Origin of the sequence: uncultured Thalassospira sp., from assembly GCF_963976115.1 — a bacterium.
Lineage (GTDB): Bacteria > Pseudomonadota > Alphaproteobacteria > Rhodospirillales > Thalassospiraceae > Thalassospira.
Genome location: NZ_CAXBJJ010000003.1, coordinates 288,358 through 346,028, shown reverse-complemented (window position 1 = coordinate 346,028; position 57,671 = coordinate 288,358). Strand labels below are relative to the sequence as shown.

The following is a 57,671-nucleotide window of genomic DNA, read 5'->3' as shown; positions in this document are numbered from 1 at the left end:
CCGGTGATTGTAATTTCAACCATGCAGGTGGCGCGCGCCATCGGACTTGAAGCAACCCTGTCATTTCTCGGGCTGGGGGCCTCGGTCACCGAGCCGTCCTTGGGAATGCTGATTTCAAACGGCTATCAATACCTGCTTTCCGGCCTGTACTGGATCAGCTTTTTTCCCGGCATTGCCCTGTTGATTACGATTGTTGCCATCAACCTGGTTGGCGACCGGCTGCGTGACATTCTAAACCCGAGGAGCATGTGAGATGGCGAACCTTTTGACGGTTTCCAATCTTGTCACCGAATTTGGCGGCAGCAAGACCATGCCGGGTTTGCGGGCGGTAAATGATGTCTCCTTTACCCTTGAAAAGGGCCGGGTTTTAGGCCTTGTCGGCGAAAGTGGTTCAGGAAAATCGGTGACCGGGTTTTCGATCATGGGGCTGGTGGACCGACCTGGCAAGATTACCGGCGGTCAGATTATTTTTGATAACCGCAACCTGATCGGCCTTGACCAGGAAGAAATGCGCCACCTGCGCGGCAAACGCATCGCGATGGTGTTTCAGGACCCGATGATGACGCTAAACCCGGTTTTGCGTATTGGCACCCAAATTACCGAGGCCATACAGGCCCATGACCCGATGACAAAACCGGCCGCCCGCGCCCGCGCGCGCGATGCATTAGGGCTGGTTGGCATTCCCAGCCCGGAAGAGCGGCTTGATGCCTACCCGCATGAATTTTCCGGCGGAATGCGCCAGCGCGTTGCCATTGCCATCGCCATGTTGCATCGCCCCGACCTGATCATCGCCGATGAACCCACCACCGCGCTTGATGTCACCATCCAGTCGCAAATCATTGCCGAGTTTCAAAAGCTGGCCGAAATCAGCGGCACGGCGGTGATCTGGATTACCCATGACCTGGCGATTGTATCCCGTCTGGCCGATGATATTGCGGTAATGTATGCCGGACGGCTGGTGGAAACCGGCCCGGTCAAACAGGTATTGGGTACCCCGCGCCATCCCTATACACAGGGGCTTATCCAGTCCGTTCCCAGCCAGAACCAGCGTGGCCACCGCCTGCATCAAATTCCCGGCATGACACCCAGCTTAACGCGCCTGCCCACAGGATGCAGTTTTCGCACCCGGTGCAGCTTTGCCACCGCGCAGTGCCAAACCATACCGGAAAAAACAGATACCGGGACCCGAACCTATCGCTGTTTCCACCCTGTGGCCGAGGGGCTTTGACCATGACCGAAACTGTCACCAAAAGCCCGATTGTCGAGTTGAAAAACGTTTCACGCCGGTTCGGGATCACCCCGGACCTGATCGGCAAGGCTTTGATCCGCCTTGGCCTTAGCCCGACCCCACCTGTCGTTCATGCGATGGATGGTGTTGATTTAACCATTCATCGCGGCGAAGTCGTCGGGCTGGTCGGTGAAAGTGGCTGTGGCAAATCGACATTGGGCCGTATTGTTGCCGGGATCATCCCGCCATCTGACGGCGACGTTATTCGCCACGGGCGCGAAAACATGACCCGGCGCGAAAACAACAAAGCCGACCTTGCCATTCAAATGATTTTCCAAAATCCGATGGCGGCCCTTAACCCGCGCATGCGGATCGACGATATCGTCACCGAAGCGCCAAAAACGCACGGAATGCTGGAAGGGACGCGTGCCGAACATGCCGATAAATATTTGCGCATGGCTGGCTTTGACCCGGAAATGAAAACGCGGTTCCCGCACGAATTTTCCGGCGGGCAGCGCCAACGTGTCAACATCGCCCGCGCCCTTGCCGTGCGCCCGGATTTTCTGGTCTGCGATGAAAGTGTCGCCGCCCTTGACGTTTCCATTCAGGCGCAGGTGATTAACCTGTTTATGGATTTGCGCGAAAAACTGGGGCTAACATATTTGTTTGTCAGCCACGATCTGGGCGTGGTTGAACATATTTCAGACCGTGTTGTGATCATGTATTTGGGCCGCATTGTTGAAGAAGCCCCGACCGAAGAAATCTTCAGCCGCCCCAATCATCCCTATACGCAGGCGTTGCTGTCCGAAATTCCCCGCATCGAACTCACCAAACGCAAATTCAAAGTCATTGACGGCGAGTTGCCCAGCCCTATAGCACCACCACCGGGCTGTCATTTTCACCCGCGCTGCCCGTTTGCCATGGAAAAATGCCGCACCACCGTGCCCAAAAAACGCGAAATTGCGCCCGGCCATTTCTCAGCCTGTCACTTAAATGATGAAGGCACCCCGGCTACCGAACATACAGCGCACGCCAGGGCCTGAACACGTCACACCGCCCCCTTTGGTCAACCGGCCAAAGGGGGACGCAATATCACTCGCCGAACAGGCAAAGCCTGTACCGCGCTTGCATGACGCAAATTGCCCCTGCCATAGATAAAACCAGAAGATGCAAATCGTTTTGGCAATTGCCACAACGCGACCTGTCTTCGCATCTTCGCATTATTTTAAATACCAATCCCATGCCAATTTTCCTTGACGCGGTTCCCTGCTACCCGTATCGTACTTAATAACGACACAAATAACATAATAATGGAATACAGGGAATGGCAGATCTGGTTGTTAGCCTTTATGCACCCGTTCTTGATGCACTGGCACGCAAGGTTGCCACGACGGACATAACTATTCGTCCGGTGCTGGCACCTGAACAGCGCCTTGTCGTCGATTGGGTGCGCGATAATTTCAGCAATAACTGGGCCAGCGAGGCCCTTGTGGCGATCACCCGCCAGCCCGCTTCCTGCCTGATCGCAATCCGCGACGGCCAAATTATGGGTTTTGCCTGTTACGATGCCATTGCCCGCGGCTTTTTCGGCCCAACCGGTGTTGCTGTCGATGCCCGCGGGCAAGGCATTGGTGCGGCCTTGCTGCACAGCACCCTGCAAACCATGAAAAACATGGGTTATGCCTACGCGATAGTTGGCGATCCCGGCCCCACACAATTTTATATCGACACCGTCGGTGCGATTGAAATCCCGCTGCCCGGCAAAGGAATTTACGCCGACATGCTGCGCGCGCCTGCCCGTTAAAAACCATACGTGCCTTCTTCCCCGGGCCGGTTAGCGCCGGTTCGTTATGCAAATCCCCCGGCCCATCGGCCTTCTGTTTTCAGGGAATGATCCATGTCTTCGAACACACCGCTGGCCCTGTTTGTCGGCATCCCAAATGATACTTTATCGACCGACGAAATTTCTCTGTTTCGCGAAACCAATCCGCTGGGCCTGTTTGTTGGCCGCCGCAGCCTGAAAACTCCCGATCAGGTCAAAAAACTGACCGATCAGTTCCGCAACGCCGTTGGCCGCGACGATGCGCCGATTTTTACCGATCAGGAAGGCGGGCGGGTATCGCATCTTGATAGCGGATCGTGGCCGTTATTTCGGTCGTTTGGTGAATTTGGTGCACTGGCACGCCGCGATCTAGAGCTTGGCAAACGTGCGTTGCGCCTGTCATCGCAGGCTATGGGGGCGATGATGCACGAGTTGGGCCTTGATAGTGGCTGTTCGCCCGTCCTTGATCTGGTGTTTGGCGATACCAGCGACGTTATTGGTACCCGTGCCTTTGGGCAGGACCCGGCTTTGATCAGTGCGCTGGGCCGTGAAGTGGTCGATGGTTTACTTGAAGTTGGCAATATGCCGATCATGAAACATATTCCTGGCCATGGCCGTGCCACGGTAGACAGCCACAAGGAACGCCCGCGTGTAGATGCCGACAAACCCCTTTTACGCGCCACCGATTTCAAACCGTTTATCGATCTGATCGACACGCCGTGGGCGATGGTGTCGCATGTGGTGTATTCCGCCTATGACGACCAGAACCCGGCATCGGTTTCACCCGTTATTTGCAAAGACGTTATCCGCGACGAACTTGGCTATGACGGCGTTCTGATTTCAGATTGTGTCTATATGGAATCCCTGTCGGGCAGCTTGCCTGAACGGGTGCGGCAGACCCTGGAAGCAGGTTGTGACATTGCCCTGCACAGTCATGGCACCAATTCCGAAACACTGGCTGCCGCCAAAGCGGCCCGTCCGTTAAGCGATGAAACAATCCGTCGCATGGGCGCGGCCAAGGCCCGATTGGGCAATATGAACGTCAATATCAAGCAACTACATGCCGAAGTCGAAGAAATCTTTGGCGCATAACAAAACAATTTCAGTATCAGGGAAAGATCAATGATCACGCATAAACGCCTTTTGGCGGTCGCTGTTTTTGGCCTTGCCATTCTGCCACCGCTTGCCGCCAGTGCCGAAACGGTTCTGACCGCCAATGTCGAACCCGCCACCACCTGGGTTCGCAACTTTAACCCGTTCAACCAGACATCGGCCCGCCAAAGCACGTCGGATTTCATTTATGAGCCGCTGGTAATTTTTAACCGCTTTGACCATGACAAGGCCAATTATCGCCTCGCCAAAAGCTATAAAATCGCGGACGACCTGAAAAGCGTGGAATTTACCCTGCGGGATGGCCTGAAATGGTCGGACGGCAAGGCTTTGACCGCCAAAGACGTTGTTTTCACCTTTAACTATGTCCAAAAGAACCCGGCACTGGATTTTGTTTCGGTCTGGAATATCCTTGATAAAGTTGAAGCCGTCGACGAACACACCGTAAAATTCAGCCTGTCCAGCCCCAGTTCGCTGGCCGTAAACCGCCTGATCGAACTGCCAATTGTCCCCGAACATATCTGGGCCGACATTGCCGAACCGGTCACCTTTGCCAACGAAACCCCGGTTGGCAGCGGCCCGATGACCGAAATTCCCCGTTTTACCCCGCAAACATACGACCAGTGCCGCAACCCGTATTACTGGGATGCGGAAAACCTGAAGGTTGATTGTTTCCGCTTTCCGCAATTGGCCGATAACAACCAGATGCTCACGGCCACCGCCAGCGGCGAACTGGACTGGGGCACGTCATTCCTGCCCAATGTCGAGCAAACCTATGTTGCCAAGGACCCGGATCATTTCCATTACTGGTACACAGCGGGCAGCATGGTTGAGTTCATTTTCAATCAGGAAACCGCCAATACGGATAACAAAAAAGCCTTTCAGGATGTAAAATTCCGTCGGGCAATGAGCATGACGCTGGATCGCCAGGGCATGGTTAATGTGGCCGGTTATGGTTATCCGACGCTAAACCAGGACCCGACCACATTTGGCGAAGTTTATGCAAGCTGGACCGACCCGAAAGTTCTGGAAGAATTTGGTAAATACGCCAAATACAATGTCGATGCCGCCAAGGAACTTCTCGACGATGCCGGTTATGTTGATGTTGATGGCGACGGTTTTCGCGATAACCCCGATGGCACGCCAATCAAGTTTGACATTATCGTTCCCAATTCCTGGACCGACTGGATTGATACCGTGCGTATCGCGGTTGAAGGCATGCATGATGCGGGCATTAATGCCAATATTGGCACGCCGGAAGAAGCCGTTTGGGGACAGGACCTGATCACAGGTAAATTTGATGCCGCCATTAACAGCATCAGTGCCGCAGCGTTGCCGTACTATCCCTATCAGCGTGCATTTAATCGCGATGATGTTGGCAAAACCCGTTTCACCGCCCAGCGCTGGTTTAACGATGATTTGTCCAAACTGTTAAATGACTTCAGCCTGACCTCGGACATGGACAAACAAAAAGCCATTATGAACAAGGCCCAGCGTATTGTGGCGGAAAACCTGCCATTGCTGCCAGTTTATAATAATCCGACCTGGTATCAGTACAACACAACGCGCTTTACCGGCTGGTCGACCCAGGAAAACCCGTTCGTTAACCCGACCCTGTCGCGCCAGAACCATGCCCGTTTGTTGCATCTGCTTGCATTGCGTCCGGTTAAGTAAAACCGTTTCGCAATGATTGTCGCGGGCTGCCCCGCCTCTTCCGGGGCGCCCGCGATACCAACAGTTTCAGAGGTCCCAATGGTTTTTCTGCTTCGGCGATTATGTTTTTATCTGGCAGCCTTCATTGCGGCGGCGACCATCAATTTTTTCCTGCCCCGCCTTCTGCCGGGCGACCCGATCCAGATCATGTTTTCCAGTGCTGGAAGTACGCTTTCGCCAGAAAACCTAAAGGCTTTGAAACTGACTTTCGGGTTTGTTGATGCCCCGTTATGGCAACAATACCTGACCTATCTGGGCAGTATTTTTACCGGCGATCTTGGCATGTCGATCAAATATTTCCCGCTGTCAGTTACATCGGTGCTGGGCCGTGCCCTGGTCTGGACGGCGGGCCTGATGGGCACAGCCACCCTGATCAGCTTTACGCTGGGCACAACGCTGGGCATCATTGCCGCCTGGCGGCGCGGCAGCAAATTTGACGTGATATTTTCGGTATCCGCCATCGTTGCAACCTCGGTTCCCGCCATGGTCACATCACTGGTTGCGCTTTATTTTTTCGGTTTTACGCTGGGCTGGTTTCCCACCGGTTATGCCGCCAACCCGGCACTGGACCCGGCATTTTCATTTGAATATATCGGCAGTGTTATTTACCACGCCGTTTTGCCCATCATTACCCTGTCCCTTGTTCTGACAGGCGGCTTTGTTGTGACCATGCGCAACAACATGATCAACCTTTTGGGCGAAGATTACATCACCATGGGCCGGGCCAAGGGCCTGTCGGATCGCACTGTCATGTTCTGGTATGCCGCGCGCAATGCCCTGCTGCCAACGGTGTCGGGCCTGGCTATTGCCATTGGCACAATTCTGGGCGGGTCGCTTGTGACCGAGGTGGTGTTTAACTATCCCGGCCTGGGCAACACGCTGTATCACGCCATTCTGGCCCGTGATTACCCCGTTATTCAGGGGCAGTTGCTGATTATGACACTGGCAATGTTAACCGCCAATTTCATTGTCGATGTCAGTTACGTTCTGCTTGATCCCCGATTGCGGAGGGCCTGACCGATATGAAAAACGTTATTTTAGGGCTTCTGCGCAATAAAAAGGCCCTGACGGGTCTGCTGATTTTGGCCATCATCGTGGTAGCTGCCCTTGCCGCCCCCTTGTTAACCGGGTTTGACCCCGCACGCCGTGTTGGCCTGCCGCACCAGCCGCCCAGTGCCGACCATTGGCTGGGGACCACCCGCATCGGGCAGGATGTTTTTGCCCGCCTGATTTACGGCGCGCGCACATCGCTGGCGGTTGGTTTTGGGGCCGGTTTTATCATTACTGCCGTTGGCACCATCATGGGCATTGCCGCAGGCTATAAAGGCGGCAAAATTGACGAAGCCATCAGTTTTTTGACCAACATGGTCCTTGTTGTGCCCAACCTGCCACTTTTGCTGGTTCTGGCAGCGTTTATCGGGCAGGCAAGCCCGCTTGTGATTGCCATTATTTTAGGCGGCACCAGTTGGGCATGGGGCGCGCGTGTTACACGGGCCGAAACCCTGTCGATCAAACAAAAGGATTTCGTCAAAGCCGCCGAAATGCTGGGCGAACCGGGTTGGCGCATTATGGCCGCCGAAATTTTCCCCAATCTGGTTTCGATTGTTGGCATCAATTTCATCGGCAGCGTTGTTTTTGCCGTGATTACCGAAGCCACGCTGGAGTTTTTGGGACTGGGTGATCCGCAAACCGTATCGTGGGGGGTGATGCTTTATAGCGCGCAAAACGCATCGGCCCTTCAGGTTGGCGCATGGTGGGATATTTTAACCCCCTGCTTTGCCCTGGTCTTTTTGGGAACCGGCCTGTCATTGCTTAATTTCGCCATCGACGAGGTCGCCAATCCGCGCCTGCGGACCGGCAATTCTCTGGCGCGCTGGGTTGGCCGTACTCGCGCCGGGGAGGGTCGCCTGTGAACAATCCGTTATTATCCGTTCGCGATCTGTCAATTGAATATGTTGGTGACAAAACCGACTTTCGCGCTGTTGATCATGTCAGCTTTGACGTCGCGCCCGGCGAGGTTTTTGGTCTGGCCGGGGAATCGGGTTGTGGCAAAAGCACCATTGCTTTTGCAATCAGCCGCCTGCACAAACCACCGGCATTAATTTGTGGCGGTGAAATTATGATGGCCGGTCGCAGTGTGCTGGACCTTGATGCAAACGAACTGGCGCGTTTTCGCTGGGACGAAGTCGCCATGGTGTTTCAAAGTGCCATGAATTCACTAAACCCGGTTTTGCGCATTGAAAGCCAGTTTCACGACGTGCTGAAACACCATCGCGGTTACAGCAAGGCGCAATCGCGCGAACGCTGTGCCGAACTGTTAAAACTGGTCGATATTCCGGCAGACCGAATGCGCGATTATCCGTTTCAGTTTTCCGGCGGCATGCGCCAGCGCATTGTGATTGCCATTTGTCTGGCACTGGACCCCAAACTGATTGTGATGGACGAACCCACCACCGCCCTTGATGTGGTGGTTCAGCGTGAAATTTTACAGCACATTAATGAGCTGCGCCGGAAACTCGGCTTTTCGGTGTTGTTTATCACCCATGATTTGGGCCTGATGGTGCAGTTTTGCGACCGCATCGGCATCATGTTGGGGGGTAAACTGGTGGAACAGGGCACGGCGGATCAGATCTACCGTACGCCCACGCATGATTACACCAAAAAACTGTGGGCATCTTTTCCATCTTTTCATGGCCCCGCCCCCCGGCAGGAGAACGCACAATGACCGCAAAACCTGCCATCGTCAGCCTGCAAAACATTGGTAAAACCTTTCATCTGGGCGCGCACAAGGTGCGCGGTGCCCACGACCTTTCCTTTGACCTGCATGGCGGGCGCACCCTGGCACTGGTTGGGGAATCTGGCAGTGGCAAAACCACCTGTGCCCGTATCATCATGCGCGAATATATCGCCGATGAAGGCCAGCTTTTGTTTAATGGCACCCCGGTTACCGACAACACGACCAAGGGGTTGAAACAATACCGCAAAAACGTGCAAATGATCTTTCAGGACCCGTTTGCATCGCTAAACCCGGCCCATACGGTGGACTATCATTTACGCCGCCCGCTGGCACTTTATCGCCGCGATTTAAAGGGCAAAGCCGTCACTGACAACATTCATGCCCTGTTGCGCCAGGTCGAACTGGACCCGGAACTTGTTGCCCCCAAACACCCGCATGATCTTTCCGGCGGGCAGCGCCAGCGCATCAACATCGCCCGCACCCTTGCGGTTGGTGCCAAGGTTATTATCGCCGATGAACCGACATCGATGCTGGATGTTTCGGTACGCCAGGGCGTGCTGGAACTGTTAAACCGCATGAAACGCGATCTGGGCCTGGCCCTGCTTTACATCACCCACGATGTCGCCACCGCCCATTATGTGGCCGAGGACATCATGGTTATGTATGGCGGGCAAATTCTGGAATGGGGCGACGTTAATGCGGTGTTGTCCAACCCGCAGCACGATTATACCCGCATGTTGTTATCGGCCGTGCCCAACCCGGAAATCCGGTTTGACGACCCGCAATCACGCCTTGACCCTGCATCGGTCAATACTGTGCGCGAACAGGCCAAACAGCTGCATCCGCATATCAAAACCGCAGGGCCAAACCATTTTTACCGGCATACCGCCGCGTGAATTCACGTTTTGCATCCCTTAAAAACCCGGGCTGGCAGGCACAACAGGCCACAACCGGAATGAAATGTGCGGAACATATCGATTGCACACCAACCAAAGCCACGCCGCAGATCCGAAACGGACCCGGCAGTTTATACGCACACACTATAACGCGATTAATATCCGCCAAACGGAGCCTTTGTTAAATATGTCTACTATTTCCACCACAACCGGCAACACTCCTGCCCAACGCCTTGTCGAACTGGGCATTACCCTGCCCCCGGCCCCGGCACCGATTGCCAATTTTGTCACCCATGTGCGTGAAGGCAACCTGCTGTTTTTGTCGGGTCAGGGGCCGCTGGATGCCGATGGTACCCTGAGCAAAGGCAAAGTTGGCACCGATGTCAGCGTTGAAAAGGCCTATGCCGATGCCCGCCTGACCGGGATTAATCTGCTCGCCGTCATGCAAGAAGTCCTTGGCGATCTTGGCCGGGTGAAACGGGTTGTCAAACTGCTGGGCATGGTCAATGCTGCCCCGGATTTTTGCGATCACCCGGCCGTTATCAATGGCTGTTCGGACCTGTTTAACGATGTGTTTGGCCCGCAGGGTGTTCATGCCCGATCAGCCATTGGCATGGGGTCGCTGCCCAACCAGATCACGGTCGAAATTGAAGCCATCATTGCCCTTAACGACGACTAACAGGAACCATCATGTCAGCTGATATTCTTGCAAAACTGAACTTGCGCCACGTTATCAACGCATCGGGCACCATGACGGGCCTGGGGGCATCCATCGTCGGGCAACAATCCATTCAGTCGATTGCCGATATTCTGGGTAACTTCGTTGAAATTGACGATTTGCAACGCCGGGCCAGCAAAACCATTGCCGAACTGACCGGGGCCGAATGCGGGTTTATCACCGCATCCTGTTCGGCGGGCATTACCCTGTCCATCGCCGCACTCATGACCGGCAATGACCTGGGCGCGATTGAACAATTACCCAACCATGTTGGCCCCAAATCCGACGTCATCATGCAAATGGGCCATATGGTCAATTACGGTGCCCCGGTCGATCAGGCGGTGCGTTTATCGGGCGCGCGCGTCGTGCCCATCGGGCAGGCCACCAGTGCATCGGCCTTTCATCTGGCCAGTGCGATGAATGAAAACACACTGGCCGCATTATATGTTGTGTCGCACCACACGGTGGAATACGGCCAAATCCCGTTCAAAACCTTTGCCGCTGTTGCCCATGAACACGGTGTTCCGGTTATTGTCGATGCCGCATCCGAATATGATCTCACCGGCTTTATCCGCGATGGCGCGGATATTGTTTTGTATTCCGGGCATAAATTTTTGGGTGGGCCAACATCGGGCATTGTTGCGGGCCGCAAGGACATTGTGCGCAATATTTACCTGCAAAACCGCGGTATTGGCCGGGGCATGAAAGTCGGCAAGGAAGGCATTGCCGGGGCCATCGCCGCGCTGGAAGCCTGGAAAACCCGCGACCATGCCGCCATTCGCGCCCGGGAAAAACGCGCGCTTGATTTATGGCAAGCAACGCTAAATGGCCGCCCCGGTGTATCGGTTCGCATCACGCCGGACCCCACCCACAACCCGCTGGACCGTTTACGCATCGATATCGATAGTGTCGCAGCCCACATCACCGCGTGGGATCTGGTTGACCGGCTGGCAAAAGGGGCACAGCCCATTGTTGCCCGCGATCATGAAGTTGAACATGGCTATTTCTTCCTTGATCCCTGCAACTTGCAGCCCGATCAGGAACAAATTGTCGCCGCCCGCCTGGCCGAAGAACTTGATATTGCCCAGAAATCCAACGACCTTATTGCGACCCCGTTTGAAGAACGGACATTAAACAAGGAACGGGCGATCCTGAACTGGCCCGACTGATAAATTACCGCTAGTTATAAACGATAACCAAAACCGGATCAGGAGGAAAAAATGCCGTCAGTCGCCATGAAGGATACCGCGACAAGCGCGCCCAAACGCCGGTCACGCACCAGTGGCATCGACCGCATCCTCCAGATTCTGGATTTTTTGCAGGCGGCTGAAAAACCTGCCACTGCCTATGAAATAGCGCACGGCATTGGTGCACCCCTTTCAACCATTTACACCATTGTCGAGGATCTGGTCGGTAAAAACCTGCTAATCCGCCAGAATGATGGCACGTTATGGCTGGGACCGCGCCTTTATTATTACGGCCTGACTTATTCGCGCCGGTTGGATCTGTTAGGTGTTGCCAATGCCGAAATGCACGAACTTTCGCAAAAATCTGGTGAAACCGTGCAAATTTGCGGGCGGGACAACGACATGATGGTGGTGCTGGCGATGGAAGAAGGCCGCGACCATTTTCAGGTAACATCGCGGGTGGGGAGCCGAACACCGCTAAACTGGACGGCATCGGGCCGTTTGCTGGTCGGCCATCTTAACGAAGACGAGCAGGTGGGCATATTTACCCGATGTGCCAAAAACTCACCCACAGGCCGGGCCGAGGTCGACCCGGTATCTCTGTCGCAAAAAGCGGCACAGGCCTTATCCGACCGGCTTTCCATTCAGGCCGGTGAATCAGATTTTTCCGTCGCCTGTATTGCGGCACCCATTTGCAATCCGCAGGGCGAATGCCTGGCAACCATTTCGATCGTGGTGCCCGACATCAAGGTAAACCAGAAAGACCCCGATCTGGTTAAACTGGTAAAGGACAGTGCCAAACGCATCGAAAGCCGATTGGGCTGGGCATGATCTGATCAGCATAACAATACGCACAGCACAGCCCAAACACATAAAACCCCGAACTGTGATGGTTCGGGGTTTTATCGTATCACGGATCAAACCGATCCATAAAAATCAAATCAGTTGGCGACCTTCATAGCCGCACGTTCAACCAGGGTCGACCAGTTGCCATTGGAAATAAAGTGGCAATAAACCAGATGAAGCCAGCCGCGTTTGCGCCATGCCAGAAAGGTTTCGTCGTCCAGTTCATTAAACCTGGCTTCGTCAATCACCTTAAAGCCCGACAGGCTGAGCTTGCGGCCATCGGCCAGAGTAGCATCAGCACGGTTTTCAACCAGCAGACCGGCTTCAGTGATGGCTTTGAGAAATTCGGCCGTGGCGGCGTAATGGGCCTGATAATCACGGCAGAAATCCAGCGCACTTTGCGTCATTTTAGACGGCGCACCATCGACAAAGAACGGGTTTTCCGTGCCTTCGACAACGGTTTTGGCGTCTTCATCCACACACAGGGTGTATTGGCTTTTTTCTTCGTTTTCAAAAAAGATGAACGGATAACGGCGCACATAGGCCGGAACATAGGTGCCCGGCGCCCAGTTGCCTTTATCGTCAACCATCAGGTTTTCCGATGCCCGTAAACCCAGCAACGCCACCATCTGCGGCTGCGCCCCGTCGGTAAACAGGATCGGATAATGTTTGCATACCATCGGCAATTCCGTCGCCACGACGGGGACGGAATTGGTGGTACCGGCAAACGAAAAATCCGACGTCGGCGTCAGCGACATGTTGCCATGACGTTCGGCCAGAACGGCACGGGGTTTGCCATAAAACAGGGGCAAGTTTGCACCCACCGGTTCTTTTTTCGCCGCACCGTTGGTTTTGCTTTCTTTAGCCAAAGTCTTCCTCACATCTTGTCTTGGTTACGCACCCTGCCGTCCGGGCTGTTTATTGCCCGGATGACTGGATCAAATCGTTCTCGTTTGACTGACCATCAACAACACCTGGCTGGTTACCACCATCTGTTGTTGTGCCGGGCGTATTATTATCCCCACCCGTCTGCCCGCCATTGGTTGTCCCACCGGTTGACGCCGAACCATTACCATTGCCAATAATCGAACCGCCGCCTCCTGCTCCCGGCGTCACTATAACACCAGGACCCGTGCCTGACACCGAAGAAGGTGTTGAAATCACCGTCGGGCTTTGGGTCGCCGTCAGATTGGTTGGGGTCGTGCCAACATTAAGTACGCTCGGGGCGGCAAAAGCACCAACAACATTTGGTGTAATGCCTGCACTTGTAGTGTTCAGGTTAAACAGCGCATCAACCTGCGGCGTGCTTGGCGGTTTGGGCAACGGAGTGGTTTTGGTTGCTGCCGGCGGCAAATCGCGGTTCCGCCAGAAAGCATCATTGATGTAATAAGGTGCGAATTTTAACGGCCCGATTTCATAGGACGCATCAAAACCGCCAATACCCCCGATAGTGCCATAAAGGTTGGCCGTGCCAGCCTGTGCCACATTCAGCGATTTCACATCAATTTTCTGCTCGCTTGTACCTTCTTTCGACCCGATACGAATATCACCCGTTCCCGATGTCATGACCAGATTGGTATTTTTGCCAATCAAACCGGCAATCGTAATGTCATCGCCACTGCGGATGGTAACATTACCCGAGGGCAGCGTTGCAATAACACCCGAAATTGATTGCGGCTTCACAGCAATTTCATCAAGGGGATCGGTATCTTTGACCAGTTTCAGGGTCCCAAGTTTAATCGGACCGTTGCTGGCCGTGATATTGGCAGGCAACAGAAGTTCAAGGCCACCGGTATAAACAAGGCCGTCTACCACCGAAATGCTCGCGGTGCGGGCAAATTCGGTAACACCGGTTTCACCGGCATTGATGGTGAGCTTGCCCAAGGCACTGGTGTTGCCAAGGGCACTATCAAAGCTGGTTTTGGTGTTGCCCAAATTCAGCGTCAGATCGGCATGTTTTACGCTGTTCACTGTTCCCTTAAGGGACAAAGTACCATTTTGCGTGTTGATTGTGCTGTCATCGTCAATCAGGGATGCTCCGGTGACGGTGAAATCACTGCCAACCTGATAGGTCCCGTTCAGGGTCGTAACACCGGTATAATCCTGTGCATTTATAGTCGTAACATCATGCAGCGAAATGGTGCTGCCCGTGATGGTCATGTTATTTACGTTGGTCGCGGCACCGGCAATAGAAACTGCCCCCGTCCCGGCTTTCATAACCACAATGTCACTGCCGCCATCAAATATACCCGTCAGGGTGATATTCCCGTTGGCTGCACTGGTATCAAACGTGGTGGTCTGGGTTTCCGGTAACCCGAATGTCACGATTTCGGTCGCCAAAGAAGCAGCACCATCAATCTGGATGGAGCCTGCCGTCAGGTTATTGAGAATACGGGTCGCCCCGGTATAGGACTGCGCCCCTTTGGTGGTTACAGCATTTACCGTAATATCGGGTGCTGTAATGGCAAGGGTGGACCCGTTACCGGCATCACTATACTTATCCTGGAACACAACACTCCGGGATGCCGAAATCGTCAGTTGGGTATTATTACCCGTGACCTTATCGAAGAACCGGACCTGGCCACTGTCATTATCATTTACCGTTTTGAAGCTCGACACACCGGCAGCCAAAGTTGCCGGGCCGCTAATCTCGATATCACCAAGGGTGCTTTCGATATTTGCGGGCAAGGTAATCTTGCGACCACCATTCTGAGTGAAGTTACCAACCAGTTTAACATTTGCGCCAGAAGCAAAAGTTATTGCACCGTCCGATGCTAGCGCCTGCTCGCTATCCGGATTTTCCGAAGATGTCAGCGTCAGGCTGGACAGCACCTGGGTGCCACCAATCGCACCATCAAAGGCCATGCTGCCATAACCGGTATTTACCGACAGAGAATGAGACTGACTGTTGGCCCCATCGATGGTGCCGCCAAACGTGACATTGGCATTGCTATCTGCTGTGGAAACAGAAGTTGTGGCCCCAAGCAAGGTCGCACCCGCAACCTTGAAGTCACCACCGGAGATATAAGTGCCCCCTCCCAGCGTGGTCGTGCCGGTATAGGTCTGTGTGCCTGAAGTGGTCACATTACCGACCGTTATATTACCACCGGTAAGGGCGATCTGGGAAATGTGCGATGTGGCCGAACCGACCCCAACGTCTCCGGCCCCGGCATTAACCGTAAGCGCCGTCCCCGTCTGGTCATCTTTGCCCGTGACACTGCCCGTGATTTTGACATCACCGCCATTGGTGGATGCCAGCGTTATGGCATTTGCACCAAGATTGGCATTCCCCGTAATGGAAATGGCCGATGCACTGAGGTTGCCATTCAGGGTCGTCGTGCCGGTATAGCTCTGACTGCCGCCTGTTGTCAGGGCTCCGGTCGAAATATTGGCTGCTGTAACCTCAAGGCTGGCAACCGTATTGCCACCATTCAAAGCATTGCTGAGGGCCACATCGCCGCCAGTAACCGTAACAACAAGTTTCCGGCTTTCATTATTAGGACCGTCTTCGAGCCAGACATCACGAAGGTTCACATCAAGGCTTGACGTTCCCGTCACGTAAATATCGCCATCATGCGCCTCAAGATGGCCGGTTGCGCTGTTGGCCTTATAGCTGGTGTAAATATTGCCCGTGCCGGTTACCGTTGCGTTCAGCGTATTTACATCCGTAGAGAAGCTTTGTTCTGCGGTGCCGATCCCGGTAAAACTGGTGAGGGTTAACACATTCGCCGTCACCACCGACTGGTCAGCGACAAAATTGATCGCACCCTGCGTCGCCGTAAGCTCGACAGTACCGGTTTGCCCGGAATTGATCGTACCAACGCTCACATCACCGGTGGTTGCCGTAATACGTGCGGTGTGGTTCTCGCCATTCGTCGTAATGGTTGCACCAGATACCCCGACATTGTTGGTCAGGGTCACATTATTATAAGCAGACAGATTGGCCTTGGTCAGCGCGCCGGTATTGCTGACAACCAGCGCCCCGCCCTCATCAGCAAGTTGCACATTCAATGCCGTCGCCGTACTATTCAAAGTGGTCGTGCCACCTTTTGAACCGCTATGCAGTTCAATACCGTTCGCGCCTGTTGCTTCAATTGTCAGGGTGCGGGACCCTTCGCCAGCGATGATATCTGTATCACCGGAGACATAAACCGTCCCAGTTGTAACAGTATCGGCCAATGTCACGGTACCACCCGATGTCAAATACAGTTTATCAAGCGTATTACCGGTAAAAATACCCCAGTTCACATCACCTTTTGACCCAACAGCAAGGGAAAGATTACCTTGGGCAGTAATATTGTCGCCAAGACTGATTGCGCCTGTTCCCTGGTTGAAAATGGCAATTTGCGATCCGTCGGTTTGGGTGGTGGCGTCCAGACCTGTCACAATCACCTGCAAGGCATTGATATCGGCCTGCTGGCCATCTTCCCACACAAAAGACCCGACATTGGTTTTCACATTCAGCGATAGCGATCCGGCGATCAAAACCGGTATGTCATCGCTGCGTGCGCTCAGGATCGCACCATTGGTCGATGTTAAGGTAACTTTGGATGTTGTCGGAGCTGTCTGTAGTGAAAAGGATGTGGCACCGGCCATCACGGACCCAACGGTGATATTGCCGTTAGCTGCCGTTACCGAAAGTTTGTTGCCATCGGTTTGGGCTTGAAGATTGGTCAGGGTAACCGCGTTGGTCGCGGCAAAAACCAGATCACCATTTATCAGGCTAAGCGCGGAGTTACCGGTACCCAGCGTCACACCAGCACTGCTGTTATCATCAATATAGGCCGTACCGGAGCCAATTATACCGGTAATCGTCGAAACGGTTGTTTGCAAATGATCGCTGGTCGATCCCACACCGCTATTCGCATTTATGGCAAGATCCTTGCCAACAATACGGGTTTCCGCAATGTCATCGTCAAGCACACTACCACTCGTTGAGGTCAGCGTGATCTGGCCATCTGAAGATGAACCTTTGGCATTAATATGGCCCAGGATAAGGTTACCATCTGCACCCGCTGTTGAAATGGTGATATTCCCGGCCGTTGACGCACTTCCTGCACCCGAAACGGCACTGGCAACCAGAATGGTGGCGCCACTCGACCCCTTGATCGAAATATCGCCGCCATTCGTTGATACCGACGAGAAAGTACCATCAACCGCAGAGCGCAGGTAAACATCGGCACCAGCATTTGTTGCCGACACCAACACACGTTGACCATTGGCAGCAATTGCCTTTTCTGCCTCACCTACACCGTTCGCGCCCGTCAGGCGCACCTCAAACGCGCCAAGGGCACTGCTGGTATTGCCCGCATAAATTGCACCACTTTGCGCCGTCAGGTTAACCTTGCCGTTATTGGCACCGGCAACCACACCTTTGGAACCCGTATTCTCGCCAATGGTGATATTACCCGATTTTGCCGTTACGATAATATCGTTACCAACCGCGTCCTGGCCCACAGACACGTCCGTCAGGGCAATATTGCCGTTCGACACGATATCAATTGCGCCATTGGCCGTATTCGCCACCAGTTTGTTCGACATCCCGTTCTGGGCATTCAGGTAAATACTGCCCGTTCCGGTAACATTGGCTGTAAAGTCCCCGGCCCCGCTCCCCGACAATTGCAGGCGCGATGTGGTCGACCCGATACCGTCTGACGCCGAAAGCGAAATATTGCCGCTGCTTAAGGAAAGTGATTTGCCCGCTGCGGTATAGATATGGCCATTCGATGCCGTCAATGTCAGGTTTTTACCCGAACCATAAGACAATGCATCGACGGTCAGATCACCAGAAGATATCGTAACGCTTAGATCGCCAGTCGTCGTAATGTTGTTCAAAGCAAGGGCCGAGGCATTGGTGACATTAATGCCCCCACTTTGCGACGACGCTTCCAGCGTTTTGCTATTCATCTTAAGGGACGTTCCAGACGAACCAATCGCGGCACCGCTGCCCTGGGCGGTCAGTTTGACGGACCCCGCCGTAATCAGGGAACTGTCATTTACAGCGGTAATATCCCCATAGTACCTGGGATCATTCTGCCCAAGATTATCCGGATTTTGATAAGAAGCCGAAAGGTTTACCGATCCATTTTCACCGGTATTGAGGGTTCCAACTTTCAGTGCTTCAATTGCTTTATAGGTAAAATCAAGCCCGGTAGTGTCGGTTACATTGCTCAGTGTGGTGGTTCGATCACCATCCGACACAGACCATGTAAGGTTCGTCGCCGCTATCGAAACAGTGCCCGTGCTATAATCACTGTTGGTTTTATTGTTGCTGCGATCAATCGAAAGTTCGGACAGGTCACCGGTCGACTGAACGTAAATGTTGCCAGGGCTTCGTAAGTCCAAAGCGGTCGCTGTTGTTTTTACAATGGCCCCACTGCTGCCAATATGGTCACTGGTTGCTGAAATTATCAGCTTGCCAGCCGTAATCAACGTATCCGAACTCGACCCCACATCGCCATGACCAGACGTCAAACTGACAGTTGCGTTGCCAGCATTAATATTCCCGGTCGTAAGTGTCCGTGTGGAACTTTCGTTGGTTCCTGCCGACAAGGTTACGTCAGAAGTTGCCGAAACACTGGTTACCGTTAACCCGTAAGATTCCGCAATATTAACAGAACCGGTCGCACCCCGGTCATTGGTGGTCGCCGAAATTTGATCTAAAGTGGTCGTGCCATTGCCATTGGCCGTCATTGAAATGGCGCTGACATTACCAATCGACCCTGAAGCGATCAGCGTAACATGAGCCGTATTTGACAACGAACCGCTCAGGATCGATCCGCCAGCGTTGTTAAGATAAAAATCCTGGCCATTCAATGAAACTTCACTACCAAGAGCGATATCACCTGTCGTGTTCACCACCTTGGCACCGGCGCTACCAACCTTCAACGAGTCAAAATTGGTGCGTCCCAAAAGACCGACATCGGCACCGCCGCTGGCAGAAACAGTAAGTTGCCCGCCTTTAATATGAATCGTCTTGCCATCGGTTCCGACCGATCCGTCAATAGAAGACAGGTCCACAATCGCTGCATTTATGGTCGTCTCGCTGTCATTGTCGCCATAGAGACTACCGCCATTACTCTTTGCCGCAAGCTCTCCAATCCCGTCAAGGTTGATGTCCTTGATGGTAAGATCGCCCGAATTGGTAAGTGACAGCGTTAAACCGGTATTATCGTCAATCGTGGTATATTCAGTTCCGTTTGCAGAAGATACCAGCCCTGAAACAAGGACGTGTTCACCGTTCGGATTATTGGGTGCCCCAAGGATACGAATTGTCGCATTGGTGTTGCCATTCGTTGCCATGGCAAGATTGCTCAGCAACCGGTCATTTGCGATATAAATATCGCTGGCCGTATTGGTGCTCAGGTCTGCTACCGACAGATTAAGAGGGGTTAAGTTGCCTCCCAATACTGCATTGCCCTCGGTATTAAACGTCGCAGTACCCGCGGTAATATGGTTGTTGGTATCGGCACCAGTAATATTGGTGGGGCTGGTAAGTGTAACAGAACCGCTTAACCCTGCATCAATTTCACCGATGATCTGTGCGCGCTGAGTATTAAGATTAAAGATCAGCCCTGCGTCCGCATCCTTAACCTGGTTAACATTGGTGCTGCCGTTATCCGTGACATCAAAGGTCAAACCAGAGGACGTCAAAATATAAACAGGCGCATCCCCGCCGGTTGTCTGATCCGACGTCAAAGACAGCGATGCAAGATGAATTTGGTTATCAACATAAACATTCGCATGTGTGTTGAGCGTCAATGCTTTGGTTGTGGTTTGAATATGGGCTGTTGCTTCGGCACCAGCCACACCAATCGATCCTGTCGAAACCAGCTTAACGCTGCGGCCAGATAGGGCCGAACTGCCATAGGCAGAAATGCTGTGATCCGCACCCGTGGTGGTAATCGTAAGGGAACGCCCGTCACCGACAGCAAGTGTTCCAACCGCAATGTTGCGGTCGCTCGCAAAGTTAACGTCCAGTCCCGTATTTTCAGTCAGATTAACCAGCTGCATGATCGAGCCGGTATCGTTAATCGACAGCGAAAGCCCCTTCGACTGAATGTCGTAAGTGTAAGTGGTGTCGGCCTGGTGGTTGGCAGTTAGGTCAAAAGAAAACAAATCCGACGCATTCGACAAAATAATATCACTGCCAGCGTCTATCGTCAGCCTGGAAGCCTTTGTTTTCAAGGCATTGCCGACAGCACCTATGTTACCATCCGTCACATGCAGGAAAACATCTCTGGCCGAAATGCTATTATTGCCAACACCGGTCAAATTGCCGTTGGTAACTTCCAGATTAATCGAACCGTTATCGTCCATGACCGACAGATCGGAAACAGCCAAATCACCGGAATTCGATAACGTCACCGAACTTTTAACACTGCCCGACAGTTTATTGACATCGACCGTAAAATAACCCGAAGAAGAACGACTGACACTTCCACCATTCAATGTGAGTTGGTCAGCTGTAACCACCGCACTGCCCGATATAGACCTGATGCTGTTTTCACCCGCATTCAGCGTAAATTTGCCGGACCCGACATTAACGTTGGTAACCGTGACCGTTTTCGCCGCCGTAATTTCAAGATCAAGCCCGGATTGGGTAATATTGCCAAGCACAAGCCCGTTGATACCGGAGTAATTATCGGTCACGCCAGAAAAAGTCAGACCTGTACTGGAAATGGCATAGGAAATATTACTCGAGCTGTTACCTTGATCAACATTGGTCCGGTCCACATCCAGCTTAAGGCTGTCGAGCGTCGCATTGTTGGTAACGTTCACATTATAACTGGAATTGATGGACAGGTTTTGGGTCGAGGTCGTTGCAGAAACAGACTCGTAAGAATTCAGCGTAATGCTTCCGGCCGTAATAGACGTGGCGGATATGGATCCATGCTCGTTTTGCCCCGATGCCTGACCAGTGGTGGTCAGGGAAACAGAACCGGTAGAAGACGTACCCGCATCAATCGTTGACGCCGTGATCTGGCGATCCATCGACAGGGCAAAATCCATCACACCTGTTGACGTCATTGTTAACGCAACGTCCGTACCATTGTCCATCAACGTAACCGTTGTTCCGGCAATATTGGTAAAACTGTAAGTTTGCGTCGTTAATTTGTTACTATCAACATGCGCAAGATCAAGGTTCAACCCCGTCAGTGCCGTGTTGCTGTTATTAATATAGATGCTACCCTTTGAGGTAATCGACAAATCGCTGGTCAAAAGAACCAACGCCTGATCGGCGTTGCCAATGGCACCATAATTTTTATCAGAGGCGTTTGTCTTAAGAACAACCTTCGTTGCGTCAATCTTACTACCATTTCCGGAAGAAATAATATTGCTATACTGGCCGGTACTGGTTGTTTCAAGCGTCAGCGTTCCGGCGGTATAGACATCGCCGACAAGAATATCTTTTGCCGTTGTCAGGCTGAAATCGGTAATGGGGTTGCCCGTATTTTCAACACCAAGCTGAAGATGATCCCCCTCATCGGTAAGGGTAACGAGTGATCCTTCGCCAAAGTTGAAAACTTTGCTCGAACTGATCGAGGCATTGGTACTTGTGACGGCCAGGTGCGTCAGGTCTTGCGTACTGGAAACCCGAATATCGCCCCCTGCCGACACCGCCAGCTTCGCCGTCGCCAAATCAATGGCATTGCCATCGGCCCCAATATCATCGCTGGACCCTGCTATCAGGCTGACACTGCCTGCTGTAACTCTGGTGTTGGTATGATCACCGTCATCCAGGATCGACCCTGATGTTTTAATCGCAGCCGTGCCGGTGCCAAGGGCCAACTGACCCAACACAATATCGTTAACCGCTGTGAAGGCGAAATCCAGCGCCGAACCGCCGGTGACGTTGCCAACGGTAAGAACCGAATTTGCAGAAGAAATAATCGCACTTTGCCCATTAGCGCCAACTGTTACGCCACTCGCAAGTGTTGATTTGGCATCAATTGACAGGTTGGTCAGGGTTTTCGATGACGTAAAGGAAATACCGTCAGCTGCGGTCAGGGACACATCGGTCGCAGTCGAATTAATGCCGGTAATGCTGCCAGACTGCGCAACAAGAGTTACCTTGTCTGCCGCGATCACGCCCTGGTCTTGCGTATCGTCAATAATTGATCCGCTTTGCGCCGTTAATTTGAGCGTGCCATTGCCGTCCGCAACAGAAATACCCTGCACGGCTAAATCGCCATTGCCAAGCGTATATGACGCGGAATCCCCACCGGCCTGCATCGCAATCGTCGCCGCACGCGAGCCAGACGTCAGGATCAGGCCACCTGCCTGAAGATCAAGTTTCGCTGCAGATACAGTAAAGACATTGCTGTAGTTACCGTCACTGTCGCGGCCAATGTCGCCAGATGTAACAATAACAGTGGCGCTACCAGTTCCGGCATTAATCGAACCGTCACTTCCCCCAAGAAGGGAACCATCTTTTACGGTCAGGGTAAGGTCGTTATCGTTGGTCTTAACCTGCCCCGCCAAAATAACATCGCCATGGTCGGCGGTCAGAACAATATCACCTGCGGCGTCAAGCGACTTAACAGACAGGGCACCGACATAGTTAGACGAACCGGTCGGATTCCTGACATCAATATAAATCCCGCCATCCTTTGCACTTGCCGTAAGGGATTCAGCCATCAATGACAAATGATCATTGCTTTCACCGATATTCTTGTCGGCAGAAAGTGTGATGGTATTTGCAAGGACGCTTGTCGTACTGTTGCCGTCATCTTTAATCGCACCGGTGGAACGCAGTGTAATCGAATTACTGTCACTATAACTGACGTCAAGTGACCCAACCGACAGGTCAGCATCGGTGCTCATGGTAAATGTCAGGGCCGACAGGTCAAAAAGCTTGTCAAGGTGATAGCCGGTAGCAAGATTATGCGTCAGCCCAAATTCCAGTCCCTGCGCTTCAATCTTATAATTGTTTGCCTGCTCGGGATCGGTGTTACCAACCGTCAAAGAGAAAGTATCAAGGTCGGAAATATCGCGAAAATAAACATCCGATCCGGCGTTCAGGGTAACGTCGTCGGCGATCACTTCGACAGAAGCACTGCTGGTGCCGATGGCTTTTTGTGCGGAAAGCGACAATTTGCCACTGGTGACAATACGGGTATTTGCATTGCCATCATCGGCGATGTTGCCACCTGCCGTCAGGGTTACAGATGCATTGGCGGTGCCGATCTGGCCAACAACAAGATTGCTGTCGGTCTCAAAGGAAACCGTCTCAAGATTCGCACTGGTAAGGTTGTTCAGCGATACCGAGGTTGCATTGTCCGATACATTAAATGCCAAATGATCCGATGTCAGCGAGATTGTGTTCGCACTACCAGGCTGGTTCTGATCGTGGGCATTTTTGATAACAAGGCTGGTCAGTGTTGAATTGATATTCTGGATATAAATGTTGCCCGTATTATCAACATCAAGTTCAACCACATATGTATCAAGGGCATTTTCCGACGATCCAATGGCACCGTTTGCCGCCAGCTTCAGCGTCGTCCCCTTGACACTGTTCCCGTCCAACGCTACGACTGCGCCGCCCGCAGCATTCAGGGAAACGGCGGCTATACTGTCAATTTTCGCAATTGTCAGATCGCCCGACTGGTTCCCAATGGTGATTGATGAGGTCCCCGCGCCCGTCTGAACATTCTTGACCGTCAAAGCGTCTGTTTCAGCAATGACAAGATCTTTGCTGTTACCCGAGGTCGTAACATGGACTGTATTAACGGTGGTCGTCAGATTATTCGCTGAATTGTCAGAAGCCGACGACAGCACAGTAGCCGAAACCACCAGATCATCGCCCTTAAGACTGTCAGCATTCACATAACCGTTGGTCAGCGACAGCGTAACGTCGCCCGTCGCACCGGCATCGAGCGCATCAATATCAAGAAATGCAGCCGTCTCCGGGGTTGCGGCAGAATCAACCGTAATCGCGATATTACCCGAGTTACCAGCTTCGTTGCTATCAAAGTCTTTGTGCCCGATATCGTTGATTTTGGTGCTGGTATGGGTGGTCAGCTTGATCTCGCCACTGGTGGCCTGAACATTGCTAAACGTCACAGTGCCGCTTGTCGCTGTCGCGTCGAAATAGATGCCGGTGACAGCAGCCAGTGACAGACTTTTTGCGCTGGTTACAATGCTGTGACTTGTGGTGCCAATGGCACCTTTTGCCCGTAACGTAAGTGCTTCGGCGCTAATGGACGTCGCATCATTGCCATCGTCAAAAATGCCGAAATCTGACTTTAGATAGGTGGTCCCTGAATCGACCGTCACATGCCCAACAGTCAGGTTGCCTGTTGAAGTAACTGCGGATGAATACGTCCCCTGCCCGCCTGCTGCTTTAAAATTGGTTATCGCCAGGCCACTGTTATCTCCATCCGTATTGGAAATATATATCCCGCCCGTTTCTGTCGTCACATTTAACGCGCTGACATCGGTTGAAAGCCCGTTTATGTCACTTGAAAGACCTGAAATGCCATCGCGGGCCGTCATGGTCAAAGCATTGGCGGTAACTTTGCCACCTTCCGCCCCGGTTATCGACCCCTTGTTCGCCGTCAGCGAAACATCACCTGTGCCAACATTAACAGTACCAAGGGTCAGACTTTTTTCACCGCTAAAGGTGAAATTCAGACTTGGAGTGTGGGTTAAAATTGTGTTCAGAACATAGGCATCTGCGGTATCGGTCAGATCAAAAGACTGGAAGGGTTGACTTGTTGTAAGCTGATAGGTCTGGGTATCGGTTGACAACAAATGATCGAGCGTAAGATTAAGCGATTTCAAAGCCGTGGAAACGTTGACGAAGAAACTTCCCCCCGCGTTGATTTCAAGATCATCAACACTCACGCTAATGGCGCTACCAGATGCACCAATATTGCCCGTCCCCGTCGACAGTTTCGCTGACTTGCCAGACAGATATGACGCCTTGATAGACCCGGCAATCGAAGTAAGGGTTATGTTGCCGCTGGTTGTCTGACCAGCGGCATAAAGCCCGCCAGCCAGTTCAATATCACGAGCCGCCAACACCGTGATATTACCGGCAACAGAGATAGCATTCCCATTATTGGCAGGAACACCATTTGAAAACAGCAAACCAATATTGGTAATCGACGCACCAGGCGATGTCGCCTGCAACACAATGTCACCGCCCTGGGTAACAATTTTGTAGCTAGCGTCAGAAAACGTAATGCCGCCCTGCCCGGTTGATTTCAGGGTAAAGCTGTGCCCGCTGGTCGTTTGCAGATTAAGATCGGTACTGACTGTAATCAGGCCGGATGCTTCAAGAACAATATTTGTTGTTCCGGCAATTCCTTCCAGAACACCGGCAGATATTGTGTTCGCCCCGTTGTTATCGTCATTTTCTGCAACTGTGCCATCGCCAGCGGCAGTATCCTGGGTACCGTCACCACTGGTTCCTGCAACAATCGTCAGGCTATCAGGGTCAAGCAGGAACGTCCCGGTATCACCATTAAGGGCTGTCAAATCCACTGTGCCGGTCAGTTTGACACCCTTGTGGCTCGACACCTCGGCAAAGCCGCCATCGCCGCCCGTGGCCCCGCCCTTGGCCGAAATGCTCCCGGCAAAGTTTGTCAGGGTTTCAGACAAAACCGTTACATTGCCGCCATTGCCACTACTTACAGCGTCAGCCTTCAGGCTGGCTGTTTTGGCAATGCTAACCGTGTTTGACCACGCCCCTGTACCCCGGCCTTTTGCGCCGTCACCTTCACTGCCAATCGCAACAAGTCCGCCGCCTGCGTCGCCCGAGGCATCCATGCTGGTGCCGCTGGCAACGACAATTTTATCACCCGTGGCAACAATGCTGCCGCCGGTTTCGCCGCTATCGTCGCCGGTCGCCTTGATACTGCCACTGGCAACAACCGTGCCATTGTCGCCACCCGACAAAATAATACGGCCATTGCTGCTGGAAACACTGTTAGCCTGGATCACACCGCTGGTGTTGATCACGTTATCAATAACGTCCTTGACCGCGCGTGCCGAGATCGACACCACCCCGCCATCGGCAAGGATCGAACCGCTATTGCTGACCAGGGCGTCAACCGGGTTGCCATCCGCGCCAACCGGCGTGGTGTCAACATCGGATCCAACACCAAAGCTGAGCAAACCATCGCCGTGGAAATCCAGCGAAAAGGTTTTCGCCCCCCCCAGCGACACCTTGCCCAAGCGGGCATGAATAACCCCGGCGTTTTGTACATTTGGCGCCACAAGGGCCGCCAGACCCGCATCGCGAATGCTGATGTCGCCCGCATTGACAATGCTGGCGGACGGATTGGCCGACGCGATATCGAAATTGTAATTGCCGCTCATGAAGTCGGCATCGCGGATATTGGCCGTGGTGGCAACAAGCCCGCCGACATCAACGCGCGAGCCCTTGCCAAACACCACCCCGTTGGGGTTAACCAGCATCACCGTGCCATTGGCAGTAATGGTGCCAAAAATCGCCGAGGGGTCATTGCCAACCACCCGGTTTAAAATCACGCTGCTTGAACCGGGCTGCTGGAAATTAACTGTGTTGCCACTGCCGACGTTAAAGCTCTGCCAGTTCACAATGGCCGAGTTCGACCCCTGCACCACATTGAGCGTATCAGGTGCGGACTGACCAATGGTAACATCGCCGCCAACAACGGTGCCGCCCTGCGGCAAAGCCGACTGCGCCTGGGCCGGATGGGCCGTTGCATAAAAGAACGAGCCAAGGGCGGTTGCCCCGACCAGAACATTAAACGGCGTTAAGCCCTTTGACGGGCGCTGGCGTGCAGGGGCCAAAGCCTCAGCCGTTGAACAAATGGCGGACGACCGGCTGGAAACAGTGTTCGACAGACGACGTGACGGCTTGGGAAAGCTGTTCTTGCTCATGAATTTGACCCGCACTTAAAATTTGGCTGAAATGGTGAAGAAGGCTTGGGGCTTGGCCGATGAATCCGCCGTGGGCTTTCGAAACCCCTTTGCCACTTCTGCCGATGCATAAAGATTTTCGAGAATATTCACGCGCATGCCACCGCCAAAAGACGAAGCACTGGTACGCTCATGCGAAACATTGTCGTCGATATCCCAGACCTGACCGCTATCGACAAAGCTGTAAAACTGGACCCCGTTGGGGAAAATCTCGGGAAGGTCGGGCGAATAGCGGATTTCCAGTGAGGTCGCCCAGCCGTCATCGCCGGAAAATTCGTTGCTGTCAAAACCACGGCCATAATTGGCCCCGCCCAGTGCCATTTCCTCGCTTGCCAGCAACGGGTTAACCGCATATTGGCCGGTGGCAGTCAACAGCATGCTAACCCGGTCGGTCACTTGCTGGACACGGGTTAAATCGATGGTCGCCTTGGTAAAGGACCCGCTGGCATCGGCACGCGACGCCAAAGGATCGTCCTTGTTGGTGGCGTTAAACACATCAAGCCCCCGGTGGATGGTGGCGCGCACAGCGGTGATGCCTTGAAAACTGTCGGTCCGATCATAGCTGATGCCCGCGCGTGCAATGTGCAGGCGGTCCCGGTTAAACGGGTTATCGAGCACATCGGTATCAATCGCGCGATATTCATATTCGCCCGAAATGCGCAAATTCTGTAACCGGGAGCGGATCAGCGGATAGGTGGCGATAGCGCGCTCGGCCATCACTGCGCTGTTAACTTCCAGGGCTTCAAGCTCCTTGCCCGGGCGCGAGCGGCCATAGCTGGAACTAAATCCCAGCATCAATCCGTCTTCGGAAAACATGCCCTGATAATTGGCACTGAGCGACCAGGAGCGTTCAATCGGCGAGGAAAGCTGGGTTTGGATCGCCAGTTGATCGGCGTGAGTGCCAAAAGAGTTAAACTGGACCAAAGCCAGCCCTTCGGCATTGCCCGAATAGGGCGAATTGCGGTTATCCGCCGACAGGGTTGCTGTGGTAGCAACGCGATCTGCCTCGACCAGCATTTCCGAGCCACCCGGTGCGGTTGCCGAGGGCTTAAGGGTGGCACGCACGGTCATTCCGGCCAGATCATTGGCCAAAAGCAGGCGCCGTTCCATTTCATCAACCGTAACCGGGGTTTTGCCGATCAACGGGGCAAGCAGCCGTTTAACGGCGGCACTCACCGGCCCAACGTCTTCCTGAACGACGATGTCAGAAATGAACCCTTCGACAACGCGAATTTTAAAATCGCCAGTGGTGACTTCCTGGGGCGGAACCACAACACGCGAAATCACATATCCGGCATTGCGATATTTAAGCTCGATATTGGCAGCCACCCCAAACGCATCGGCAACCGTGATGGTTTTGCCCAACATGCCCTGGTAAAGCGGAAGGAGCTCATCGGGGGAAAATGCCGTTGCGCCTTCAATTTCAAAGGAATTCAGCACAAAGCTGGCTTGTTCGGCCCCTGCAGGCACTTCAACTGCGGCCGAACCGGGAACCGAAATGCTCCCTTCCTTGCTCGATGGCATTGGTAGTTCGGGCTTGGATAAATCACGCCCGGCCTCTGCCCCGGATGGAAGCTGAGATGGTACCGTTTGGGCATGAGCAATGCCAGGGCCGAAACCCGCCACACATAATGCGCATGTTACCAATGCCGCGCGATGACGACGCAGAACCCAACTATCTTTTCTCACCCGATTCCCCCAAGAACCCAAATTTCAGAACAGCAAAGCTGAACTTTTGGTCAATAGACCACCCTCAAGAACTGATAATGTACCGACCCGGCGCATCTCTTCATCCGAGCATCTCCAAGCATCTTATACAATTAGATACATATACTATATTGGTAAACCGCCGAAGATAGTCAATGCAACGATTTTTTGTATCCGAATGAAGACGGCAGCCTGGACAATAGTATGTTTTCCAGGCGAAACACGCTGTCTGGAGCACGCCTTCTTTGAAAGCTTAAATATTTTTGTGCATACTATTGTATATAATATATCTCTGTAAGATATTGATGTTACATACCAAAATTACCCTTACAATAAGATTGGACCATAGCGGGGAAAGGAGGGAGCGAACCAAAAACGGATGATGTGATCCTTCGCACAGCCCGTCACTGGCGTCTTGAAGAGCCTCATAATATCAGTGGTCGAAAATTTCAAAAAGATCAGGCGGGATGGATTTGACAGGATTTACACAGAGAACTGAAGTGCTCTGATTTTGCGAATCGCCGGGTGATGGCGGGATCGTGACGTTCTTGATGCCGACTTGTGATCACAAGTCACATCGCGCATCCCGGCTTTCACAGCGGCAAGTTCCCAAACATCATTCCGCAGCACGGGAAATGACAAATCCAACGCCAGGTCATTAGCCCACAAAGTGCCTCAGGCACGCGCTTGCCGCCCCAAAAACCCTAAGCCGATGATTGTAAGGACGAAGGAAAACGACATCTTAAGGCAGATGCCGTTGGCACACGAGCCCGGGACTGGTCAGTATGAAGAAAATAAGCGCGCGTACATAATCTGGAAACGATTGATACCTATATTATGTGTAAGAAGATTTCAGGCGGGCAAATGCATCTGACAACGCTGGAATCTTGCAACATCTAGCGAAAGTGCAGGCATTTTTTGCAGGTTTGCCCCGCCAACACACAAATTCAAACCAACGTCGCCTTGTCATCATCATTAAACACTCCAGTACATCAAATTAATGGTATCATTAATTTTAAAATCGAGTGGTAATATCATGGTATATTGCGAAAAATTATTACGAACAGGCGATCAGGTTGGGGCAAAATCCATTAGATGAAGCGATTAAAAAACTCCGCCGGGATATCGCCGGGGATCGGCAAAAAATTGCCGAGGAAACAGATCATGTCTGTCGCCAAATAGAAGCCGAAAAGCCCCCTGCCCCGCAAGCACCTGTTATCGACGACCCCGATTATATAAAGACAGCCTTGGCAGCCGAACGGTTGCTGGGCCAAATGGCGGAAAGATTGCGCGATCGCGCACGGCATGCGCACGTTTCACTGGCGTCTTCACTCATTGAATCCTGTGATGCTGTCACTGCGGAAGGGCGCGGAGCAACACCACGAAGGCTGTTGCAGTTTACAGCCCACGGAGGCGAAACTTCGGCCCATTTTGAAAATCTTAGTGGGGCGATGGATGTTTTCGAAACATTGCAAAGCCGCCACAATTCATCGCAGCGCTCATTCACCGCCGAACTCATTACCAAGGTTGCGACCCGGTCCAGTATCCGATCCCGCAATTGGCTTGAGCCCGACGATATACCACAATGGCGCACAATTGTTGCTGACCGTCAGGTTCCGTGCCCGGTTGCAGAAGATATGATTGAAGGACTTTATAGCCGTATTTTGAACATTCCGACAAATTCCGGACTGATTGGTGCGGCAGATGCCTTATATATAGTGTTGAACGTGATGAGTAGCGCGCGCCTTGGCAGCCTGGATCTGTCGATTACGACTGCAGAACAGAATCTTCACGTTGAAGTAGATGATCCACAGGCCGCATATTGGAACCGAATCTGCCGGATCATCATTTCTGATATTATCGGGCATTTTTGCCAGGGCATTCATGTGCCGATCATTTCCGGCGTGGCTTTAACGCAACGCATGCCAAAATTAACCGAACTCCTTCACAAACACCTGCCCGCAAGAATTGCACGCCCCCTCACAATTGGCATTCTGGCCGACGGAATTGAAAAGCTCGCTCATATTGACCAGCAAATGAAGCAAGTTTGGGATCGCGCGGCCCTGCTGGCAAACGAAGGCCGAGGAACAAGCCTTGAAAAAATCAACAAAAGGCTGTTCCAGACAGGCAGTATCTGCGTGAGCGACATTGTCAGAGAATGTGACATCACACCACAAGCGGCCCATTATCAGATTAAACGATTGCTGAAAGCGGGCATTCTGTCGCGCGGGCCACGCGGTCGTGCCGGTGGCCACTACTTTCTGGATGTCTTGCTTCAAATTTGACGACCGTCATTGGGCATCCCCCTACCCGTTCCAGCCAAAAACAGGCCTAATTTAGAGGAAGTGTCCGGTTATATCGATATCGGCTGATGAACATCTGCGGCGTTGGCGCCCTTTTAAACCATCATCGCCCAAAGGCGGTGCTGCCCATAAGGGTGTTGTCGCAGCAAACGACAGCAACCGAAGGCCGCGATCCCACTTTGCATTTCCAATGGGATGCCATGTCTGATAATGAACTGACACAGTGAAACATGACGGTTGCTGTCATCACCAGAGGATCAGCATGCACCTTTCAGGATTTCATCGGATGACAATTTCCGTGCGGGCCTCCTTTTTTTGACGGCACAGTCAGTCTTTGCAAAAAATATGTTATTTAAAATCAATGATTTAATATAACAAAATCGATAATCGTATAATCGTGATGCGCAAAACGATTATCGATAATCGTTTTTTCATGGTACGGGATACGTTTATCGATTATCGGATATCTCTTAATCGTAAAACGATAAATGTACTGTCGTTACCCGATTATCGTATTACGGATAACGTATCTCGATTTAGCGATAACCGATATACGATAAGCGATGTACGATAAGCGATGTACGATAAGCGATTTTCGGATATGGATTATCGGATGAACGAGAATTGGTTATCGAAAAATCTATCCTCGTTTGTGCGGGTATCGATAATCGAAAAGCGTATAAACGTAATTTGATTTTGCGTTCTTGCAATAATCGTGATACGGTTAGTCGAAATTCGATAAGTAAATAATCGAAAGTCGAATTACGGCAGAGCGAAAAACGTTATCTGGAAATCGCTTTACCGTTTTCCGCAGGTCCGTTAAACGAGTATTTGAGAATCGATATACGCTTATCGAAATACGGGTAGCGCTAAGTCGATGTTCGAGACATCAAGAAACGACTCACGGATATCGAGTATGCGAAAGTCGTAAAGTAAAAACCCGACAAACGAGAAACGAACATCTATTTACGAATACCGATGATCGACAAAGCGAGAATCGATAAGACAAAGAACGATCCCCGAGCATCGAAAACACAATACCCGAAGAACGAAAGCCGAAGATGCAAGGAACGATGCCCGAGAGTCGAAAATACGAGAGCCGATGAACGAGCATCGCATAACGTATAGACAAAAACCGATAATCGGGTTTCACTCCATCGATACACGAATTATCGTAAACCCGGTTTCCGGATTACGCATATCGATCTTCGCAAATCGAACTGTCGATATACGTAATCTGGTTTGTTGCCAGGCCCCATCAGAATAACCGAGATCAAGGAACTTCAAATGGCACGCTACAATTACGATTTGCCGTCCGATCTGATCGAAAACGTTCGTTCAAAAGGGCCAATGGTCATTGCCACCCTTAATGAAAAAGGTGGCGTCGGCAAAACCACCCTTACTTTTCAGATTTGCGTGCACCTTGCCGAAGCGGGCCTGAAAATTCTCGCCGTTGACCTTGACCCGCAGGGAAACCTGACCAAAACCACCTTGCGCTATGGTGAATTGCAACATGACCGGGTGTTTAGCGACGTTGACATTGACCGGGCAAATTCAATGACCATCTTTTCCAATGCCAACGAACGGGTCAAACCGTTGGCTGTCAGCGACCATTTGGCATTGAACACCGGCAATACCAATCTGGTCGCCCTGATGGGCATCCAGCACGACCTTTTGCTTGAACTTGATGAATATCTGGCACGGCAAACCGACTTTGACATTATGATCATTGATTGTCCGCCAACCCCGGGCAATCACGTTACCGCAGCCGCCATGGCAGCGGATTTTGTTCTGTCACCGGCAAATGCAGACGAATATTCGTCCGATGCCGTCAAAAACGTCGTCAAAACCATCGCGCGCTTCAAACGCAAATACAATCCCGGCCTAAATCTGCTGGGCGTCATTCTCAACGACGTTGATCACAGCTCGAAAATCAAAAAGGATTATGTCGAGCTGATGCGCGGCGAGGGGGCGGAACCAGATGAATTCTATTTTAGCATTCGTGACAAAATATTCGAAACCAGGCTGGGCAAACGCGTTGCTTTTCAGGAAGCACAAACCGTTGGCATGCCGATAACGCGCTACCAGCGCGGTAACGCCGCCGACGAAATGTATAATTTTCTGCTTGAACTGGTAACCCGTCTGAGCAAGGAGGAAGCATAATGGCGACCAAACCAAATTTTGCCCGTCTCGCCCGTCGTGAACGGGTTAAAAAAGTGCCGCCGCGCCCCGAAGATCTTGCCGAAATCTGGAGCCCGGACGAAACCGAAGACGACATCGCCGCAGCCCGGACCAGCACCGACGACGCGCCTGCCACAAGTACGGCCAATGCAGGCAATACCGCCGATCTTCCACAGGCAACACCGCCCGCAGCAGCACCTCAAAATGTCCGCGATATCCATTCTGGCAAAGAATATATCGGGCTTTTGCGCATTGAGACCAAAGTAGACGAGGCCGTCGACCATGTCATCCGCATGCTGGTCCGCAAACGTAAAGCCAACCTGCAAAAAAACGACCCTCTGCCAGAAGGCGAGGAATATACCCGGGCGGACTTCATGCGCGAGGCTCTGATCCGCTTTTGCCGCGACCTCGACCCCAATTTTGATGACCGAATCGAGCTTCAACGCAAGGTCATGGAAGAAGATTAACAGTTCGTAACTTCGCGGACAAAACAACGGACCAAAAATTCCGGATCATTCCAAAACGGCATTTTTCCCCGGAAATCTGCCGTTTTTTTATTAAATCGCCAAATACCAAAGCGATTGCATCCCCGCCGGTTTGCATCTTGATGCGTTAACGTCCCTCTCAAGCAACAACACCGACAACCAATTCCCTTTCATGCCAAAAACATTCGGCATTTCACGGACTAATTATGTCCGAAAGGCCGGTCTGCGGCTCGAAAACAGGACATGGCCGACCATCACCAGCACAGAAGACCTGGATCGACAGATACAAAATGTCCGCGATGTAACGATTCGGCCCGCAAACGATTCGTTATATCGCGGACAAATGGCCGTTAATCATTTGTAAATACAATTTAAAGCATCGGTTTAACAGTGAAAATCTTTTAAAAACAACACAGTAGTTAAATCGTCTTATTCACACGCCGGAAAACATCTTTAAGCAACTCGTCACAACGCGGACAAAAGCGCCGCCATTTCTTCAATCCCGCCCCCAAACCTGACCTCAAAAAAATGGCCCGCACAGGGTTTAGCCAAAAACGCCCGTGAAATGACGAAGATTCAAACCGTTAGCAACCGTTTTTCTCGTTACATCGCGGACGTTTTTACTCGGCACATCGCGGACAAACAGAAATCAATGCATTGATATATTGGGCATATTTGACCAAACTCGTCACAACGCGGACAAATGGTAAAAGGGTTTACAGGTGGCGAGTTCTCAACAGGTAGATCTTTTTTTAGATCAGCTGGTCGACGGGGCACCGTTCAAAGACGACCGGATGCTGATGGAACACCCTTGGTTTTCCCTGACCAAGCAGCCGCGCCGCACCCCGTTCCATTATAGCCGGGGTGGGGTGGATATCCGGATCGAACCCGGTGCCAAGGGCATGGCGAATATCTATGACAAAGATTTGTTGATGTATCTGGGGTCGATCATCAACGAAAAGCTCGAGCGCGGCGAAAAGGTCAGCGATCGCAAAATAACCTTTGCCGCCCATGACTTTTTACGCTCAACCAAACGTCAGACATCCAAGCGGGGTTACACCCTTTTTCTTGATATGTTAGAACGACTTGACGGAACACGTGTGCGGACAAACGTTGAATCGGGCAACGATAAAATCCGGTCCGGCTTTGGTTGGATTGAAAGCTATCGCATCATCGAACGCAAAACCAAAAACGGGCGTTCCATGATGGCCGGTGTCGAAGTAACCCTGAATGAATGGATGTTCAAGGCCATCGTCATCGACCGCCGCGTCCTGACCATCAGCCCGCGCTATTTTGACCTGTCAAAGGGCCTGGAACGGCGGATTTATGAACTGGCCCGCAAGCATTGCGGCCAACAGCGCAGCTGGCTGATCAGCATTCCGTCCCTTAAGGAAAAATGCGGATCAGACCGCGAAGAGCGCAAGTTCAGAGCAGATCTTGGTAAAATCATCATTGATGCCAATATCCCCGATTATACCCTGAAAATGGGCAAATCCGCCGATTTTGACAGTGCGTTCAAAAGCCGGAATCCAAAAGAATGGATGCTTGAAGTCCGGCCAATACGTCCGCAAAGTGACGAACCGATCGAAGCTGCGGCCAATACAGCCGAAGAAAGCCCCGATAAACTGTTTGAAATCGGCGATGCGCGGTTTCGTCCCAAGCCTTTATCGATCCATGTCATAAATAATGCCCGTGAGCGCTTCCCGGAGTGGGACATAGACCATCTGGAGCGGGAATGGGCCGGTTCAAGCCAAAGAAACCAACTGGTCATCAAGGACCCTGAAAAGGCCTTCATCGCATTTTGCGAGCGTTATGTTTCCAATCGCAGCATCGATCTGTAAGCAGGTCTGTGGATAACTTTTGCCGCTCAACGGCACATCACGGACCAAACATCGGTACATCGCGGACAAAGGTTCGATACTTTACGGTCGTGTTATTGCGGACGCTCTATTTGATACATCGCGGACATTTAATCGGTATATCGCGGACAACCAACCAGCCCGGACTCCTGAGCACCAAAAGGAGTCTCTCGGCCCCGTAACTTACTTAACTCAACTCTAACATTCTTTATTAACTCATATAACAATTCTAAGGGCAGTGGACGTTATATTTGAATTAATATTTTGTTAATGAATAAAACCACTTGGCAAGCATTACCGGTCACATCAACCACTGGACACAACATCCCAAACGGGCGTCCGCGATATCCAATAAAACAAGCATCCCCAAAATAGCACTTGCCAAAGACCCATATTTGGGAATTAATCCCACTTATGGGAAAAACACATCAAATCAGCATCGACCACCAAATAGCAGCCCAGCTACGCTCCTTGCGTCAGGCAAAAGGCTGGACACTTGACGAACTGGCGAGCCAAAGCGGTATCAGCAAGTCAACATTATCACGTCTGGAAAAGGCAGATGTCAGCCCGACAACCACTTTGCTTGCCAAATTATGTACGACCTATGACATTACCCTGTCCCGACTGATGCATTTGATAGAAGCAACATTTGAGCCGCTGATATTGCATACCCGGCAAAAAACCTGGACGGACCCTGAAACAGGCTTTTCCCGATGCTCGCTATCGCCCCCTGCAACGCAGCTTAAGGGTGAAGTGCTGGAATGTGTTTTGCCACCCGACACAACGATCAAATACGCACAGCCCCCCCGAACGGGGCTGGAGCATCACCTGGTGATGCTGGAAGGGGAGCTAACCCTCATCCTCGCAGACACGCTCTATGATCTTAAACCGGGCGACTGCGTTCGATATCAGCTTAGCGGTTCGAGCAGTTTTCAAACACCAAAACATATCTTTGCCCGATATCACCTGTTCATCGTGTGAGAGAATTATGACGACAATAAGCATGGCTCACATCAGCACCTGTACTGGCGAACAATTGCTTACCAGACTGGAAGCTTTTTCAAGCTTGTTACATGCCTGCGTCCAACAAGGTGCCAGCATCAGCTTTGTGCATCCGTTTACCTTGCAAGCAGCCGAGGATTTCTGGAAATTAAAGGTGCTTCCAGGTATCAATACAGGCAATCGGTTATTGCTGATCGCAGAAATCGATGGCGACATTGCAGGTTCGGTGCAACTTGATTGTGATACCCCCGCAAATCAGCGACATCGTGCTGAAGTTGCCAAATTGCTTGTGCATCCGGGTTATCGTCGCCGCGGCATCGCCCGCAGCCTGATGATCACGCTTGAAGCCGCCGCGCAACAGCGACAGCGCACCCTGATCACCCTCGATACGCGTACAGGCGACAACGCAGAGCCTTTATACCGGGATCTTGGCTATCAAGTGGCGGGCACAATCCCCGGCTATGCCAAAGATCCGTTTACAGACACGTTTGATGCCACGACGGTCATGTATAAACATATTTAGGGGCGGGCCGGGGCTTTGGGTTTAGCCTTCTTCCGTATTTTGTGATGCGACAAAAAATCCCCTGTGTTTCCGACGGAAAGAACAGCATTGGCTAAAATTACACATGTCAAAAGACGGACAAACGAAAATCGATTTACGTTTGTGAAGTCATATATATATGAAAAATAAGAAGTAACCATTTTCTACGTAAAAGTTTCTGCCCGTGGTAATCAACTGCGGTCGCAATGCTTACCTGGCTGATCTCATGAACCGCACCCGACAGTTCCGGGCCATGACCACGTATCGAGAGGGCAGGTCATGACATGAACTCGTCCTGCTTGATTCCCCGGAATTGTTCGGTATTTCGCGGGCAGTGTCAGGCTTGTATTGTCCGCGATGTACCGATGATTTCAGGTATAATTTATTGTTCCCCGGCAAGGCCACAAGAGTGGTGATTTCCGGGAAATGGGATCGATTCGTTACCGGGTTCAATTTGAGCGCGATTTACGGGTTTAAAAATGAAACATATACGAATGGTCCTTCGTCGCGAAAATTCATGTTATTTATCGATCAAGTATCTGTTTTTAAATAATTTAATGTGATTTTATTTGCCAGGGAATGAAACATTTCTGCGAACGAATGTTTCGTTATTTGGTAAAAATGGAACATTTGTTGTTTCAGATCGCTTTCTGTGGCGTAATTTTACCAGGATCACAAAGAGATGAGGCACCGATGGGGGTCTATACCGACTTTCGGGAACGTTTGATTGCGCAATATGGCGCGATGAGCCCGCAATTGCAGCGGGTTGCACGTTATATGCTGGATCATCCCGATGACGTGGCCCTGAAATCGATGCGTGCCCTGGCCCTGGCGGTTGATGTGCCGCCCAGCACCATTAATCGGCTTATGAAAACCATTGGCATTGAAAGCTATCAGGAATTTCGCCTTGGCTATCAGAACCGGTTGCGCGACATGCCTGCAAGTTATGCGGGGCGGGCGCGGCAATTACAGCATCGCCGTGTTGATAGCGAAATGGTAACGCCTTCCAATGATGCGGTCAGGGGCGGTGAAAACGACCTGATTAATGAAATCCTGCATCAGGAACATGGCAATCTGGTTCGTTCTTATGGTGTTGAAATGCGGGCCGCCCTTATGGCCGCTTGCACCCATATTGAAGGGGCGCGACGCGTTTTTGTGCTGGGCCGACGTGCCGCTTTTCCCGCGGCCTTCCAGTTTGCGTACGCCTATCGCCTGTTTGGCGACAATTTAACACTGGTTGATGGTGCCGCTGGCACATTTGGCGATCAGTTGCGCGGCATCGGGCGGCGCGATGTGATGCTTGCCGTATGTCTTAGCCCTTATACCAACGACACGTTGCAAATGGTTGATTATGCCGTGGCACAAAAAACCACTCTGATCAGCGTTACAGATTCCGATGTCTCTCCGTTGGCCCGTCACGCCAGCGTCAATCTGGTGGTCGCGGACGCATCGCCGTCGTTTTTTCAAAGTTTTACCGCTGCCGTATCCATCATGCAGGCGTTGGTCGCGTTGCTGGTGGCGCGGGGCGGCGAAACGGCCTTGCAGCAAATTGCTGTGGCCGAAAAACAGCTCTCGGTTTTTGATACTTACTGGCAGGACCAAGGTCCCAAACGGAACAATCGATCATGACGTCACATGTTTTACACCGCAACAGTCTGACCCAGCCGCCGCGTGCCGTGTCGGGCGATGGCATTTATATCATCGATGAAAATGGCAAAAGGTATCTTGATGCCTCTGGCGGGGCCGCGGTTTCCTGTCTTGGTCATTCAGACCCCGACGTCCGGGCGGCCATCATGGATCAGGTTGGCAAGCTGGCTTATGCCCATTCCGGGTTCTTTTCATCAGGCCCGATGGAAGACCTGGCGGATGATTTGATCGCCCATGCCCCGGTCGGGATGGAACGGGTTTATTTCGTTTCAGGCGGGTCCGAGGCGATTGAAGCATCGCTTAAAATGGCCCGGCAGTATTTTCTGGAAATTGGCGAGCCGGACCGTGAATTTGTCATTGCGCGGCGCCAAAGTTATCATGGCAATACGCTGGGCGCTTTGTCGGTTGGGGGCAATATGTGGCGCCGTCGCCAGTTCGAACCCTTGTTGATCAATGCCAGCCACATATCGCCCTGTTATGCCTATCGCGATCAGCGAGATAACGAAACCACCGAGGAATATGGCCTTCGTGTTGCCAACGAGCTGGAAGAAGCCATTTTACAATTGGGCACGGGCCGGGTTGCTGCCTTTGTCGCCGAGCCGGTTGTGGGAGCGACATTGGGGGCGGTTGCTGCTGTGCCGGGCTATTTTAAACGTATTCGCGAAATTTGTGATCGATATGGCGTATTGCTGATTCTTGATGAAGTAATGTGTGGCATGGGCCGTACCGGCACGCTTCATGCGATCGAGCAGGAAGGTATTTCGGGCGATTTGCAAACCATCGCCAAGGGGCTTGGTGCGGGCTATCAGCCGATTGGTGCGGTTCTGGTTTCGGGCAAAATTCATAAAGCCATCGCCAATGGCAGCGGGTTTTTCCAGCATGGACACACCTATCAGGGCCATGCGACGGCCTGTGCCGCCGCCCTTGCCACCCAGCGGACCATTCGTAACCGCGATTTGTTGAAAAACGTGGTTGCCCAGGGGGATAATTTGCAAAACGCGCTTGTCGGGCAGCTTGGCAATCATCCTTATGTCGGCGACGTGCGCGGGCGCGGCCTGTTTCGCGGCGTGGAATTTGTTGCCGATCGTGCGACCAAAGAACCGTTTGATCCATCGCGCAAGATTCACGCAAAAATCAAAAAGACCGCTTTTGAAAATGGCCTGATGTGTTACCCGATGGGCGGCACGATTGATGGTCAGCGCGGCGACCATGTGTTGTTTGCCCCGCCCTATATTGTGACTGAAAGCCAGATTGGCGACATTGTTGACCTGTTTTCCCAAACGTTAGACCAGGTTTTTGCCGCCGAGGGGCTGTTATGACCGGATATGCTGAAACCCCGGCCATTCTGGCCGTGGCGCCAAACGGGGCGCGTAAACTGCCGACCGATTATCCCAATTTGCCGATCACACCCGCAGAACTGGCGCACGAGGCACGTTTGTGCCGGGATGCCGGGGCGTCGGTTATTCATTTGCATGTGCGCGATGATAACGGTGGGCATAGCCTTGATACCGGGCGCTACCGCGAGGCAATGGCAGAAATTCGCCATGCCGTAGGCAATGAGTTGCTCATACAGGTTACCAGCGAGGCGGTTGGTATTTATGAAGCAGACCAGCAAATGGCGATGGTGTGTGACGTGGTGCCCGAAGCTGTATCGCTGGCCATCCGTGAAGTTGCCCCCAAAGGGGGTAATGAACGCGCCTTCGCCGATTTTTGCGCCTTTATGCGCGAAGCCGATATTCGCCCGCAATTCATTTTATATGAACCTGAAGATATCGCCCGATTTGCCGATCTGGTGGCACGCGGTATCATCCCGGGAGCCGGTTTTCCCCTGCTATATGTTTTAGGGCGCTATACGGTTGGGCAAAAATCCTGCCCGGCGGATTTGCTGGGTTTTCTGGCATCCCCGGTGGTGCGTGAACAGCCAGATCTGGTGTCAAACTGGATGATGTGCGCCTTTGGCCGGTTTGAAAATGCCTGTGCGATGGCGGCGATTGCCCTGGGCGGGCACGCGCGGATCGGCTTTGAAAACAATATGACGTTGATTGACGGGGAAACCCCGCCCAATAACGCAGCCCTGATCGATCAGGCCCGAAAGGGTGTTGCCATGCTGGGACGTCGATTGGCAAACGCAGATATCGCGCGAAAGTTGCTTCGCCCTGACTGGTGATTGCAAATTTAACAAAAAACCTGTGATCACGATCACAGTCGGGAAGTGTTTCGGGATCATTTCCCAAGCTGTTGGGTTCATAATTCTGCAGCTTTAAATATAGTCCCGATAATCGGCGCAGCTATCAGTGATGGTTGCTGCTCCATCTAAATTCTTCTGCTGCCTTCTGGCGCGGTTGAATCCTTCAAACAGGGTGTAAAGGGAGACAGTCCTGATGAAAAAACTTGTTGCTATTGCAAGTGCCGTGGTTGCGTTTGCGGGCATTTCTATGTTCGCGGGCCAGTCTTCGGCTGCTGATCAGAAATTTATCACCATCGGCACCGGTGGCGTTACGGGTGTGTATTACCCGACGGGCGGTGCCATTTGCCGTCTGGTTAATAAAGGCCGCAAGGATCATGGTATCCGTTGTTCTGTCGAATCCACCGGCGGTTCGGTTTACAATGTCAATACTATCCGCGCTGGCGAACTTGATATGGGTGTGGCCCAGTCCGACATTCAATATTACGCCTATAACGGCACTGGCAAATTTGCCGATCAGGGCCCGTTCAAGGAACTGCGCGCTGTTTTCTCGATCCATCCCGAGCCGTTCACCGTTGTCGCCCGTGCTGATTCTGGCATCAAAACCTTTGATGATCTGAAAGGCAAACGCGTCAATATTGGCAACCCCGGTTCCGGTCAGCGCGATACCATGGATGTTGTTATGGCAGCCAAAGGCTGGTCGGTTGATGATTTTGCCCTGGCATCTGAATTGAAGCCAGCTGAACAGTCGCAGGCCCTTTGCGATAACAAGATCGATGCGATGATCTACACCGTCGGTCACCCGGCTGGTTCGATTCAGGAAGCAACCACGGCGTGTGATTCTGTTCTGGTTGATGTTTCCGGCCCGGAAATTGACAAACTGGTTGCTGATAACCCCTATTATCGTGTCGCCACCATCCCCGGCGGCATGTATCGCGGCAACCCGGAAGACGTCAAAACCTTTGGCGTTGGTGCAACTTTTGTTACTTCGACCAAAACCGATGAAGATATTATTTACAATGTCGTGAAAGCGGTTTTTGAGAATTTTGACGAGTTTAAAAAGCTGCATCCGGCTTTTGCAATTCTGAAAAAGGAAGAAATGATCAAGGACGGTCTTTCTGCGCCGCTTCATGATGGTGCGGTTAAATATTACAAAGAAGCAGGCCTGATGTAAGGTCGCTCTGAAAACGGGAGGTACCTTGTGCCTCCCGTTTTGCCTGTCTGTCCTATCCTGCGCGGGCATTAAAATTCAAAGAAACCAAAAATATGTCCGCTTATGGTCCCTTGCCTTTACTGGCGGGGATCAAGCAGTTTCTGGGTGAAATTGGAACGGCCAAGCCGTTTTGACCGGGGAAAAAACATGACGAACCAACCAAACGTCAATGACGGAAAGGATCAGGACCTCCAGGACCTGATTGCCGAAACCGATACCGGCGCACGTCAACCGACCGGCTTTACAGCCAAAATTTTGCTGTATGTGGCTGTGATATGGTCGTTGTTCCAGCTGTGGCTGGCATCGCCCTTGCCCTATATCGTTCATATTGGTGTTTTTAATTCGACCGAGGCACGCTCCATTCATTTGGCGTTTGCCGTGTTTCTGGCTTTTGTTGCCTATCCGGCGTTTAAATCATCACCGCGTTCCTATATCCCGATAGCCGACTGGGTACAGGCGCTGGTCGGGGCCTTTTGTGCGGCCTATATTTATATCGCCTATGTTCAGCTTTCCGGTCGACCGGGCTTGCCAACCACCACCGATCTGGTTGTTGCCGGTATTGGTATGGTGATGTTGCTTGAGGCAACCCGTCGTGCCCTTGGCCCGCCTTTGATGTGTGTGGCGCTGATTTTTCTGGTTTACGTCTTTTTTGGTAATGCCGCCTGGGTGCCCGATGTTTTGCAATGGCGCGGGGCCAGTTTTTCCAAGGCCATGTCGCATCAATGGCTGACGACCGAAGGTGTCTTTGGCATCGCCCTTGGTGTGTCGACCAGTTTTGTCTTCCTGTTTGTACTGTTCGGGTCGTTGCTTGATAAGGCGGGGGCGGGTAACTATTTCATCAAGGTTGCCTTTGCGGCCCTTGGTCATATGCGCGGCGGCCCGGCAAAGGCTGCTGTTTTGTCATCCGCCATGACCGGGCTTATTTCAGGGTCGTCGATTGCCAATGTTGTCACCACCGGGACTTTCACCATTCCGCTGATGAAACGGGTTGGTTTTTCGGGGGAAAAGGCCGGTGCGGTTGAAGTTGCGTCTTCGGTAAACGGGCAGATCATGCCACCGGTAATGGGGGCTGCGGCCTTTTTGATGGTGGAATATGTTGGTATTCCCTATCCCGAGGTCATCAAGCATGCCTTTCTGCCTGCCACCATTTCCTATATCGCCCTGATTTATATTGTCCATCTTGAAGCCCTGAAGGCAAACATGAAGGGCTTGCCGCGTCGTCACGCACCGAACCTTAAACAAAGCCTGCTGCGGTCGCTGATCTTTATTTGCTCGCTGGTGATTTTGTCGGGTGTGGTTTATTACGCGCTTGAATGGCAACAAAAGATTTTTGGTGCCGGTGTGGGCTGGGTTGTTGCCGTTGAATGTGCGCTGGTCTATTTCGCCGGGCTTTATTATGCCTCGAAATATCCCGATCTTGAAATGGATGATCCCAACGAGCCCGTGCTGGAATTGCCTGCCCTGGGTGAAACAGTAAAGGCTGGTTTGCACTATTTGCTGCCGGTTGTGGTTTTGGTCTGGTTTTTGATGATCGAACTGAAATCACCGGGTTTGTCGGCCTTCTGGGCGACTTGCCTGATGATTTTTATCATGCTGACGCAAAAACCGATGAAGGCATTCTTTCGCAATCAGCCTGACTATATGGCGCAATTGCGCAATGGCCTTGCCGATGTGATAGACGGTTTTGCCACCGGGGCGCGGAACATGATTGGCATTGGTGTGGCGACGGCTGCGGCCGGTATTATCGTTGGTACCGTATCGCTGACCGGCATTGGTCAGGTGATGGTTGAATTTGTTGAAATCGTATCGGGCGGGAACCTGATGCTGATTTTGATCATGACCGCCTTTATCAGCCTGATTTTGGGCATGGGCCTGCCCACCACGGCAAACTATATTGTCGTATCAAGCCTGATGGCACCGGTGATTGTTGAACTGGGCGCGCAAAATGGTCTGATTGTACCGTTGATTGCGGTGCATTTGTTTGTGTTCTATTTCGGCATCATGGCCGATGTGACACCTCCGGTGGGGCTGGCATCGTTTGCTGCTGCGGCCATATCGGGCGCAGATCCGATGAAAACCGGGTTTGTTGCCTTTTTCTACAGCATGCGGACGGCCGTTTTGCCGTTCCTGTTCCTGTTCAATACCCAGCTTTTGATGATCGGTATTGATCATGTGTTCGAGGCCATATGGGTGATTTTGGTCGCCATCATAGCAATGCTGGTTTTTGCCGCAGCAACGATGGGGTATTTCTTTACCCGATCACGCCTGTGGGAAAGTGCCGCTTTGCTGCTCGTCGCGTTCACTCTGTTTCGCCCCGGTTTCTGGCTTGATATGATTGAGCCGCCCTTTAACAATGTGAACCCGGTCGAGATCGTCGAAAAAGTTGCCACACTTCCGGCCAATGCCAATTTGCGCATCGATGTCGAAGGCACCAGCCTTGAAGGCGACGAAGTGAAAAAGTCGGTGATGTTGCCTTTGGGGCCCAAAGCTTCGGGTGAAGATCGCCTGTATAATGCCGGTATTGCGGTGCGGAACGAAGACGGACGCATCTTTATTGATGACGTGGTTTTTGGGGGCGCGGCCGAAAAGGTTGGCCTTGATTTCGATTTTGAAATTACAGCGATCAAACTGCAGGCGGAACGCATTGCGAAGGAAATCTTCTTCCTGCCGGCATTCTTGTTGCTGGGGTTGATCATTTTCATCCAGCGCCGTCGTCACCGCAATTTCGCAAAAAGCACCGCCTGAGGAGGGATCAAGATGTATAAGGATATCCTTGTTACCATTGACCTTGACCATGATTCTTCATGGAAGAAGGCACTTCCCGCTGCGATCCGTGAAGCCAAAAACGACGGGGCGCGGTTGCATATCCTGACCGTTGTGCCCACGGTTGGCATGTCGATGGTGGGGCAGTTCTTTCCCAAAGGGTACGAAAAGAAAGTGCTGGCAGCCTATAATGAACGCCTGCACGCGTTTGTTGCTGCCAATGTGCCGACAGACGTCAAGGTTCAGCACATTGTCGGCCAGGGCACGGTTTATGAGGTGATTTTGCAAATTGCCAAAAAAACCAATTGCGACCTGATCGTTATGGGGGCGCACCGCCCGGAACTGAAAGATTATCTTTTGGGGCCAAACGCGGCGCGTGTCGTTCGCCATGCCACCTGTTCGGTGCTGGTGGTGCGTGACTGATCGCTAAAACAACATTTGTAGAATTTTTTCCAATGGGGTGCCGCAGGGTGCCCCATTTTTTGTGGTGGCGATAGCCTGGTCGGTGATCGCGTTTCTGTCGGATTTCTCCGACAGTTTTTGACAATCACGCATAATGGTCAGGGTGATTAGTCAAAATATTCAATGGAACGCAATGGGTTGATTTGTATGAGGCATCGGTGCGGGCAAGGCGGGTCAAACAGCATCAAGATTGGTCATTTTATCAATCTTGATGGTAGATGGCCCGAGCAAATAATAACTTAGGTATAGGTTTTCAGGGTAGGTTTTTAATACTTAATGGCATGAAATTTCCGAGATTTCTGCGACGCAATAACATGTTTTTTCATTTTAACAAAATTTGAAATAGAACATGGGATAAATGTTATTTTTCAATATGTTAATTATGGCCCACCAGATTTTCCGGGATTTGTAGTGCCGTGAATTACATCGAAAAATCTGTCAGTATTTGTCAGATTTGCGGAGTCCAGTTTGCAAATGCTTTGTTGTAGAATTAACAAGACATACCTCTACGGTATAGCTTCGTCTGCAGGGGGTGGGCGAGGGGGTTGAGTGTGATTTGGGAAAAGGCTTCAGTCGATGCGGAACATCCGGAATTGGGTTTCGAACAAGCGCCAGCATGATCGCGATGTAAAAGTGAGCCATGCTGCCTTGCTGGCGTCACCTGTTCTCACTACGCGGCGTCTGCATGTTGAACCGATTGAACCCCGTATTCTGTTATCAGCTGACCCGCTTGAAGCAAAATACGCCGATGACATCAGCGACGCCTTAACCCAGGTTGAAAATCTGCTTGATGGCCTTGAAGGTCACGACCTGTTTGCCGACCCGCTGCCAATGGTACTGGGGACAGATGAAAATTCGGGGGCCGGTGCGCTTGCCGACCTCAGCGACATTTTCAAGCAGAATATTATTAATCCGTTAAGTGCAATCACAAGTGACCTTGATAGCGATGCGCTTTCCAATCTGGAAACCGACTGGCAGACCTTCTTTAAGGATTCTGGGTATTATTCGGCGGATAACAGCTCGCTGAGTATCGAGCATACGACTGTCGATGGTAAGGAAGTATACACCGTAGCGATGTCGCAGGAGATTGACCGCGATTTCACCATCGGCGTCGATGACCCCAATCATGACTATAACGTTTCGCTTGATACCGATGGCAAGATGAAGCTGACTTTTGATATCAATTTTACCATCAAGATTGATAAGTCGGTTGATGAATCTTCTGCGATCACGTTCAGCCTGGATAGCCTTAGCCTGCAAAGCAGTGTTGATCAGGATCTGACGGGTCACAAGCTGACCCTTGGCATTATGCCTTTCACGGTTGGTGGTGTTGCCAATGACTCGACCCAGGGCGGGATTAATTATTCCGTTACGTTGAACGTTGCCGACAACGGAAAGCTCGATGATCTTTCGACTTCGGAATTGTCGTCCATTTCGAATTTGTCGAACGTCGTGACTGTCAGCGCACAGAATAATGGCGATAGTAATACCGTTCTTGCCAGCCTGCCGCTAACCCTTGAAGGTCCGGCAGCCGGGATCACCGGGCTGGACGTTGGTGATCATCCTGACATTACGGTTACCGGTCATGTCGTTGGGTTGAATGAAGAAGCCAATGTTTCGATGGGGGCAGAGCTCGAGCTTTTGTCGAACTTTGACGCCCAGGACTTCCTGTCGATTATGAACAACTTTGTCAGTGCTGTAGACAGTATTGATCAAAGCGATATGCTTGACGTTAGCCTGCCATTCACCGACGGGCTGACCATTGGTGAAGCCATCGATCTTTCTGCGCAGATGCAGCACATTATCGATCAGCTTGGTTCCGAAGTTGGTGTGATCGGTTTTAGCGAAGATCAGAGTGCAACCGCGAATGATGGCAATTCATCGGTTGAGCTTGTCAGTGATGTTATTGATTTCTCGGATTTCCCGACCAAAGGCCTGACATTTGTTCTGACACTGGACGGCGAAGAAGTTAACATAACCGCAGACAAAGTTGACCCCGATACCGATGTTAGCGGTGATGAACATGCCATTGCGAACATCACTGATCTTGTAACAGCGGTTAGTGCTGCCCTTGCCACGTCATCGGTAAAGGACCGTGTGTCGGTATCGCAGCGTGATGGCAAACTTGTGTTTACGGCCAGCAAAACCGGGACGGATACGGCGGCTTCTTTGGCCGTCGGCAGCCTTGCAGGCAAAACGTCATTTAAAGATATTGTTGAATTTGCCGAACAAACCGGAGCACTTTTGGGCTTTAGCGGCTCCGCTGCTGATATGATTGATGCGCTTAATCTGCGTTTCATCGACGGTTCCATTGCGATGGACATTTCTTATGGTGATACGCAAACCTACAAGGGCGATATCAATTTTAATGCCGGAACCGCTCTTGGCGATCTTGATAGCCTGACCGGCACGGCTGATATGTCGGTCCATTCGATTTTGGGTGTTTCTGCGACGTTGCTGTTTGACATGCATGCCTTGGGGTATGATGTCGACTGGACCGATTCAACACCAAAACTTTCCGAACTGTTTGATGGAAACGGCATTGTTACCGCCGCTGACGGTCTTGCTGACCTTCAGATTACCATGCGCGATGGTGCTCAATATACTCTTGATGTTGACGCAACCTGGACGTTGGCTGACCTCGTAACGCATCTTGATGCGCTTGACACTGACCTTCATGTGTCGCTTGATACCGACACTTTCCGGATTACAATCCAGGACAGCTCGGCTGATACCAGCGATAACGCGGGTAGTCTCGGGCTTAACCTTGGCAATAATGCCTATAGCGATACAACCTCATCGACACCGTCGGCGGTTTTGTCGGGTGTTATTGCCGATGCTGCGGATTTTACCGCCGCAACCAGCTTTATTCTGACATTAGGCAAGTTTGCACCCGTTGTTGTGAATATTGCGGCTGATGCAAACCGGACAACAGCAGAAGCCTTCGCCGAAGCCGTTAATAATGCCCTTGATCAGATTGAAGTACCGAAAGATCAGTTAGGTTCAAAAGACGGCGACGGTAATGTGGTTCAGCGTCATTATGGCGACGTTGTTCAGGTTTCTGTCGGAGAGACCGACGGCAAAACCACCATGGAGGTCGCCACCTCCATGACCAATGTTCTTGATGCCGAGACCAAAAAAATCAGTGAACGCAATTTGCTAAATTCAACCTTGCGGATGGATGCGGTTGATCTCTCTGTCACCTCGATCAATGAATCACTGGTCGGGCTTAATCTGGGGATTGAGGGCAGCAATCAGGCCAATTCGGCAGAAACTGTTTCGCGCATCTCCAGTGCGGCTCTGCATGGTGATGGTTATTCAAAACACCTGATCATTCAGGACCTTCACGCTGCCGTTAACGTGGAGCTGACTATTTCCAACCTTGATGCCACCGGGCGCGTCGGTTTGATCGACTTTACCGCTGATGGCAGTGGTAAAGTCTCCCTAAATACAGCGGTCTCGCTTGACAATAGCTATACCGACCCGGAAACCTCAGAAACGCACGCCATGACGGCGCATGACATTTTAGCAACCCGTTATAATGTCGAGAATGCTGAAATTTCCGATATTGCAGATTACAGCTATAGTTCGGGCAATGGCGATGCTGCTTATGGTCTGTTGACCTTGACCAATGTCGCCATTTCGGGTGACGTTCTTAAGGACGTTAATGTTGGGGACATAACCATCACGCTTAGCGCGCTTGATACGATTGGTGATCTGCAAAACCTGACACCCGGCGTCAACCTTGGTGGCCTTGCCGATGACAGTGTTTCGGCCCTGGCAGACCTTAATATTGATAATATTGTCGCGGGCTTGCAAACCGCGCTTGAATATATCAAGGGTCAGTATGCCGGGTCTGTTTTGGCCGCTGACCTGCCATTGTTGGGCATGAGTGCGAACGACCTGCTTGATTTCGCCAGCGATATTGAGGCCCATCTGCTGGCGTTCAAGAACAACCCGTCCAGCGGCCTTGGCGACCTTGAGGCAGCCCTTAAAACCGCATTTGGCATGGACGCCAATAGCAATGGTATTGACGTTCATCTGACTGATGACGGCAGCGCATTGATGATCGACATCAACTATAGCCCTGCCAGTGTCAGCAAATCGGAATCTCTTAACCTTGCCATTGGCGATCTTGCCAATCAGGCCGGGGATGATGCGGTTAAAGATCTGCTTGGCGGACTTTCCGATATTGTTGATGTTAACGGAACCGGCCTTGTCGATGTTACGGCAGCAGCGACTGTTGGCCTCACCCTTGGTTTCCGTCTGACCCAACCTGAAAACAGCGCACCTGCAACGGGCAGTACTGCAATTGGTAACATCAATGGCGGCCAGGGCATTGGCACCAATGCGTCAAGCAAGACCGACCTTTCTGTTACTTTGGCAAATGGCGAGAAGTTTGAAGTCGACCTTGATGCTCTGGTTAAAACCGGTGCGACGGTTTCCGATATTCTGGATGGTATCAAGCAGGCCGCCAGTAACGCAGGCGTTTCCGATAGCGACCTGACCATCGAAATTGACGACAATGGCAGACTGGTCTTTACCGACCTGACCACGGCCGATGCCGCCACCATTCCTTCCGGTCTGGGGGGGCTTGGTGTGGATAGCGGTGATGTTGGCGCAGTCGTTTCAGGGGCATTGGGCAGCGACTTTGATGCCACGGGTGCCTATGAATTTGCCGTCTCTGTCAATGGCACCAGTTCTGTTACTGTGCATCTTGATGCCGACCAGAATCGCACCACAAACGACGCCTTTGAAAAGGCGTTGCAGGATGCCCTTGCCAAAACCTTTGTCAAAACCGGTGATATGTCGGGGCTTGATGCATCGGTTCCGGTTTATGCATCGCTGGGCAAGCTGGTTTCAGTGTCGATTGATGGTTCGAACAACATTTCGTTTAGTGCCGATACTGATTTGCTCGGTGGTTCTGCAACGTTGCAAATGTCGGATGTCGCGGCAAGCAGTGCCGAACCGGGCCTGATTATCAAATCCATCAATGGCTCAACCGCTGCAGAAGACCTGGGTATTGCCGGGTCGCAGTCCACAGTTGTCGACAATCAGCGGGTTCTGACCGGTGCGCGTCTTTATGCCGATAGCACCAACGAACGCTTCTTCCTTGATACGTCGAAAACCGGCGTTAGCCTTGATATTTCAGTTTCGGCTGAAAACATGAATTTTAGTACCAATTTTGGAACCTCGACCGGTAAAGTGAGCGGCGGTTCTGTGGCGCTTGGCGGACTTTCTGGCAGCGCCGCAGCAGGCGAGGACGGATTTGCTGTTTCTGGCCCCGCCCATTTCCAGTTGTCGCTGAATGACGAATATAATGGTTCGGCCAATGATGACCGTTTGTATTTCAGCGAACTTGACAGCAATGACATTGCCAATATTGCCAATGTCATTTCCGATGTTGCCGTTAAGGTCGACTTGCCGCTGACGATTGGTGGTGCTGAATTTAATCCGGGTGTCGGCGTTGAAATCAGCGATTATTTTGGTGACGGCAAGGTGGTTAAAGTGACCAGTGCCGATCTGGCGGACAGTCTTGATGCCGGCAGCATTCAGAATAATCCGGGTTTGTTGCTCAATGGTCTGGATTATTTCCTGAGCCAGCTTGAAGGTCAGATCGAAAGCCGACTGCTGGAGCTTGATCTGCCCTTTATCGGCGATGCGCTGGGGGTTGCAGCGCAATATTTCGAAGATCTACACGATGGCCTGATTGATTCCATCACCGAAGCCATTCAGGATTTTCAGGATGATAATCCAGGCCTGGTCGTGCCGACACTGACTGTTGTTGAAACCGCTCTCGAAGCCATGTTCAAACAGCTTGGTGCTGTTGATGGGGCAGATCATAACAAGGATGTCGATGTCATTGCCTCTTATGATGCCGATATTGATGAAGTTCGTTTCTCGGCCGATATTCACTGGGACTTCTTTGATCAGGACATCAATCTGGCCCAGGATCTGGGGATTGCCGGACTGGGCCTTGATGTGTCGAGTGGTAAGGTCAATCTCGAGCTTGGCATGGATTTCGATTTTGACTTTGGCGTTAATGCCTCTCAGGGGTTCTTTGTCGAAACCGGTGCGATAAACGAACTGGTTCTGTCCTTCAACCTTGATTTTAACGGCCTTAATGCCCTGGGCCAGCAAGGCATTCTTAATTCCGAGATCACCGATAAGGCATCCGCATTTTCTGGTACGGTTACTTTTGATATTAACCCGGACCAGGGCAGTGTAAATGCTAACGACATTGTTGAAAATGATCGTGGGCATGATGGACGCCTGACATTTTCAGAAGTCCGTACGGTTGACCATTTGTTTGAATCCACACTGGATGCAGAAGGACAGCTTGACTTTAACGTTCACAGTTTCTCTCCCGACTCAGGGTCGGGGGTAGGCCTGCCCGAACTTTCCCACGAGCTGTTTGTCGATTTCGATTTCAATCAGAAATTTGGCGATGGAACGGCTGCCATTGCAGATTATGGCACGCTGGAATATCGCGATGTGAAGATGGATTTGTCGGGGGTTATCACCGACATCTTGCTGCCGATTTTTGAAACCATCGACAAGATGCTCGACCCGATCCGTCCGCTGATAGAATTCCTGACTTCGCCGATACCTGGCATATCGCAGGTTCTTGGCAGCATGTCGATATTGGACATGGCGCGCAGTGTCGGTGCGACAAACGGAGGTGTTTTCTCATTCATCCAGACACTTGATAACCTTATCGATCTCGTTGATCAGGTGAATGCGTTCAAGAAGGCAGCGACTGAAGGCGGTATTCTGGGAGAATATGGCTCATTTAGCTACGATGGTGACACCGTTCTGAAAAATCCGAACGGTGTTGGCAGCATCGATCTTCTTGCTGAAATTGACTACAGTCATTACGCCTTTGGCAACATAGACAACGTCAAAAAAGAAATGGGCGTTTCTGGGGGGCTGCTTGATGACCTGACGAAGGAAACATGGGTCAACGTATTTTCACTTCCCATTCTGTCAGATACCAAACTGCCAATTAAGTTTTTGACCGGCCAGACAGACAATGTAGAGCTGTTTCATTTTGACCTGCCCAAGTTTGACCTTGATTTTGACTGGAGCAAAAGCAAAGAATATCCGCTTTACTCGCCATATTTGATGCTTGAAGTTGGAATTGGCGCGTCACTAAAAGTAACCTTTGATCTTGCAGGCGGCTATGACTTGCATGGTCTGGTTGAATTTGTCGAAAGCGGTGATCCGATCTCCCTGTTTGACGGCTTCTATATTTCTGACCTGCATCAAGGCAGCAAGGACATACCGGAAGTTGTAATGGTTGGCGAAATATTTGGTACTGCCAGTGTCAAGATCAACGCAGGCATTGTCTCTGCTTCAGGTGGCTTGAAGCTGGCCCTTGGTACGCAAATCAATTTTGACATCAACGATCCGAATGGTGATGGCAAACTGCGTGCATCCGAGTTCCTCGGCTTGATGAATGTTTCTCCTGAATACCTGTTTGATATTCACGGCGAACTTTATATTCGCGTTGCCGTGATTGGCGATGTGACGCTTCACTACCTGTTCGGGTCATCAACGCTCTTTGAAATTGACAAAACCATTTTCAAGGCAACCATCTTTACTTGGGACATAAACCCGCCAAGTGAACCGGTTCTTGCCAATCTCAATAGCGGCACACTGACCATCAATATGGGGACGCATGCCGGGGATCGTCTGGTTCAAAATACCGAGGATGGCGACGAAACATTCTATATCAAGCATGTGGGTGGAACTGCCGGTGATGAAACCATCGAGGTGCGTTCGTCGCTGTTTGACAATGTTGTACAGACTTTCAACCACGTTAAATCCGTTGTCGCATTTGGCGGTGCTGGCGATGACCAGATTATCCTGAGCGGTATAACTTCCAGCATGGTGATTGATGGTGGTGCTGGCAATGACATCATCCGTCTTGATGGTGCTGGAATTAGTGGCGGCACCATGAGTTCGGGGAATGCTGTTATTCGCGCAGGCAAGGGCGATGACACCGTTTATGGCGGGTCTGGCAATGATCGCATTTATGGTGATACCGGCGATGATTATATTGATGCCGGTGCCGGTGATGACTATGTCGAAGCCGGAAGCGGAAACGATACCATTCATGGCGGCACCGGAAAGGACACCATTTATGGTGGTTCTGGCAACGATGACATCTTCGGTGAAGATGGCGATGATAGCCTGTATGGCGAGCACGGTCTTGATCTGATTGTCGGCGGCCTTGGTAACGATTATCTCAGTGGTGGTGCCGGTTCTGACCGCATGTTCGGTGATGAAACATCCTCGACCGCGACCAGTCTGACGCTGGTTGCCTCAGCCGCCGCCGGGGGCGATGATACCCTCGATGGTGATGACGGCGACGATTATATGTTCGGGGGGGCTGGCGTTGACAAGGTAAATGGCGGCGATGGTAACGACATCATGTTTGGCGATACCGGCACGATCACCTTTGACAATAATGGTATGCTGATCAACGCCAATACCGACGTCGCGCCGTCAGTCGGCGGCAACGACATTCTTTCGGGTGGCGACAACGAGGACATTATCTTTGGCGGCGTCGGCGATGATGTTATTGACGGTGGCAATCACAATGACGTGCTGCTCGGCGATACCGGTTTGGTTCAGGGCGCAGGTGCTAGCTCGCAGGGCCAGTATTTGGTCAAGGGCGATAACAAGGCCAGCGGCAAAGACACCATCTCGGGTGGAAGCGGCAACGATATTCTGATCGGCGGTCTTGATTCCGACAAATTATATGGTGAGGTGGGGCGCGATACGATCGGGGGCGACAATATCAGCCTTCTGCGCAGTCAGCCCAATACGATCCTGGAGGTCATTTCTGTCGAAACCGTTGATGAAGGGCAGGGAGCATCTGACATCATTGACGGCGGCACGGGCACCGACATGCTGCTGGGCGGCGGTGGCACGCAGTCCCTTTCTGTTAGTCATGGCGGCGATAACGTCATTGTGCTTGGTGATTTCATCACCGGCGGCACCGGCTCCGACATTATTCTTGGCGATTATGGCATTATCGAACCCTCAACCGGTCTTGGTGCCACGGTTACCGGTCGTGACGGCAGCAATAGCGGTGCCGACCTGATCAATGCTGATAGTGGCTATGACATTGTCATGGGCGGTGGCGGCGATGACACCATTGATGGCGGCGAGGGCAATGACACTCTGCTGGGTGATATTGGAACTGTCACGCGCGACAAAGTGGCCCGCATCAGCCGGGCCGAAACCACCAACGAAGCCATTGGTGGCAAGGACATTATTACTGGCGGTCTTGGCAATGATGTCATCATGGGCGGAACAGGTTCCGACACCCTGACCGGGAACGACGGACTTGACGTTATTCTGGGTGATTTTGGTATTGTTACGCCAGCAAATGGCACTGATGCCGACATTATCGGCCACAACTTCGCCAATGGCGATGCCGATACCATTTATGGCAATGCCGGAAACGATATTCTGCTGGGCGGCGGCGGCGATGACAGCATCTATGGGGGCGAAGGCAATAATCATATTGCCGGTGATAATGCCGAAGTAACCCGCAGCGAATTTACCTTGCCTGAAGGCTCTGAAGATCCGTTAAGCGAACTTGCCGCAGACCCGGTTCTGGTTTTTGAAACCGCTGAAGAAGCGTCGGGCGGCAATGATGTCATCGAAACCGGCGACGGTAACGACGTTATCCTTGGTGGTATCGGTCAGGACACGATCACAAGTGGCGATGGCATCGATGTTATTCTGGGTGATCTTGGTATTGTCATTCCGGTTGGCAGTGCGGGTGCCGATGTCATTGCCCGCAATGGCAGTACCGGTTCGTCCAACAACGACATCATTACCGCCGGTGAAGGCAACAAGGTCGTTCTTGGCGGATCGGGCGACGACAAAATTACGATTGGTACAGGCACCAATAATGGGGCTGGCAATACCAACTACGTGTCGGGTGACCTTGCGGCGCTGAAACGTGATGCTGATGGCAAGCTGATCAGCTTTGAAACCGTCGATGAAAGTGTCGGCGGCGATGATCAGATCACAACCGGGAGCAGCACGGGTAACGACATTATCCTTGGCGGCATTGGTCAGGATACGATTTCGTCCGGTTATGGTACCGATATTATCCTGGGTGACCTTGGTGCCGTTTCGGTTGGCAGTGCTGGTAGCGACGTGGTTGCCCGCAACGGCGATATTGGTACAACCAATAACGATATCATTACCACGATGGACGGCGACAAGGTTGTTCTTGGCGGTTCAGGCGACGACCAGATCACGATTGGTGCGGGTACAAATAACGGTGCAGGCAATACCAACTACGTGTCGGGTGACCTTGCGGCGCTGAAACGTGATGCTGATGGCAAACTGGTCAGTTTTGAAACCGTTGATGAAAGTGTCGGCGGGGATGACCAGATCACGACTGGCAGCAGCACGGGTAACGACATTATCCTTGGCGGTATTGGTCAGGATACGATTACCTCCGGCTATGGCACCGATATTATCCTGGGTGACCTTGGTATAGTGATCCCGGTTGGCAGTGCCGGGCCGGATGTGATTGCCCGTAACGGTAATATTGGCACAACCAATAACGATATTATTACCACGATGGATGGCGACAAGGTTGTTCTTGGTGGATCAGGCGACGACCAGATCACGATTGGTGCGGGTACAGGCAACGGTGCAGGCAATACCAACTACGTGTCGGGCGATCTTGCGGCGTTGAAACGTGATGCCGATGGCAAACTGGTCAGCTTTGAAACGGTGGAAGAAACCATCGGCGGGGATGACCAGATCACAACTGGTAGCGGTGCCGGGGTTGACTTCATCCTTGGCGGTATTGGCAACGATACCATTTCCAGTGGCAATGGCAACGACACCATTTTGGGTGACCTTGGCATTGTCATCCCGGTTGGCAGTGCGGGTGCCGATGTGATTGCACGCAATGGCAATATCGGCACCAATACCGATGACATTATCAATGCGGGCAACGGCAATAATGTTGTTCTGGGTGGCTCGGGTAACGACAGCATCATAACAGGTAACGGTGTTGACTATATTTCGGGCGACCTCGCCGAACTGAAGCGCGATGCTGACGGCAACCTGGTCAGCTTTGAAACGGTCGAAGAAGCCATTGGTGGCAACGACTATGTTACCGCCGGTGCGGGCGATGACATGATCCTTGGCGGTATTGGCCAGGATCACATCTTTGGCAATGACGGTGTCGACACCATTCTGGGTGACCTTGGTATTATCGTTCCGATGGGAAGTGCCGGGCCGGATGTGATTGCACGGCACGGCGACATTGGTGTTAATACCGACGATATCATTGATGCCGGAAACGGGAACAATGTTGTGTTCGGTGGTTCGGGTAAAGACACGATCACCACTGGTACCGGTAGCGACTATATTGCGGGCGATCTTGCCGAATTGACCCGTAAATCAGATGGAACTCTGGTTCTGTTTGAAACGGTCGAGGAAAGCATCGGCGGGGCCGACATTATCGATGCCGGTGCCGGAAACGACGTGATCTTTGGCGGTCAGGATGGTGATACCATTACGGCGGGCGCGGGTGATGACGTCGTTCTGGGCGATGCCGGTTATCTTAAGCTTGATGATTCAGAAATCTTTGTGATCGCTGAAAAGAAAAACTGGGATCTGGGCACACATTACACCCTTGAAACCCGGAGCCAGGAAGTCGGTGGCAACGACACGGTTTATGGCAATGATGGTAACGACATTATCATTGGCGGGTCGTTCGATGACCATCTTGATGGTGATGCCGGGAATGACGCCATCATTGGCGACCAGGGCGGTGCCACTTATCGCGACGTTACCGACCGCCTTGAAATTCACACCAAAGAACTGCTCGCTAAAAATAACGGGTATGACATTCTTTACGGCGATGCGGGCAATGATGAACTGATCGGCGGTGCCTTTGAAGACACCCTGTTTGGTGGTGATGACGATGACATCCTGATTGGGGATGAAGGCGAAGTTTACTATGGCTTTGTGCCGCGCGAGCCTGGCAAGGAATATCATGACAGCTTGCCGCGACTGGCCCGTTCGACCGAATCTTTTACCGGTCGTATGGATACGCTGGATTCTGGCAGCGGGGTTGACTTCATTCTTGGCGGTGAACAGCCT

Annotated in this window: 29 protein-coding genes (2 of these 29 only partly in view); 26 read left to right on the top strand and 3 right to left on the bottom strand. The window is 51.9% G+C overall.

Features of this window, described 5'->3' with window-relative positions; all coding sequences use genetic code 11:
• From AAC086_RS05100 to AAC086_RS05040, 13 genes are all read left to right on the top strand, one after another.
• Nucleotides 1-252: the 3' portion of an ABC transporter permease gene (locus AAC086_RS05100; RefSeq protein WP_339776086.1), read on the top strand. 684 nt of this gene lie to the left of the window's left edge; 252 of the gene's 936 nt are visible here — the last part of the coding sequence; the start codon falls outside the window, past its left edge; the stop codon is at nucleotides 250-252.
• Nucleotide 253: 1 nt separating this feature from the next.
• Nucleotides 254-1,228 (top strand): ABC transporter ATP-binding protein, encoded by a 975-nt coding sequence (locus AAC086_RS05095; RefSeq protein WP_339776083.1) that lies wholly within the window; start codon nucleotides 254-256, stop codon nucleotides 1,226-1,228.
• Nucleotides 1,229-1,230: 2 nt separating this feature from the next.
• Nucleotides 1,231-2,271 carry an ABC transporter ATP-binding protein gene (locus AAC086_RS05090; RefSeq protein WP_339776081.1) on the top strand — a complete coding sequence of 347 codons (1,041 nt, stop codon included), beginning with the start codon at nucleotides 1,231-1,233 and terminating at the stop codon, nucleotides 2,269-2,271.
• 281 nt (nucleotides 2,272-2,552) lie between these two features.
• Nucleotides 2,553-3,032, top strand: coding sequence for a GNAT family N-acetyltransferase (locus tag AAC086_RS05085; RefSeq protein ID WP_339776078.1), 480 nt, complete (start codon nucleotides 2,553-2,555; stop codon nucleotides 3,030-3,032).
• A gap of 93 nt (nucleotides 3,033-3,125) precedes the next feature.
• Entirely contained in the window at nucleotides 3,126-4,142 is a 1,017-nt protein-coding gene (locus tag AAC086_RS05080; protein ID WP_339776076.1) for a glycoside hydrolase family 3 N-terminal domain-containing protein, read from the top strand.
• A gap of 30 nt (nucleotides 4,143-4,172) precedes the next feature.
• Nucleotides 4,173-5,834 carry an ABC transporter substrate-binding protein gene (locus AAC086_RS05075; protein ID WP_339776073.1) on the top strand — a complete coding sequence of 554 codons (1,662 nt, stop codon included), beginning with the start codon at nucleotides 4,173-4,175 and terminating at the stop codon, nucleotides 5,832-5,834.
• Nucleotides 5,835-5,912: 78 nt separating this feature from the next.
• Nucleotides 5,913-6,890 carry an ABC transporter permease gene (locus AAC086_RS05070; RefSeq protein ID WP_339776071.1) on the top strand — a complete coding sequence of 326 codons (978 nt, stop codon included), beginning with the start codon at nucleotides 5,913-5,915 and terminating at the stop codon, nucleotides 6,888-6,890.
• Between the two features lie 5 nt (nucleotides 6,891-6,895).
• A complete protein-coding gene (locus AAC086_RS05065) occupies nucleotides 6,896-7,786 on the top strand; it encodes an ABC transporter permease (RefSeq protein WP_339776069.1) in 891 nt (296 codons plus the stop codon).
• A complete protein-coding gene (locus AAC086_RS05060) occupies nucleotides 7,783-8,598 on the top strand; it encodes an ABC transporter ATP-binding protein (protein ID WP_339776066.1) in 816 nt (271 codons plus the stop codon). The genes AAC086_RS05065 and AAC086_RS05060 overlap by 4 nt, the downstream gene beginning before the upstream one ends.
• A complete protein-coding gene (locus AAC086_RS05055; protein ID WP_339776063.1) occupies nucleotides 8,595-9,506 on the top strand; it encodes an ATP-binding cassette domain-containing protein in 912 nt (303 codons plus the stop codon). Before AAC086_RS05060 ends, AAC086_RS05055 begins: the two co-directional genes overlap by 4 nt.
• 187 nt (nucleotides 9,507-9,693) lie before the next feature.
• Nucleotides 9,694-10,185 carry a RidA family protein gene (locus AAC086_RS05050; protein WP_339776061.1) on the top strand — a complete coding sequence of 164 codons (492 nt, stop codon included), beginning with the start codon at nucleotides 9,694-9,696 and terminating at the stop codon, nucleotides 10,183-10,185.
• 11 nt (nucleotides 10,186-10,196) lie between these two features.
• Entirely contained in the window at nucleotides 10,197-11,393 is a 1,197-nt protein-coding gene (locus AAC086_RS05045; RefSeq protein ID WP_339776059.1) for an aminotransferase class V-fold PLP-dependent enzyme, read from the top strand.
• 51 nt (nucleotides 11,394-11,444) lie between these two features.
• On the top strand, nucleotides 11,445-12,242 hold the full coding sequence (locus tag AAC086_RS05040; RefSeq protein ID WP_339776056.1) for an IclR family transcriptional regulator: 798 nt from the start codon (nucleotides 11,445-11,447) through the stop codon (nucleotides 12,240-12,242).
• 110 nt (nucleotides 12,243-12,352) lie between these two features.
• Here the strand turns inward: AAC086_RS05040 and AAC086_RS05035 are convergent, their stop codons facing one another.
• The 3 genes from AAC086_RS05035 to AAC086_RS05025 are packed head-to-tail and all read right to left on the bottom strand — an operon-like array spanning nucleotide 12,353 to nucleotide 28,859.
• Nucleotides 12,353-13,126, bottom strand: a complete 774-nt coding sequence (locus tag AAC086_RS05035; protein ID WP_339776053.1) for a SapC family protein — start codon at nucleotides 13,124-13,126, stop codon at nucleotides 12,353-12,355.
• Nucleotides 13,127-13,175: 49 nt separating this feature from the next.
• Nucleotides 13,176-27,131 (bottom strand): filamentous hemagglutinin N-terminal domain-containing protein, encoded by a 13,956-nt coding sequence (locus tag AAC086_RS05030; protein ID WP_339776050.1) that lies wholly within the window; start codon nucleotides 27,129-27,131, stop codon nucleotides 13,176-13,178.
• Between the two features lie 15 nt (nucleotides 27,132-27,146).
• The gene (locus tag AAC086_RS05025; protein ID WP_339776048.1) at nucleotides 27,147-28,859 is read right to left on the bottom strand and encodes a ShlB/FhaC/HecB family hemolysin secretion/activation protein; all 1,713 of its coding nucleotides are present in this window, start codon (nucleotides 28,857-28,859) and stop codon (nucleotides 27,147-27,149) included.
• Nucleotides 28,860-30,151: 1,292 nt separating this feature from the next.
• Here AAC086_RS05025 and AAC086_RS05020 point away from each other — a divergent pair.
• From AAC086_RS05020 to AAC086_RS04960, 13 genes are all read left to right on the top strand, one after another.
• A complete protein-coding gene (locus tag AAC086_RS05020) occupies nucleotides 30,152-31,162 on the top strand; it encodes a winged helix-turn-helix domain-containing protein (RefSeq protein WP_339776045.1) in 1,011 nt (336 codons plus the stop codon).
• A 1,305-nt stretch (nucleotides 31,163-32,467) separates the two neighbouring features.
• A complete protein-coding gene (locus tag AAC086_RS05015; protein ID WP_339776042.1) occupies nucleotides 32,468-33,343 on the top strand; it encodes a ParA family protein in 876 nt (291 codons plus the stop codon).
• The gene (locus AAC086_RS05010; RefSeq protein ID WP_339776039.1) at nucleotides 33,343-33,828 is read left to right on the top strand and encodes a hypothetical protein; all 486 of its coding nucleotides are present in this window, start codon (nucleotides 33,343-33,345) and stop codon (nucleotides 33,826-33,828) included. The genes AAC086_RS05015 and AAC086_RS05010 overlap by 1 nt, the downstream gene beginning before the upstream one ends.
• Nucleotides 33,829-34,568: 740 nt before the next feature.
• The gene (locus AAC086_RS05005; RefSeq protein WP_339776036.1) at nucleotides 34,569-35,687 is read left to right on the top strand and encodes a replication initiator protein A; all 1,119 of its coding nucleotides are present in this window, start codon (nucleotides 34,569-34,571) and stop codon (nucleotides 35,685-35,687) included.
• A 432-nt stretch (nucleotides 35,688-36,119) separates the two neighbouring features.
• Nucleotides 36,120-36,686, top strand: coding sequence for an XRE family transcriptional regulator (locus AAC086_RS05000; RefSeq protein ID WP_339776033.1), 567 nt, complete (start codon nucleotides 36,120-36,122; stop codon nucleotides 36,684-36,686).
• Nucleotides 36,658-37,230, top strand: coding sequence for a GNAT family N-acetyltransferase (locus AAC086_RS04995; protein WP_339776030.1), 573 nt, complete (start codon nucleotides 36,658-36,660; stop codon nucleotides 37,228-37,230). Before AAC086_RS05000 ends, AAC086_RS04995 begins: the two co-directional genes overlap by 29 nt.
• Nucleotides 37,231-37,941: 711 nt before the next feature.
• A complete protein-coding gene (locus tag AAC086_RS04990; RefSeq protein ID WP_339776028.1) occupies nucleotides 37,942-38,877 on the top strand; it encodes a MurR/RpiR family transcriptional regulator in 936 nt (311 codons plus the stop codon).
• Nucleotides 38,874-40,214, top strand: a complete 1,341-nt coding sequence (locus tag AAC086_RS04985; RefSeq protein WP_339776026.1) for an aspartate aminotransferase family protein — start codon at nucleotides 38,874-38,876, stop codon at nucleotides 40,212-40,214. Before AAC086_RS04990 ends, AAC086_RS04985 begins: the two co-directional genes overlap by 4 nt.
• The gene (locus AAC086_RS04980) at nucleotides 40,211-41,062 is read left to right on the top strand and encodes a 3-keto-5-aminohexanoate cleavage protein (RefSeq protein WP_339776023.1); all 852 of its coding nucleotides are present in this window, start codon (nucleotides 40,211-40,213) and stop codon (nucleotides 41,060-41,062) included. The genes AAC086_RS04985 and AAC086_RS04980 overlap by 4 nt, the downstream gene beginning before the upstream one ends.
• 214 nt (nucleotides 41,063-41,276) lie before the next feature.
• On the top strand, nucleotides 41,277-42,254 hold the full coding sequence (locus AAC086_RS04975) for a TAXI family TRAP transporter solute-binding subunit (protein ID WP_339776020.1): 978 nt from the start codon (nucleotides 41,277-41,279) through the stop codon (nucleotides 42,252-42,254).
• Between the two features lie 186 nt (nucleotides 42,255-42,440).
• On the top strand, nucleotides 42,441-45,038 hold the full coding sequence (locus AAC086_RS04970) for a TRAP transporter permease (RefSeq protein WP_339776017.1): 2,598 nt from the start codon (nucleotides 42,441-42,443) through the stop codon (nucleotides 45,036-45,038).
• Nucleotides 45,039-45,050: 12 nt separating this feature from the next.
• Complete coding sequence (locus AAC086_RS04965; protein ID WP_339776015.1) at nucleotides 45,051-45,479, top strand: universal stress protein; 429 nt, start codon at nucleotides 45,051-45,053, stop codon at nucleotides 45,477-45,479.
• Nucleotides 45,480-46,094: 615 nt separating this feature from the next.
• Nucleotides 46,095-57,671, top strand: the 5' portion of a protein-coding gene (locus tag AAC086_RS04960) for an LEPR-XLL domain-containing protein (protein ID WP_339776014.1). It continues 846 nt past the right edge of the window; only the first 11,577 of its 12,423 coding nucleotides appear in the window; it begins with the start codon at nucleotides 46,095-46,097; its stop codon lies off the right edge, out of view.

What these genes read in the sequence shown, in the direction of transcription:
- AAC086_RS05095 (WP_339776083.1), top strand. Translation starts at nt 254, where the DNA reads ATGGCGAACCTTTTGACGGTTTCCAATCTTGTCACCGAATTTGGCGGC.
- AAC086_RS05090 (WP_339776081.1), top strand. Translation starts at nt 1,231, where the DNA reads ATGACCGAAACTGTCACCAAAAGCCCGATTGTCGAGTTGAAAAACGTT.
- AAC086_RS05085 (WP_339776078.1), top strand. Translation starts at nt 2,553, where the DNA reads ATGGCAGATCTGGTTGTTAGCCTTTATGCACCCGTTCTTGATGCACTG.
- AAC086_RS05080 (WP_339776076.1), top strand. Translation starts at nt 3,126, where the DNA reads ATGTCTTCGAACACACCGCTGGCCCTGTTTGTCGGCATCCCAAATGAT.
- AAC086_RS05075 (WP_339776073.1), top strand. Translation starts at nt 4,173, where the DNA reads ATGATCACGCATAAACGCCTTTTGGCGGTCGCTGTTTTTGGCCTTGCC.
- AAC086_RS05070 (WP_339776071.1), top strand. Translation starts at nt 5,913, where the DNA reads ATGGTTTTTCTGCTTCGGCGATTATGTTTTTATCTGGCAGCCTTCATT.
- AAC086_RS05065 (WP_339776069.1), top strand. Translation starts at nt 6,896, where the DNA reads ATGAAAAACGTTATTTTAGGGCTTCTGCGCAATAAAAAGGCCCTGACG.
- AAC086_RS05055 (WP_339776063.1), top strand. Translation starts at nt 8,595, where the DNA reads ATGACCGCAAAACCTGCCATCGTCAGCCTGCAAAACATTGGTAAAACC.
- AAC086_RS05050 (WP_339776061.1), top strand. Translation starts at nt 9,694, where the DNA reads ATGTCTACTATTTCCACCACAACCGGCAACACTCCTGCCCAACGCCTT.
- AAC086_RS05045 (WP_339776059.1), top strand. Translation starts at nt 10,197, where the DNA reads ATGTCAGCTGATATTCTTGCAAAACTGAACTTGCGCCACGTTATCAAC.
- AAC086_RS05040 (WP_339776056.1), top strand. Translation starts at nt 11,445, where the DNA reads ATGCCGTCAGTCGCCATGAAGGATACCGCGACAAGCGCGCCCAAACGC.
- AAC086_RS05030 (WP_339776050.1), bottom strand. Translation starts at nt 27,131, where the DNA reads ATGAGCAAGAACAGCTTTCCCAAGCCGTCACGTCGTCTGTCGAACACT.
- AAC086_RS05020 (WP_339776045.1), top strand. Translation starts at nt 30,152, where the DNA reads ATGGCGGAAAGATTGCGCGATCGCGCACGGCATGCGCACGTTTCACTG.
- AAC086_RS05015 (WP_339776042.1), top strand. Translation starts at nt 32,468, where the DNA reads ATGGCACGCTACAATTACGATTTGCCGTCCGATCTGATCGAAAACGTT.
- AAC086_RS05010 (WP_339776039.1), top strand. Translation starts at nt 33,343, where the DNA reads ATGGCGACCAAACCAAATTTTGCCCGTCTCGCCCGTCGTGAACGGGTT.
- AAC086_RS05000 (WP_339776033.1), top strand. Translation starts at nt 36,120, where the DNA reads ATGGGAAAAACACATCAAATCAGCATCGACCACCAAATAGCAGCCCAG.
- AAC086_RS04990 (WP_339776028.1), top strand. Translation starts at nt 37,942, where the DNA reads ATGGGGGTCTATACCGACTTTCGGGAACGTTTGATTGCGCAATATGGC.
- AAC086_RS04985 (WP_339776026.1), top strand. Translation starts at nt 38,874, where the DNA reads ATGACGTCACATGTTTTACACCGCAACAGTCTGACCCAGCCGCCGCGT.
- AAC086_RS04980 (WP_339776023.1), top strand. Translation starts at nt 40,211, where the DNA reads ATGACCGGATATGCTGAAACCCCGGCCATTCTGGCCGTGGCGCCAAAC.
- AAC086_RS04975 (WP_339776020.1), top strand. Translation starts at nt 41,277, where the DNA reads ATGAAAAAACTTGTTGCTATTGCAAGTGCCGTGGTTGCGTTTGCGGGC.
- AAC086_RS04970 (WP_339776017.1), top strand. Translation starts at nt 42,441, where the DNA reads ATGACGAACCAACCAAACGTCAATGACGGAAAGGATCAGGACCTCCAG.
- AAC086_RS04965 (WP_339776015.1), top strand. Translation starts at nt 45,051, where the DNA reads ATGTATAAGGATATCCTTGTTACCATTGACCTTGACCATGATTCTTCA.